Consider the following 56,218-nt stretch of genomic DNA (forward strand, 5'->3'; position numbering starts at 1 on the left):
ATCAACGGTACCGAAGGAGTTCTTGATCGTTCGATACAGCGCACACATGGGCGGTGGAAGGACAGCCTCGGCGACCTCATCTGCAAGATTTATGAACAAGTCCTTCTTTCTCGGCCTTAGATTGGCAGCATACGCCGCATTGCGGAGCCAGCGTTCGAGCGGAACGCTTCCTAGAACTGTTTTGACACTGTTCATGGCTTGGAGGTCAGCGAGTAGTTGCTCGCCCGGTTTGCTGCGTTGATCAAGCGATGCAACGTAGTCATTCCGAAGACCATACAACATCTTGCTTCGATCTTTGTGAAGTCCCAAGGAAATCGCTTCGTCGCAGATATCTTGAATTTTCTCGGGGCTGAAAATCATCATCCACCCTAACGATTGTCTATCCTTCAGGTCAGCTGCGTGGACCCGGCAGTGATCCTTTGATTTGTCCATCTCGACGTGGCACGCAGCGCATGGGCCTGTTCGATGCGATCGCGATTCTGTCGAGGGCGTCCAATGCCGACGGTTCGGCGTGCTCTGAAGGCTTCCGTCGGGCACAAGCGAAGTTCCGTCCCACGGTGCTGCCGGAAACCGATTGAAGATCAGCAACCGACCGGGAGATTGAACGACGATCGCCATGGCCCGACTACACCGTCACCGCCCCGAGGCCATCCCATTTGCCCTTGGCCTTGAGGTCCTCGACGATGCGCGCGATCGTCGTTCCGATGTTGATCCAGGCGGTGTCCTTGCCCTGGTAGTTGTATTTTCCGTAGGACATCGTCGAAGCCCGGTGCAGGGCCAGCACCTGCCATTGATCGTTGCAGACGGCTGACCCGCTTGATCCCTCCGCGGTGTCCGTGAAGTAGCGCAACTCGCCGGCTTCGAGCGCGGCGGCCAGGTTGTTGCGGATCGCGATCTGTTTGGGGTGTCCGCCCGGATGCTGGATGATGTTGACGGGTAGCCGCGTCCCGCCGGACAGATCGATCGGGCGGGCCCAGAGCGGAAGCGGCTTGCGCTCGGCGGGCAGGGACGCAAGCTCCAGCAGCGCATAGTCGAGCTGCGCGTCGCTGGCCGTCAGCGCGGCGATCTCCAACCGTTCGCCTTCGGCCTGATCGGCGTCGTAGTCGAATTGCACCACCACGCCTTTGGCCTGCAGCTCGAAATCGCCCGCGCTTGCCGGTGCCTCGCCGTCGGTCCGCGCATTGATCACATGATGATTGGTGATCACGTGCTTCGTGCCGATCAGCCATCCGGTGCCGAAGAACAGCGCCGGGTTGCCCGAATTGAGCAGCCGCGGCTGTCCATCCTCGATGCGCGGTACGCTCAGCCGCGCGACCGAACGCCCCGTCCGTACAGCACCGGCCAGGAAGCCGAACGGCAGCAGGTCGCTCTCGAACAGGATGCGTTCCGGGCGTACGGCTGGGGGAGGCGGCGCTGCATCACCGAACGCCGCGGCCTTGGCGGCCTTGTCGGCATTTTCGCGGAAGAACTGCTGCTTGTCCGGGCGAAGGCTGGTGGCATAGGCGGCGTTGCGGAGCCAGCGTTCGAGCGGGACGCCGCCGGCCACCGCACCGTCATCATTCATGTTTTGCAGGTCGGACAGCAACTGGTCTGCCGGAGTGCTGAGGTCCGGAAGATTGGCAATGTATTCGATGTTGATCCCGAACATCAGCTGATCGCGCTTCTTCGTCAGCCCAAGCTTGAGCGCCTGGTCGTTGATGGCGTGGATGTCGTCGACTGTGAGCAACATGGCTCCTCCCGCCTCCGCAGAGCACAGCGGACCGGCCCAATAACTTCGCCGAGCATGATCTGTTTCGGAAAACCGGTTCGGCCTTGCCGGACTATGCTCGAAAATGCGCAGCGATCATCAATGTACCGGATGATGCCATCTCGACAAACGGCGTGCAACTGCTAACCTATGCACGTTCACCGGGTTACGCATTTTACACCAAGTCAATTTTTTAGGGCGGAGGACGGATATGGGCGGCTTGCATGAACAGCTGGCGCTGCTGCGAGGCTATAACAAATCCGTCCAGGAGAGCGATCCGAAGCTCGCCGAGGAGGTTCGCGAGACGGTGGCGACCGGCGAGGTCACCGAGTCCTCTGCACCGCCCGAGGAAATCGAGCGGCAGGTCGAGCTGGAAAGCATCGCGATGCGCACGCAGCGCCCGGTGCTCGCCATCAAGGAGAACGTAACCCAGCTCGTCTTCATCGATCAGGCCGACAGCCAAATTTGGGGCGAGCGCCTCACACGGGCAAAATCGATCTTGGACACCGCGATTCCGGCCGTGGGCCGCGTCGATCTGCGCGGCGCGCCGCTCGGATTCGTCGGCACCGCCTGGCTGGTCGCGGAGAACATCATCGTCACCAACCGCCATGTCGCGGCCGAGTTCGCGACGCGGCGCGGCGACGGCTTCGTCTTCCGCAGCGGCGCGACGGGGCCGATGAGCAGCGCGGTGGATTTTCTCCAGGAAATCGACAACCCCGCAAAGCTCGTCTTCAAACTGATCCGGCCACTGCATATCGAGGATGCCGACGGGCCGGACGTGGCCTTCTTCGAGATCGAGATGGTGTCGGGCGACGCCAGGCTCGCCAAGCCAATCGAACTCGCCGGCGACATCACCAACACCGAAAGCGTCGCAACGATCGGATATCCCGCCCAAGACAGCCGCATCCCCGAGCCCGACCTCATGGAGCGGATCTACGGTAAGGTCTACAACAAGAAGCGATTGGCGCCCGGAGCCGTCACGCGGGTCGAGGGGACGCGGATCTGGCACAATTGCACCACGCTCGGCGGCAATTCGGGCTCGTTGGTCTATGACCTCGACAAGGGCCAGGCGATCGGCCTGCACTTTAGCGGCAGTTTCCTCGCCACCAATTACGCAGTGCGCGCCGACGTCGTGAAGCGGATTCTCGCCGACGTCCGCTCCGGCCGCCCGCCGCGCCGGCGCGAGTCACCGGCTCCCGAACCAGGGGCGGGCCCGGGCTGGACGGGCCGGGGGGCGGCCGCCGCAACGCTGACGCCGAACCGTGGCGGGGGCACGACTGCGACGCTCAGCATTCCGCTCAGGGTCACGGTGTCGATCGCGCTGGACGGCGCTCCCGCGGTGCCGCGCGGCCGAAGCCCGCTCCGCGCGGGTGGTGCGGAGCCGCCGGATTTCATCGCCGAAACTGAGGCCGTCGCGGCCGACTACGACGACCGCGCCGGCTACGATCCGGTTTTCCTCGGCGAGCAGCTCAAGGTCGAGCTGCCTGAGGTCACGCGCAATGCCAGCGATGTGCTGGAGTTCGAGGCTGGCGGCGCCACGGAAACCGAGCTACGCTACGAACATTTCTCGGTGGTGATGAGCCGCAGCCGGCGGATGTGCTTCTTCAGCGCCTGCAACATCAACGGTGAGAAGTCACGCAAGAGCCCACGGGCGGGCTGGAAATGGGACCCACGGATTCCGAAAGCCCAGCAGATCATGAAGGAGTGCTACGGCGGCCCTCCGAAATTCAGCCGAGGCCACATGACGCGGCGCGAGGATCCCTGCTGGGGTACTCCGACCGAATCCAAGCGCGGCAACGAAGATTCGATGCACGTCACCAACGCGACGCCGCAGATGCAGGCCTTCAACTCGCCGATCTGGCTCGCGCTGGAGGACTACGCGCTGCAGCACGCCCGCGAGGACGACATGAAGATCTCGGTGTTCACCGGGCCTTACTTCGCGCGCAGGGATCCCGAAATGTACGGCGTGCGCATTCCGCTGGCGTTCTGGAAGATCATTGCCTTCATCCACGATGAGACCGGCAAGCTGTGCGCCACCGGCTACGAAATGAACCAGGAAGACACCCTGCAACCCGAGGAGGAGTTCGTGTTCGGCGCCTTCACCTCGCCGCAGCTGCATACCGCGACGCAGGTCTCGATCCGCTCGATCGAAGCGCGCAGCGGCCTCTCCTTCGGCCGGCTGTCCCGCTTCGATCCGCTCGGGGGCGAGGAGGAGGGTATCGTCGGAGGGGCGTCGCTGATGACGTTCGAGCAGATCCGGTTCGTGTGACGCCATGTGCGAGGACGTGGCGGTCCCCACGCGATGTGCCGAGAGGGCGGAAGGTCTTATGACAACGCCGCGGGTCGCGCCGGATGGGCGGTCGCCATGATCTTCGGTCCTGACGAGATTGCCGAGATACATCAGCGGGTCATCGCGGCCGGGCTCCACGTGCCGGAGAAGCGCAATCTTCTGATGTTCGGCGTCGCAATCGACTACGTGGCCCAACTGCAGATTAAGTCGAGTCCCAGCGATCAGGCGCTTTCCGATCTGCAGACGATGAGCGCGCACGGCTGGGTCGGCGACAAGATTCCCCTGGCGATCTGGTTGCGCAATGCTTCGAGGCAGACCCGGCAATTCCCCGATCGTACGAGCTACTTCGCCGCATGCGCCGACAAGGCGGAGGCGGCGCCGCGGCGCGCCGGGCTAGGTGGCGCAGCCGCCGGCGAGGCGGCGCGGGCGCCAGGCTCCGCGCCGGCCGGTCCGGAAGGTGGTCCGAAAGCGCTCGACGCCGCCGACAAGGCAAAGCTGATCGCGGCGATCGAAGCTTGCCTGACGACCGCCGACCTGCAGGCTGCCCTGCAAAAATGCTTCGGCGACTTGCCGGACCTCTATGGCCCGGCAAGCCAGGGCTCGCCGACATTGCGCGAGCTTGGCTTGCAGAGCATTGCGCTGGTCGAACGCGAAAAGCTTACCGTCGTGTTCCTGTATTTCGTATTCGCGTCGCCCCGCTGCAGCCCCGAGCTGCGGCAGCTGGCGACCGCGCTCTTTCCGGAGCTGCAGGTCGCCGACCGGCCGTTCGCCGTGACGGTCGATGCGGCCGTGCAGTATCTCGGCGAGAACGCCGCGGGGGTCGCCGCGCTGCTGGGCGACAGGGCGCTCGCAAGGCAGCTAGATGCCTCGGTGAAGGAACTGAAATGCTACAAAGGGCTTCACGAGGCGATCCATCAGGTCAAGAACAACCCGCCGCCGCGCGTGCCCGAGGACGCCGCTCCCGCCAAGGTGCGTGAATTCAAGCAGGACCTTCGGCAATTTCTCGCTCTGCTCAATACCGCGCGCGGACGGCTCGAGGACGCGCTCGCCGAGCTGCCGGCGGACAGTCTGGTGCGCGCGGCCCAGCAGCCGGGGATCACGCTGATCGGCGGCTGTGCCAAACGCATCGAGCTGGCTCTGTCGCGCGCCGATCTCGACGCGGCCGACGCGGCGCTCGAGGACACCGCGCGCACCATCGATCCGATGCTCGACGAGTTCAATCAGCTCATCGTCGACAGGGCCCGCAGCGTGCTCGACGGCCCGTTGGAACGGTTGCGGGGTGCGATCGCCGCAGGCGCGGCCGCGGCCGGACCGGTGGCGATCAACGTGATGGAGGCGCTGCGGCTGGCACTGCGACTACGAATCCTCGAGCATTCGCGATGGCAGGAGGTCGACAATTCCCTCTACGCGCTCGGCGGTGCCTTCCACCTGGAGACGGCGCGGGCGTTCAACAGATTCACCAGCCGCTGGAAGGTCGCGCGGCCGCGCATCCCGATTCTGACCGCCTCCGATGCCGGCATCGGCGTCGAAAGGCTGGAGGCGTTGGCCCGCCAGGTGGACACTGCGCTGGTCGAGCTGGAGCGGACGCTGTCGACGGCCGCGCGCGACGACAGGGACGCCTTCGCCGCTGCCATGCTGGAGCCGTTCGATGAATTTCGTTTCGAGACACAGCAGCAGTTCCTGAAGATCGACAGCGCGCTGAAGCGCAATTGCGCCGAGCTTGCGCGCGTCGTGGCGAGTACCTGACCGCGCCATGGCAGAGATTGCGAGCCCCGGATATCCCTCGTTCAAGGCGCTCCAGGAGCAGCATCAGCGGATGCTGCCCGAGCCCGGTGCTGAGGACCAGTCGATCGGCGGTGTGACGACGGCTGCGATCAAGGAATTTCTGGTGGCCGCGGCGGCCACCGGCCGGATCATCATCGAGCCGCGCGAGCGGCGCAAGGCGCAGGCGATCCTCCGTTTCTGGACGGCCGAGCTGATCACGCGCGGCGAGGGGGATTGGGCGCTCCCGGCATTGTCAGCGCCGGAGCTGGACACGGCGGCGGCGTCGCTTGCTCCTGCCGGTCACATCGAGAGTTCCGCCGAAAAGGAGGATCGGGACCTCGCACGCAGCCGTGCACTGGTCCGTATCGCGGCGAGCGCGCGGCAGTGGCGCGCAAGCGGCAAGGACCGCGGCTGGCTGCTCAAGGGCGATGCGCTGCGCGAGGCCGAGCGTTTCGCAGGCGACGACGATGACGTCCGTGCTCTCGTCGAGGCCAGCCGTCTCGCCGAGACGCAGGACAGCCGCTGGAAGATCGGCTTTTTGAGCGCGGCAGTGCTGGCACTCCTCGTGTTCAGCGGCGCCGTCACCTGGCTCCTGGTCCAGCGCTCACAGACGCTTCACGAGGTGACGGACGCCTTGGAGGCCAACCGCGATCTCAACCAGCGTCTGATCGCGAGCAACAAGCAATTGCAGGAAAACCTGACCGAGCAGGCCCGTCAGGCGCGCGAGCGACAGGATCAGCTCGATGCCCGCCAGGCCGCCTTGGCCGAGGTCGCCAAGCTGCTGCAACGCCTGCGCGACCAAGGCCATATCGACGCCGCCAGCGTCCCCGCCATTCTGCAGCCTCTGGTCGCGGCGCTTGACCAAGCCCCCCAGGCGCCGCCGGTTGCGGACGATCAGCTGATGCGCGGCTATGACGAGAATTTCCTGCAGTCCACCCTCCTGGCCGCCCGGTCGCAGACGGTCGGCAGCGGAGCGATCACCATCCCGATGCCGAAGCTCACGGGCGCGGCCAGGGAGAGCGCCCATGACGCGGGGCGGCCGCTCGCCTCTCTCAATTTCAGTATCGTGCTCGACCGGGTGCGGCGCATGCCTGTCATCAGCGCCGTCAACCTGCAGCGTTCGCGGATCGTGCCGCTGGTGCGAATGCGCGACCAGTTCCGCCTGGACCCGCGCGTGCCGCCGGACGTTCAGATTGCGCCTGCGCTGTTCCGCGGGAGCGGTCTCGATCGTGGCGATCTCGTCAACGCCCGCGACATTGCCTGGGGCGACGGCTTTCCCAACGACCCGGAACAAGCCGGCCGCATCGCGTTCGGGCTCACGACCGTGATGACCAATGTGACGCCCCAATATCCCTCCTTCAATCGCGGTCTCTGGGCAGCCGCCGAGCGCTACGCGCGGGAGCAGTTCAGCGCGGCGTCGGATCGTGTGGCCATCTTCGCCGGCCCGGTGCTTGCGGCGGATGATCCGACGTTGGGGGGCATTACGGTGCCGCGGCAGTTCTGGAAGGTGCTGGTCGCATCCAATCCCGACAATCCGGGCAGCCTCGTCGTCGAGGCTTATTTGATGCCGCAGGCCGATGGCAGCCCCACGCTGTCGCTGTTTCAGCCCGAGCTGTACCGGGTGCGGGTCTCGGCGATCGAGCGTCTTGCCAAGGTCGATTTCGGCGAAGCGGTGCGCGCGGCCGACATCGCGACGCAATCCTCCGCGCAGCTCGTCAACCCCACCACCGAGGTCGGCCGTGACCTGTCCGCGGCGCTGCGCCAGGCCACGGGCGATGACAGGGCCGCGCGTCGCGCCGCCATGCAGCAGTTGCTCGATGCCATCCGTGCGCCCGGTGCGGCCGAGAGTGACCTTCGCCCGTTGGTCGAGGCGATCACGACCATCGCAAAATCCTTTGCGACGCTCGACGCCGAGGTGCGGGTCAACGTCCTGACCCTGCTCGCCGCGGTTCCCAAGGCGCGCTGGGACGCTGATCGCTGGCTTGACATCAAGGCCGCGGTGCGGCGCGTGGTGGCTGATGCCGCGCAGACGCTGGGCGGATGCACCGACAAGTCACAAAGCTGCGCACTGATCGCCGGCTTGAAGCCCACCTTGGACTGGCCGGTCGCGGCCGGCCGCACCGTCCTCGTCCAGTTCGCCGGCATGGCGCGCGAGGACGTGAAGGCGATCGTGGGCAAATTGAAGCTGCTCGATTGGTCGATCCCCGGCGAGGAGCGCACGACCAAGGCAATTGGCTACAACGAGGTCCGTTATCCCGACAATGACGACGACGGTCGTGCCGCCCAGCTTCTTGCCGCCGACCTGCGTGCGCTCGGCCGCTCCAGCGTCAAGCCGGTCAAGATCTCCGGCCCTGCGAGGACGCTCGAAATCTGGCTCAGCATCTGATCGCCAGCGCGGACGCAAGAAACTGTTGCAGGGGCCTGGAGGCCAACCCAAAATAGCATGGAAGCGCGCTATCCGCCTGATCTTGCCGGCTTCGCATCATCCCCCACATCCACCCCCGCATTCCGCAACAACACCTTCGCCGCTTCCTTCGCGGCCCTAGCCATCGCGGGGTCATCACGCACCAAGTCCTGCGCGATGGAGCCGTCGACCAGCAGCACCAGCTGCGTCGCCAGTGCCTCCGCATCGGCAACGCCGAGCTCGGTTAGCCGGTCGCGAAACCAGAGGCGGCGGCTTTCCTTGAAGGCGATCGCGATCTTCTTCACGGCGCGGTCTTGAGGTCCAAGCTCGGCGACCGCATTGACGAAGCGGCAGCCGCGAAAGTCCTTGGCCGCAAAGCGCCGCTCCAGCGAATCGAAGGTGGCGAGGATCTGCTCGGCGGGCGGCTTGTCGGAGGGGCTTGCGTGGACGAAGCGGCGCTCGAGATAGGCCGCGATCAGCGCGTCCTTGGACGGGAAGTGGTTGTAGAGCGTGCGCTTACTGATGCCGACCTCGGCCGCGATGGTGTCGACGCCGATGGCGCGAATGCCTTGCAGATAGAACAACTTGTCGGCGGTCTGAAGGATCCGCTCTTTCATCGTCTGTGGGAGAGGCGGGGGAGCCATGCAGCGTAATGCGTCCTGTTCGCTTGACAGCCGCGTCCATCCATAGCCTAAGTACACAGGTCTGTGTACCCAAAAACATCGGCAAAAGCAGACGACGGCAGGCGCGCCGCGCCCAAGAGGGAGAAGAAAATGCCTCTGCTGCAGGTCCTGCGTCCGACGTTGCCGATCCTGATCGGCGCCTCGATCATGCTGACGCTGAGCATGGGGTTGCGGCAGTCGCTCGGCATCTTCATGCAGCCGCTGACGCAGGACATCCACATTTCGATCTCGGATTTCACGCTGGCGCTGGCGGTGCAAAACCTCGCCTGGGGCTTCCTGCAGCCGCCGGCCGGTGCGCTCACCGTGCGCTACGGCTTCCGCCCGATCATGATCGCAGGCGCGCTCATGTACATCGCGGGCCTTGCGCTGATGGCGACGGCGAATGGGCTTCTCAGCATCATGATCGGCGCTGGCGTGCTGATCGGGACCTCGCTCGCCTGCACCGCGGCGGCGATCGCGATGTCGGTGGCGGCGCGTGCGGTGCCTGAAACCGTGCGCTCGACCGTGCTCGGCATCGTCTCCGGCGCGGGCTCGCTCGGCGCGCTGCTGTCGGCGCCAATCGGACAGATGCTCAACGAGGGCTTTGGCTGGCGCGTCGGGCTTGCCGGCTTCGTCATCATGTCGGTGCTGATGATCCCGGCCGCGTGGTATGCCGGCCGCGTCGACAAGATCCCGCTGCCCAAGCCGGCCGCCGACGACATCGACGATGCCACGGCCGCAACGGCGGCGAGAACCGCGTTCGGCAATGCCTCCTTCGTGGTGATGACCTGCGCCTATCTCGTCTGCGGCATGCAGCTCGTGTTCCTCACCACGCACCTGCCGTCATATCTCGCGATCTGCGGCCTCGATCCGATGCTGAGCGCGCAGACGCTCGGCATGATCGGCGGCTTCAACGTGCTGGGCTCGCTGTTCTTCGGCTGGGCCGGCCAGCGCTGGAACAAGCTGGCGCTGTTGGGCGGGATCTACATCCTGCGCTCGCTCGCACTCGCCTGGTATTTCATGCTGCCGGCGAGCCCGTTCTCCACGCTGCTGTTCGGCGCGATCATGGGCTTTCTGTGGATGGGCGTCGGCCCGCTGGTCGCGGGCGCGGTCGCCGAGATGTTCGGCCTGCGCTGGCAGGCGATGATCCAGGGCCTCGCCTTCATGAGCCACCAGTTCGGCAGCTTTCTCGGCGCCTACGGAGGCGGGCTGCTTTACGACGCGCTCGGCTCCTACACCATGGCCTGGCGCATCGGCGTCGCGCTCGGCCTGGCCGGCGGCATCGTGCAGGTCGCGTTCGCGCTGATCAAGCCGTCGCAGCCGCCGGCGCCGGTGCTGAAGGCGGTGTAGCCCCGTTGCCAGCTCTGAAGGCACACCACGCGCCGAAGCGCTGTGCTGCGGCAGGAGGGGGCGCGGACATGGTGATCAAGACGACGACGAGGCAAGCGTGCGCACCACGATCAGCGCTGCCGGGGCGGAGCCGGCTGCTTGAACCTCACGCGCGGGTTCACATCGCAATACATGTTCCATCGCCCGGACGCCGAGGCCAGGCATTGCTCTCGCGTCGAATACATGCATTCGCCGGGATAGCCGAGGTGCCCGCCAAAGACGCACCAGGGATATTCACGCTCAGCCTTTGCTGCGGAAGAAAATCCGATGACCATGACGACGATGAGTAGGGCGGTGCGCATATGATTTCTCCCATCATGTCAGCTGAGCGGCAACGCGGCTGGTTCGCTCTCGAAAGATAACCGCCCGGTGATCGTGGCTCAACAAGTGTGGCTCAGGCGGGTTCCTAGCTCGCGCCCGAGTGTCGCAGGCGAGCGCTCGGAGGCGTGCGGCCGGTGTTGTCGCCGCGCGCCGTCATCGGGGCCCTCCGCGACAAAGCAAACCAGAATCGCTCCGCAGAGACGGTCGGAGCCCACGGTCGGGTCTCGTGCTCTCGATGCTGCGCAGCGCCTGATCGCTTGCCCCTGGCAGACGCGAGCCCAAACGACAACGGGGCCCGCAAGGGCCCCGCAAATTCCTTGGCGCTGCGCCGCGATCTTACTTGATCTTGGCTTCGCGGAATTCGACGTGCTTGCGCGCGACCGGGTCGTACTTCTTCTTGACCAGCTTGTCGGTCATTGTGCGCGAATTCTTCTTGGCGACGTAGTAGAAGCCGGTGTCGGCCGAGGACACGAGCTTGACCTTGATGGTGACCGCTTTGGCCATGTTCTGAACCTCAGAATATCAGGGGAAATCTGGAGCCGGCCAAACGGCCCGCGTTGGCCGGCAACCTAGCCAGAAACGGCGGGAAGTCAAGGTTTCAGGGGGCAGAAACCGCTCAAATCGGGCCCATTAGGCCTCGAAGAACCGGTTTTTCCGCCGCGGTAGGCCCAGATTCTCCCTCAAGGTGGGCCCTTCATACTCTTTGCGGAAAATCCCGCGCTTCTGCAGCTCCGGGACCACCTTGTCGACGAAATCGTCGAGGCCGGCGGGCAGGAACGGGAACATGATGTTGAAGCCGTCGGAGCCGCGCCCGACCAGCCATTCCTCCATCTGGTCGGCGATGGTCTTGGCGGTGCCGACGAAGGACAGGCCGCCATAGCCGCCGACGCGCTGGGCGAGCTGGCGCACGGTGAGCTTCTCGCGGGCGGCGAGATCGACCAGGCGCTGCCGGCCGCTCTTGCTGGCATTGGTCTCGGGTATCTCGGGAAGCGGACCATCGGGATCGAAGCCGGAGGCATCGGTGCCGAGGATGACGGAGAGCGAGGCAATGGCGCTGTCGTAGTGCACGCGGCTGTCGAGCAAAGCGCGTTTCTCCCGGGCCTCATCGACGCTGTCGCCGACCACGACGAAGGCGCCGGGGAGGATCTTCAGGTGCTCGGGGTCGCGGCCGATTGTCTCCATGCGGCCCTTGATGTCGGCATAGAGTTTTTGGCCGTCGGCGAGGCTGCCGCCGCCGGTGAACACCGCTTCCGCGGTCTCGGCGGCGAGCTGCTTGCCGTCTTCGGAGGCGCCGGCCTGCACGATCAGGGGCCAGCCTTGCACCGGGCGGGCAATGTTAAGGGGGCCGCGCACTTTGAAGTATTTGCCCTTGTGGTCGAGGGTGTGCATCCTGGCGGGATCGAAGAACAGGCCGCTCTCGACGTCGCGCACGAAGGCATCGTCGGCGAAGGAGTCCCACAGGCCGGTGACGACGTCGTAGAACTCGCGGGCGCGCTTGTAGCGCTCGGCGTGCTCCATGTGATCGTCGAGGCCGAAATTCAGCGCCGCGTCCGGGTTCGAGGTGGTGACGATATTCCAGCCGGCGCGGCCGCCGCTGAGATGGTCGAGCGAGGCGAAGCGGCGCGCGACGTGATAGGGCTCGTCGAAGGTGGTCGAGCCGGTCGCGATCAGGCCGATGCGCTCGGTCACGGCTGACAAAGCCGACAGCAGGGTGAACGGCTCGAACGAGGTCACGGTGTGGCTGCGCTTGAGCGCGTTGATCGGCATGTTCAGCACGGCGAGGTGGTCGGCCATGAAGAAGGCGTCGAACTTGCCGGCCTCGAGCTTTCGGATCAGCGTCTTGATGTGCGAGACGTTGAAATTGGCGTCGGGCCAGGCCCCGGGATAGCGCCAGGCGCCGGTGTGGATGCTGATCGGGCGCATGAACGCGCCAAGCTTGAGTTGCCGTTGTGCCATCGCCCGGTGTCCTTCTTCATTGTCGTTCGAAAAGACATAGGTGCGGACGGGAACTCCGCCATCGGGGGAGGCGGGAAGAATTTTTTGTTTTTCGCGACGCGCTCAGCACGTTTCCGTCATTCGGGGCTCGCGCTGCGCGCACCCGGAATCCATTCATCCACCGTCTCCGCAGTTCAATGGATTCCGGGTTCGCGCCAAAAGGGCGCGCCCCGGAATGACGAAGGAGAGAGGCCCATAACGCCGCCGAAGGACGACCTAACTCAAGACATCCTTCTGCATCTTGCCGCCGTAGAAGTGGAAGAACGGCACCGGCGCGTCGTGGCGGAGCGGGCCGGTGGCAAGGCGGGTGTCGAGTTCGTTGAGCACGTTGCGCGTCATCGGATGCAGATCGGCGAGCGGCTTCGAGCCGAGCTCGACCCAGACCAATTCGACCAGTTCGGCATCGGCATGGATCACGCCCTCGACCCGGTGGGTGATCGCGGAGGCATCGGCGGTGAAGAAACGCGTGTCGAAGCGCTTGACGCGGCCGGGCGGGGTGATCGCGCGCGCGATCAGGAACAGGCCGGAGGGATCGGGCAGTAGGCCTGCATCCGCGAACGGCTGCCAGGGGCCTTCGAGCTTCGGCACCCTACCTTCGGCCTTGCGGCCGAGGCAGAGGCCGGTCTCCTCGCAGGCCTCGCGGATGGCGGCAACGGCGAGCGATTTCGCGCGCGAGGCCGGCGTCTTCGGGCTGCCTTTGGCGAGATTGGCTTCCAGCTCGGCGGTGATAGGCGCAGCGCAGGGCACGCGATAATCGGCCTTGTCGACGCGCCCGCCCGGGAAGACGAATTTTCCCGGCATGAACACCACCTTGTCGTGGCGCTTGCCGACCAGCACTTTCGGAATGGCGCCGCTGCGGTCGACCAGGATCAGCGTCGCCGCATCCTTCGGGCGGAAGTAAGGATGATGATCGGCCTCCTTCTCCTCGTGAACCCTGGTCTTCTCCTCGGCCTGCGAAATATCGGTCATGTCCTCACCCGAACCGTTCTTTTACGTGCTTACACAGGCGGAATACCATCGGGAGGGTTGTCGTCAAACCCGTGCATGCGCAGAGCCCATTGCAAGCCGACCACAGCTCCTTTGACGGGCTGCAAGAGCGCGAGCGAGGCGACGAAGGTGAAGGGCAGATAGGCCGCGAAGCTGATCCAGACCGGCGTGGTGTAATTGGTCTCAATCCACAAAACGGCCGGCACCACGATGTGGCCGACGATGACGATGACGAGATAGGCGGGCAGATCGTCGGCGCGGTGCGGGGTGAAGTCGAGGCCGCATTTGGCGCAATGATCGGCGGTCTTCAGGAAGGCGCGGAACAGCTTGGCGTCGCCGCAGCGCGGGCAGCGGCCGCGGAAGCCGCGCTTCATTGCGGTCATGACGTCGCGCTTCTCGACGAGGCCGCTCTCGCGCGTCCAGATCTTCGGGGCCGTCCCCATCGTCACCACGCCTTGCCCTTCTTGCCCTTGCCTTTGTTCTTTCCTTTGGCCTTCTTTCCCTTGCCGGACTTTTGCTTCTCCGGCTTGCGTTTTCGCTCCGGGCTGCGTCCGGGATGCGGCTTGGACGATTTGCGCTGCGGACGGAGCGGCCTACGCTGGCGCGGGCCGCTGTCGCTCTCCGACGACAATAGCTCGAAGCGCAGCGCGCCCGCGATGGGAGCTGCCTCGATCAGGCGGACGTCGACGACGTCGCCGAGCTGGTAGATGGTGCCGCTGCGGGTGCCGACCAGGGCATGGCGGCCCTCGTCATAGTTGAAATATTCCGTGCCGAGGGACCGGATCGGGATCAAGCCGTCGGCGCCGGTCTCGGAGAGCTTCACGAACAGGCCGGCGCGGGTGACGCCGGAGACGCGGCCCTGGAAGCTGGCGCCGATGCGGTCGGCGAGATGATGGGCGATCAGGCGGTCGACGGTCTCGCGCTCCGCCTTCATGGCGCGCCGCTCGGTCAGCGAAATATGCGCGGCGACTTCGCTCAAGGTTTCCGGCGTCTCACTGTCGGGCAGGGCGCCTTCGCCGAGGCCGAGCGCACGGACCAGCGCGCGGTGCACGACGAGGTCAGCATAGCGGCGGATCGGTGAGGTGAAATGCGCATAGCGGCGCAGGTTCAGGCCGAAGTGACCGTAATTCTCCGAGGAATATTCAGCCTGCGCCTGCGCGCGCAGCACCACCTCGCTCACCAGCGGGTAATAATCGTGGCCTTCGAGCTGGGCCAGCACGCGGTTGAACGTGGTGGGCCGCAGCGCGCCCGATTTGGCGAAGGGAACGTCCAGCGTCTCCAGGAATTCCGCGAGCGCGTGAACCTTCTCCAGCGTCGGCTCGTCATGCACGCGGTAGATCAGCGGCAGCGATTTCTTCTCCAATGCTTCCGCCGCCGCGACATTGGCGAGGATCATGAACTCCTCGATCAGCTTGTGTGCATCGAGACGCTCAGGCACCACGACGCGGTCCACAGTGCCGTCGTTCTTCAGAAGGATCTTGCGCTCGGGCAGGTCGAGATTGAGCGGATCGCGTTCGTCGCGCGCGCGCTTGGCGCAGGCATAGGCGGCATAGAGCGGCTTCAGGATCGGATCGAGCAGGGGGCCGGTGGTGTCGTCGGGGCGTCCGTCGATCGCGGCCTGCGCCTGCGCGTAAGCGAGCTTGGCCGCCGAGCGCATCAGGATGCGGTGAAAGCTGTGCGAGCGCTTGCGGCCGTCGGGGCCGAGCACCATGCGCACCGCCAGCGCGCCGCGCGGCTCGCCCGGCACCAGCGAGCAGAGATTGTTGGAGATGCGCTCGGGCAGCATCGGCACGACGCGGTCGGGGAAATAGACCGAATTGCCGCGGTCGAGCGCATCGCGGTCGAGCGCCGTGCCCGGCCGCACGTAGAAGCTGACATCGGCGATGGCGACGTTGACGATGAAGCCGCCCTTGTTGTTGGGATCCGGATCGGCCTCTGCATGCACCGCGTCGTCGTGATCCTTGGCGTCGGGCGGATCGATGGTGACGAGCGGGACGTCGCGCCAGTCCTCGCGGCCCTTCAGATTGGCCGGCTCCGCCGCTTCCGCCTCGCGCTCGGCGGCGGCGGAGAACTGCAAGGGAATGTCGTGGGCGTAGATCGCGATCAGGCTGATCGCCTTCTCGGACTTGACCGAGCCGAGCTTCTCCTTGACCCGGCCGGAGGCGAGGCCAAAGCCGCGGGTGCGGACGATGTCGACGCTGACGAGGTCGCCATCCTCAGCGCCGCCGGTGTCGGTCTTGGCGATGTTCAATTCGCGGTCGGCGAACTTCTTGTCGACGGGGACGAGCCGTCCGCCGCCCTCGGGCAGGCTGCGGAAGACGCCGAGGATGCGGCTCTTGGCCTTGTCGATGACCTTGATGATGCGGCCGCGATAGGCGGGACCTTCGTCGTCATCGCTGCGCTCGACGCGCAGCAGCGCGCGGTCGCCGACGCCGGCGGCGGTGCCGGGCCTCGGCCGGCGCGGCATCTCGATGAGGATCTTCGGCGGCTCGCCGTTCTCGACCTCGTCCCATTCGGCGGGGGAGGCGATCAGCTCGCCGTCGGAGTCGCGGCCGGTGATGTCGGCGAGCAGCGTCGGCGGCAGTACGTCTGGCTCGGAGACCTTGTGGCGCTTCTTCTTGATGATGCCGTCGTCGGCGAGCTCGCGCAGCATGCGCCTGAGCTCGGCGCGATCGGCATTCTTCAGGCCGAACTCGCGCGCAATGTCGCGCGTCCCAACCTTCCCTGGATTTGCCTTGATGAAGGCGACGATGGCTTGCCTGTCGGGGAAGCCACGGTCTGTCTTTGGTTTCACTTAACCTCTAATTCTTGATCTCAGGTCTTGCCGGCACTCTTCTTGGCCGGAGCCTTGGTGGCGGCTGCCTTGGTCGGCGACGTCTTTGCGGTCGACGGCACCGCGGCGCGCGCCTTGCTGGTGGATTCGGATTTGGATTTCGCCGCGGCTTTCTTCGCAGCCGGCTTTTTCGGTTTTGGCGCGGCGTCGTCGCCCTCGGTCTTCTCCGCGGCCTTCTTGGCTTTGGAAGGCTTGACCGCCTTCTTGGCCTTGCCGCCACCTTTGGCGGCGCGCTCGTCGATCAGCGCGATCGCCTGCGGCAGCGTGATGGTGTCCTTCTCGAACTCAGCCGGGATCGTCGCGTTGACGCCGCCGGCGGTGACGTAGGCGCCGTAGCGGCCGCTCTTCACGGAGACGGTGCCGAGTGTCGGATGATCGCCAAGCGCCTTGCCAGGATCGGCGCCGAAGCGGCGGCTCGGGCCCTTGGCAACCTTCTCCGCGATCAACGTCACCGCGCGGTTGAGGCCGATGTCGAAGACCTCATCGCCGGCCTCTAAGCTGGCATAGGTCTTCTCGTGCTTGACGAACGGTCCGAAGCGGCCGAGGCCCGCCGTGATGGGCTGACCGGTTTCCGGATGCTTGCCGATCTCGCGCGGCAGCGACAGCAGCTTCAGGGCAAGCTCGAGATCGACGTCGCCGGGCGAGGTGCCCTTCGGGATGCCAGCGCGCTTGGGCTTCTCGCCTTCTTCATAATCCTTCTGCTCGCCGAGCTGGATGTAGGGGCCGAAGCGGCCGGCCTTGACCCAGACATCGCGACCCGTATCGGGATCCTGGCCGAGCGAACGGTCAGCAGTTGCCTCGCCATCGGCGGCGAGCTGACGGGTGTAGCGGCATTCCGGATAGTTCGAGCAGCCGACAAAGGCGCCGAACTTGCCGGCCTTGAGGTTCAGCCGGCCGGTGCCGCAGTTCGGGCACTGCCTGATATCGCCACCGTCCGCCCGCGGCGGATAGATGTGCTGGCCCAGCATGTCGTCGAGCACGTCGAGCACCTGGGCGACGCGCAGCTCCTTGATGTCGTCGACGGCCCCGATGAAGCCGGTCCAAAAGTCCTTCAGAACCTGCTGCCAGGAAATCTCGTTGTTGGAGATACGGTCGAGTTGCTCTTCGAGGCTCGCCGTAAAGTCGTACTCGACATAGCGGGCAAAGAAGCTTTCGAGGAAGGCGACCACGACGCGGCCCTTGTCCTCGCCGTGCAGACGCTTCTTCTCCAGCTTGACGTAGCCGCGGTCCTTCAGGACCTGGAGGATCGAGGCATAGGTCGAGGGCCGGCCGATGCCGAGCTCTTCCATGCGCTTGACCAGCGAGGCCTCGGAGAAGCGCGGCGGCGGCTCGGTGAAGTGCTGGGTGACGGACAGGCTCTGCCGCTTCACGGCCTCGCCCTGGCTCATCGCGGGCAGGCGGCGCGAATCCTCGTCCTCCTCGTCGTCGCGGCCTTCCTGATAGAGCGCGAGGAAGCCGTCGAACTTGACGACCTGGCCGGTGGCGCGCAGCTCCAGCGTACGGGAGCCTGCTTTCGCCGTGATGTCGACGGTGGTGCGCTCGAGCTCGGCGGATTCCATCTGGCTCGCGATGGTACGCTTCCAGATCAGCTCGTACAGCCTCGCTTGATCGGCATCGAGCCTGCGGCTCATGCTGTCGGGGCGGCGGGAGAGGTCGGTCGGGCGGATCGCTTCGTGCGCTTCCTGGGCGTTCTTGGCCTTGGCCTGGTACTGGCGGGGGGCGTCCGGCACGTAGGCATTGCCGTAATCCTCGCCGATCACCTTGCGCGCCTGGGTGATCGCCTCGGGGGCGATCTGGACGCCGTCGGTACGCATATAAGTAATGAGTCCGGTGGTCTCGCCGCCGATGTCGATGCCCTCATAAAGGCGCTGGGCGATGCGCATGGTGTGCGCCGGCGCAAAGCCATATTTGCGGCTGGCTTCCTGCTGCAGCGTCGAGGTGGTGAAGGGCGCCTGCGGATTGCGCCGGGCCGGCTTGGCATCGACCGCGGTGACGGCGTAAGTCGCCAGTTCCAGCGCCTTCTTGAAGTCTTCGGCTTCCGCGCCGGTGCCGATATCGAGGCGCTGGATCTTCTTGCCGTCGGCGCCGACGAGGCGCGCCTCGAAGGCATCGCCCCGCGGGGTGAGCAGGGTCGCGATCAGCGACCAATATTCGCGGGCTACGAACTTCTCGATCTCGAGCTCGCGGTCGCAGACGAGGCGCAGCGCCACCGACTGCACGCGGCCGGCCGAGCGGGCGCCCGGCAGCTTGCGCCACAGCACGGGGGACAGGGTGAAGCCGACCAGATAGTCCAGCGCCCGGCGCGCCATGTAGGCGTCGACCAGGGCGCCGTCGATCTCGCGCGGATGCTTCATCGCTTCCGAGACGGCCTGCTTGGTGATGGCGTTGAACACCACGCGCTCGATCTTCTGATCCTTCAGCGCGCGCTTCTCCTTCATCACCTCCAGCACGTGCCAGGAGATGGCTTCGCCCTCGCGATCGGGGTCGGTGGCGAGAATCAGGCGCTCGGCACCCTTCAGCGACTTCGCGATCTCGTTGAGCCGGCCGGCCGCCTTGGGGTCGACCTCCCAGATCATCTTGAAATTGGCGTCGGGATCGACGGAACCGTTCTTCGCCGGGAGATCGCGGACATGGCCGAACGAGGCCAGAACCTCATAGGACGAGCCCAAATACTTGTTGATCGTCTTGGCTTTCGCCGGCGACTCCACAATGACGATATTCATTTAGTTCCAGTGGCTTACGGGAAAATCTTGGGCCGAAAACGAAAGGATTCGGGTCGGCCGTTTCGACCCGAACATGGGTGGTGAGCGGGCCCCTGTCAAATCGTGGGGTGTTGAAAGGCGGCGTAATGGGAAAAGTTTCATATCGAAAAAGTTGCAAATTACCACCTTGGAGTTGCGGTTGATGTGGGCGTAATGTCCTGTCGGGGCATGGATTCGGGTGGGGTCTGGTGACTAGGCCAGGAAAGAAACGGGCGCGCGCCGGATCCGGCGCGCCGGGGGGCTCGCGTCACGAGGAACCGGGGGAGGGCGGCGCCGACGAGGCTGTGGCCTTCATCGCCGAGCAGACCGGGGCCTTACGCAAGCTGGCCGAGCGCCACAAGCTGGACGTGCTGCATTATCTCTTGGGCATGACCAAGCTCGAGGCCGACGAGCACCTGCGGCTACGGACCAAGCGCAAGCTGTCGTGAGAGGGCTGGACGAATCTACGTGAACTGACGCGCTCGACCTTGCGACCAACCGGGCGTGAACAACGCGTCCAATATATCGAGCCTGGCGGACACCCTCCGCGATGATGTTCGTAGCCTCGTCATCATGGCGGCATTGATCGGAGGGTTGATCCTCTGGTTTGCGACAGTCGGCTCGACCGATCGGGTGATCTATCGCGGCGTCGATCAAGCCTGGGCTGAACCCGGCCGTGTCTATCTCAATACCGAGCCTTCCGGTCATTACGTGATCGAGCGGAATGCAGATTTTGCCGCCATGAAGGTCGGCTGTGTTTATGATCTGAGCTACGACGTCAAGTTCGGGCGGCATCAACGCGGAAACCGCCTGAAAACCGTCCGCAGAGCCAGCCTGGTCGGATGCTAGCGAAGCTCAGCTTCGCTGGCTTGCTTCGGCCGACCTTCGTCGCGGCGCCGGCCGCGGCTTTAGGGTGGTCTCCGCCGGCGTGAGCAGCCGCCCATCCTCGGCGCGCATTTCCAGCTTCTTCACCGGACGGCCCTTCGCGCGATCGACCAGGATGGTCGCGATCTCCTCGGGGCGGTCGTCGAACTCCTCGCTCCACTGCCGCAGCGCGACCAGGATCGGGAAGGCGCCGCGGCCCTTCGGCGTCAGCACGTATTCCTGATAGGCGCTGCCGTCGGAAGCGGGGGCCGTTTCCAGAATGCCGTGGTCGACCAGCGATCGCAGCCGCGCCGCCAGGATGTTCTTGGCCATGCCGAGCTTGGTCTGAAACTCGCCGAAGCGGCGGACGCCGAACAGCGCCTCGCGGATGATCAAGAGCGACCACCAGTCGCCGAGCGCCTCCAGCGACCGCGCGATCGGGCAGGCATCACCCTCGAAGCTCGTCCGTTTCACCATCGTCGTCCATCCTGTCGCGTTCCGCCGATCACGCGCTTGTGTGGTTGCATCATAAAACCAAAGGGTCTAGATGGCAATCTAGTTTTATCATGCAACTACTGGAGGCGAGCGTGAGACTGAAGGACAAGACGGCGCTGATCACCGGCGGCAATAGCGGCATCGGGCTGGCGACGGCAAAACTGTTCGTGGCCGAGGGCGCCAAAGTGGTGATCACCGGGCGTAACAAGGAGACCCTGGCGGCGGCCGCTAAGGAGATCGGGCCGAACGCCCTTGCGCTGCCGGCCGACGCCACGGACATCGCGGCGACGGAAGCTGCGATCAAGCAGGGCGCGGAAAAGTTCGGCAAGTTCGACATCGTGTTCGCCAATGCCGGCATCGCCGGCGGCACCCCGCTGGGATCGGCGACACCAGAGGTGTTCGAGAAGGTGATCAGCACCAATCTGACCGGCGTGTTCTTCACCGTTCAATCCGCGCTGCCCCATCTCAATGACAACGCCTCGATCATCCTCAACGGCTCGGTGATCTCGGTGCTCGGCATTCCCGGCTACTCGGCTTACGGCGCGGCAAAGGCCGGCGTGCGGGCGATGGCGCGGATCATGGCTTCAGAACTGTCGCCGCGCGGCATCCGCGTCAACGTGGTGGCGCCGGGTGCGATCCGCACCCCGATCTGGGGGCCTGCAATGGCGACGCCGGAAGCCGAGAAGGCGTTCGAGAAGCGGATCGCGCTGTCGACGCCGCTCGGCCGCATCGGCGAAACCGATCACGTTGCGAAGACCGTGCTGTTCCTGGCTTCCGACGATTCCGCGCATGTGCAGGGGCAGGAAATCTTCGTCGACGGCGGCGCGGTGGCCTCGCCGAGCGGCGCGCCGATCTATCGCGGCTGATCACATCAAGTGCAAATTGAACCGGCTGGCGCAGCGTGGTTGCGCCAGCCGGTTCGGCGTCCTGTGGAAGGCATGGACTGAAGCTGTGCGAGAGGAGTTGAAGCTTTGCGCCAGCCGCAATGCGACCTCAGGCGGCGCGCAGGCTCGCGGCGGCGTGGAGTGCGTCGGCCAGCGCCTTCTCGCGATGCTCCGGCCCGACCTGGATGCCGTCGGCGACGATGAATTCGGGAGTGATGCCGATGAACCCGAACACGCTGCGCAAGTACGTTTCCAGGTGCTCCAGCGTCGCGGCGGGCGAACCCGCGCCGTAATAGCCACCGCGCGAGATCGCGATGATCACACGTTTGCTGCCGACGAGGCCCTGCGGTCCGTTAGGGCCGTAGCTGAACGTCTTGCCCCTTACTGCAATGCGGTCGATCCAGGCCTTGAGCTGGCTGGGAATGGTGAAATTGTACATGGGGGCGCCGATCACGACGATGTCGGCGGCTAGGAACTCGTCGAGCGCGGCCGCGCTAGCTGCAAGGTCCGGTCCGAGTTCCGTCGGCGCGGGGGCGCCTTGCGCGACGGCGAGATGAGAGCCGGAGAGGTGGGCAAGCGGGGTCTGCGTCAGGTCGTGATAGACCACGTCGAGTGAGGGCGTTGCCTGGCGCAGCCGATTGACGATGGCCGCGGACACCTGCCGGCTGACGGAGTGGGGGCCGAGTACGCTGGAGTCGATATGGAGGAGTTTCATGTGGGGTCACCCTGGTATAAGTTTGTAACCAGCGCTACATGAGTGACTATCGAAATCCCCGCAAGAACGCACTTTTTTGAGCCATGGGCACATCATTGAAACCTGCGAACACCGAATTGCCTGCTCCGCCGCGGCCAAGTCCGCGGCCGGACCCAAGGCCCATGCCGCATCCCGACCATGCGGATTGCCGTGGGGTCGCCTCCGTGCTGTCCCGCGTCGGCGACAAATGGAGCGTGTTCGTCATCATGATGCTGAGCGACGGACCGAAGCGCTTCAACGAGCTCAAGCGGATGATCAACGGCATCTCGCAGCGGATGCTGACCCTGACGCTGCGTGGCCTCGAGCGCGACGGCCTCGTCACGCGCACGATCTTTCCGACCATCCCGCCGCGGGTGGACTATGAGCTGACCGAGCTTGGCCGCGGCCTCCAGCAGCCGGTGAAAGCGCTCGGAGAATGGGCGATCGCGCATCTGGAGCAGATCGAGGCGGCACGATCGCGGTTCGACGAGCGCAAGGAAGGTTAGCGTGCGGCCTCCATTTTCGTCATTCCGGAGCCCGAGCGAAGCGAGCGAGCCCGGAATCCATCTAGCGGCAGAGCAAGTGGATGGATGGATTCCGGTTCGGCTCTTCGAGCCGCCCCGGAATGACATCTCGAGACACTAAACCAGCGAGACCAATCCGCCACCATGACGCTCGAGCTTGCCGGCGAGCTCGAGCTCCAGCAGCACGGTGCGCACGATCGCAGGCGAGGCGCCGGACATCCGGACGAGGTCGTCGATCGAGATGGGCGCAGGGCCGAGCAGGCCGGTGATCTGGTCGCGATCATGGCTTTGCGGATCGCTTTCGAACGGCTCGCTGTCGGGCTCGCCCGCGGGGTGCATCAGCGGCCGCTCCATGATCGGTTGCACCGCGTTGACGATGTCGGCAGCTTCGGTGACGAGCGTTGCGCCCTGCTTGATCAGGTCGTTGGTGCCGGCGGCGCGCGGATCGAGCGGCGAGCCCGGGACGGCGAACACCTCGCGGCCCTGTTCGGCCGCCATGCGCGCCGTGATCAGCGAGCCCGAGCGGTGCGCCGCCTCGACCACGACGACGCCGAGCGAAGCGCCCGAGATCAGCCGGTTGCGGCGGGGAAAGTCGCGGGCGCGCGGTTCGTGGCCGAGCGGCATCTCGGAGATCGCTGCGCCCTGGTGGTCGAGGATCGCCGTGAGCAGATCACCATGCTCCGGCGGATAGATGCAGTCATGGCCGCCGGCGAGCACGGCGATCGTGCCGCTCTCCACGCTCGTGCGATGCGCGGCCTGGTCGACGCCGCGGGCGAGGCCCGAGATGACCACGAAGCCGGCTTCGCCGAGCTCACGCGCGAGCACACCTGCGAATTTCAGGCCGGCGCCGGAGGCGTTGCGCGAGCCGACGATCGCGATCATCGGCCGCATCAGGGATTTGGTGTCGCCGCGCACCGCGAGCAGCGGCGGCGCATCGTCGATCATCGCCAGCCGGGCCGGATAGCCGTCCTCGCCGGGCGCACGCCAGGAAATGCCGAACTTGCGGCTTGCGGCGAGCTCGGCCTTCGCCTCATCCGCACTGCAGATGCGCCCCGATCGCGCCGCGCCGCCGCGGCGGGCGAGGTCGGGCAACCGCTCCAGCGCCGCGCGCGGGCTGCCGAAATGATCGACCAACGAGCGGAAGGTGCGCGGTCCGACATTGTCGGAGCGGATCAGCCGCAAGCGGTCGATCCGCTCAGCCTCGGTCAGCTCCACGCTTGTGTTGATGGCGTCCACGGCATCTCCTTGCAGCCGCACCATGGAACAACCTGGGGGAGTGGGCAACAGCCGCGTGCGCTTGCCTGGTCTCGCCCCGATGCTAAAAGCGAGGCCAATAAGAAGGATGTTGCCATGATCTCACTCGCCGACCTCCAGCGCCGCATCGAAGCGGGGGAGCTTTCGCCCGATGACGCCATCGCCCAGTCGCATGCGGCGATCGAGGCCAAGGAGAAGGACGTCCGCGCCTTCGTCCGGCACGACAAATCGGCGAGGGCGCAAGCCTCGGGCCCGCTGCGTGGCATTGCCGTCGGCATCAAGGACATCATCGACACCGCCGACATGCCGACCGAGATGGGTTCGGAGATCTATCGCGGCTGGCAGCCGCGCGCCGACGCGCCGGTCGTGATGATGCTGAAGCGGGCCGGGGCGACTATCATCGGCAAGACGACCACGACTGCGTTCGCCTCGAGCGATCCGACCCCGACACTCAATCCGCACAATCCCGGTCACACGCCGGGCGGCTCGTCCTCGGGTTCGGCGGCGGCCGTCGGCGCCGGCATGATCCCGCTGGCGCTGGGCACCCAGACCGGCGGCTCGGTGATCCGGCCGGCGGCCTATTGTGGCGCTGCCGCGATAAAACCCTCGTTCCGGATGCTGCCGACCATCGGCGTGAAGTGCTATTCGTGGGCCCTCGACACGGTCGGCCTGTTCGGCAGCCGCGCGGAAGATCTCGCGCGCGGATTGCTGGCGATGACCGGCCGCACTGAATTCGACGGCATGGGTCCAGCCAAGGCGCCGCGCATCGGCGTGGTGAGGCAGGAGTTTGCCGAAGCCGTGGAGCCGGCGGCAGAGGAGGGCTTACAGGCTGCGGTCAAGGCGGCCGAGAAGGCCGGCGCGCGCGTGCAGACCATCGATCTGCCCGAGGCGGTCAAGGAAGCCTGGCGCATCCATCCCATCATCCAGAACTTCGAGGCGCATCGCGCGCTTGCCTGGGAGTTTTCCGAACGTCACGACGAGATCGCGCCGCTGCTGCGCGCCAGCCTCGATGAGACGGTCGGACTGACACCTAAGGAATACGACGATGCGCGTCGCATCGCCCGCCGTGGCCGCCGCGAGCTCGGCGAGCTGTTTGAAGGGGTCGACGTGCTGCTGACCGATTCGGCGCCGGGCACCGCGCCGGCCAAGGAGCTCGCCTCGACCGGCTCGCCCCGTTACAACCGGCTGTGGACGCTGATGGGCAATCCTTGCGTCAATGTGCCAGTGCTCAAGGTCGGGGGCCTGCCTGTTGGCGTGCAGGTGATCGCGCGCTTCGGCAACGATCCGCTCGCGCTCGCGGCGGCTTGGTTCCTGGAGGACGCGCTGGCGAAATCAGGCTAGCACAGGTTCGGAAGGAGCGAGGGCCTCAGCGGGCGCTGAGGGCGCTACGCCGGCTCCGGCGCCTTGCCCGAGCCAGCGCTCGGCGGCCGCGCGGCCGCTTCGGTGCAGCAGACGAATGAAGCCGCGGCCGAGATCGGCCGTTGAGCGCTGCGCCAAGCCGTCTACGGAGTCTTCCGCCGCGATCCTGGAGAGCCGCGGGGGAGAGGCCATGTGCGACTGCGCCCATTCGATCGCGGCGATCTCGGCATTGAGCGCGGCGTTGGCCGCGATCTGGTCGAGCCGGCGGTCGATCGCGGCGAGCGTGATCGGCACATAGCCGTCGTGCGTCGGCGTGACCTGGACCAGCAGCAGATCCGTTGCCGCCGTGTCCTGCACCAGACGCAGCAGCGGCGGATTGCCGCCAAAGCCGCCGTCCCAATAGGCTTCGCCGTCGATCTCGACCGCACAATGGACCAGCGGAGGGCAGGTCGAGGCCAGCGCGACGTCGGCGGTGATGGCTTCGTTGCCGAAGATCTGCTGCTGCCCGTCGCGGATCCGCGTCGCCGCGATCAGCAGTTTTGGGCACCGCGCATGGCGCAGGACGGAAAAGTCGATGTCGCGGGACACCGCCTGCCGCAGCGGGTCGAGGTCGAACGGATCGAACTGGCCCGAGCGCAGGGTCGGGCCGAATGCGACCGAGCTCCCCGCCGGCGAGAAGCCGCCGATCAGCATCAGCGAGCGGAACGAGGCCTCGTGCATCAGCCGGACCCAGAACCGGTTCAGCCTGGAACGGGCGCCTTCGCGGCCGCCTTCGGCCAGGCCGCAAGCGAGCAGCAGCGCATTGATGGCGCCGGCGCTGGCGCCGCTGATGGTGTCGATCTCGATATCAGTCTCTTCCAGCAGTCGCTCCAGCACACCCCAGGTGAAGGCGGCAAAGGTGCCGCCGCCCTGCAGCGCCAGCGAAAGCCGTCGCGGCGGCCATTGGGTGGAATGCGCCTGCGTCGGCACGACCGGTGCAGCCTTGGCGATGACGATGTCGAGTGGAGCGTCGGCTTGCACGACGGGCTCCGGCTTCGGCGCTGGTCGGGAAACCGGGGCAGGCGTGGGCGGCGGCGCGTCGGACCAGATATTGGTCGCCGATAGCAGCCGGCTTGCTGCGGTGCCGGAAGCACCGAGCGAACCGATCCCGTCATTCGCGCCGACAATCTTCTCGCTCATTCTGAGCAACCGCCTAACGCCGTTTCCCCCCGTCAGAATGACAGGCATGGAACACCTTCGCTACAGTCCGCCGTGGCTCGGAGGACAATTGCGAACAGGATTTGGCATATAATGCGAAAGGGGTGCGGCGGTATCCGTACTTTTCCGACTTCAGATGCTTGTTGACGCGTCTTCTTAACGCGAACCGGCGATCTACATCGCGGAGAGCGCGCTAGGCCGCCTTCTCGCCGATCCGGCTTTCCTTGCCGGTTTGCAGGCGCTTGATGTTCTCGCGATGCGCGTAGAACAACAGCAGCGTCATCACAGCGAACAATGCGGCGAGTGCGAGGTGCCCGAACCACCAGAGGAACATCGGCGTGATGAACGCGGCCACCAGCGCGGACAGCGACGAGTAACGGGTGGTGAAGGCGGTCGCCAGCCAGAGCAGGCAGAACACCACCATGCCGGGCCAGAACAGGCCGAGCAGGACGCCGATATAGGTCGCGACGCCCTTGCCGCCCTTGAATTTCAGCCAGACCGGGAAGAGATGGCCGAGGAAGGCGCCTAGCCCGGCCACCATGGCAGCGTTGGGCCCGGCAATGGTGCCGGCGATCACCACCGCCGCCGTGCCTTTGAGCGCGTCGAGCAGCAGCGTACCCGCGGCAAGGCCTTTGCTCCCGGTGCGCAGCACATTGGTCGCGCCGATGCTGCCGGAGCCGATCGAACGGATATCCCGTGTGCCGGCGAGCCTGGTCAGAACCAGGCCGAACGGGATCGAGCCGAAGAGATAGCCGATGACGAAAGCCACGGGCAGGAAGGCTTCAAGCCCCATGGCGGAAGCTCCCAAGGCTGGATTTCGCGAGGCTGGATGTCACGTCAGACATGCTCATACACCGTTCGTCCGCCGACAATGGTGCGCACCACGCGGCCTGTAAAGCGGGCCTCGTCGAACGGGGTGTTCTTGCAGGGCGATTTGAGGTCCGCGGGATCGACCACCCAGGGCACGTCGGGGTCGATCACGATGACGTCGGCCGGGCTGCCGGCGCGCAAGGTTCCGCCCGGCAGGCCGAGCAGCTCGGCGGGGCGGGTCGACATCGCGCGGATCAGCGTCTTCAGCTCGATCTCGCCATTGTGCACCAACCGCAGGCCGGCCGGCAGCATGGTCTCGAGTCCGACGGCACCGGGCGCGGCTTCCGCGAACGGCAGGCGCTTGCCCTCGACGTCCTGCGGATTGTGGTCGGACATGATGACATCGAGCAGGCCGGAGCCGATCGCCGCCACCAGGGCGCGGCGGTCGTCCTCGGTGCGCAGCGGCGGCGACAGCTTCAGGAACGAACGGTAAGGACCGATGTCGTTCTCGTTCAGCGCCAGATGATTGATCGAGACCGAGGCGCTGACGGCGAGCCCGGCATCGCGCGCGCGCTGGAGGATGTCGAGGGAATCGATGCAGGTCAGCGACGCCGCGTGGTAGCGGCCGCCGGTGAGGGCGACCAGCCGCAGATCGCGCTCCAGCATCACGGCTTCGGCGGCATTCGGGATGCCCATCAGGCCGAGCCGCGAGGCGAACTCGCCCTCGTTCATCACGCCTTCGCCGACGAGATCGGGGTCTTCGGTGTAATGCACGATCAGCGCGTCGAAATCGCGCGCATAGGTCAGCGCGCGGCGCATCACCTGCGCATTGGTCACGCTTCTGGCGCCATCGCTGAAGGCGACGGCGCCCGCGGCCTTGAGCAGGCCGAATTCGGTCATTTCCTGGCCGTGCATGCCCTTGGTGAGGGCGGCCATCGGCTGGATGTTGACGATGGCGGTGTCGCGGGCGCGGCGCATCACGAAATCGACCGTCGCCGAATTGTCGATCACCGGCGAGGTGTCGGGCTGGCAGATGATGGTGGTGATGCCGCCGGTCGCGGCCGCCTGGCTCGCGGTGGCAAAGGTCTCGCGGTGGCTGAAGCCGGGCTCGCCGACGAAGGCGCGCATGTCGACCAGGCCGGGTGCGACGATCTTGCCTGAGCAATTGACGATGTCGGTGCCCTCGGGGACGCCGGCCGCGCCAATGCCGCGGCGGGTCTCGCGGATGCTGCCGTCGGCGATCAGGACGTCGCCTACCCCGTCGAAATCCCTGGAGGGATCGACGACGCGGGCATTGGCCAGCAGGATGGGGCGGCGATCGGTCAACATCGGCATCACGCGTTCGGCAGGTTGCGGGCGAGCGCTTCCAGCACCGCCATGCGCACGGCGACGCCCATCTCCACCTGCTCGCGGATCAGGGATTGCGCGCCGTCGGCGACTGCGGTGTCGATTTCGACGCCGCGGTTCATGGGGCCGGGATGCATCACGAGCGCGTCCGGCTTGGCGTAGGCGAGCTTCTTCTGGTCGAGCCCGAAATAGTGGAAGTATTCGCTCGACGAGGGCACGAAGGAGCCGTTCATGCGCTCGCGCTGCAGCCGCAGCATCATGACGATGTCGGCGCCGTTGAGACCCTCGCGCATGTCGCGCGCGACCTCGACGCCCATCCGCTCGATGCCTGGCGGCAGCAGCGTGGAGGGCCCGACGACGCGGACGCGCGCACCCATGGTGTTGAGCAGGATGATGTTGGAGCGGGCGACGCGCGAATGCAGCACGTCGCCGCAGATCGCGACCACGAGCCCCTCGATCCGGCCCTTGTTGCGGCGGATGGTGAGCGCGTCGAGCAGCGCCTGGGTCGGATGCTCGTGCGCGCCGTCGCCGGCATTGATCACGGAACCGTCGACCTTGCGAGCCAGCAGTTCCACCGCGCCGGAGGCATGATGGCGCATCACCAGGATGTCTGGGTGCATCGCATTGAGCGTCATCGCGGTGTCGATCAGCGTCTCGCCCTTCTTGATGGACGAGGAGGCCACCGACATGTTCATGACGTCGGCGCCCAGCCGCTTTCCCGCGAGCTCGAACGAGGACTGGGTCCGGGTGGAGGCCTCGAAGAACAGGTTCACCTGCGTCCGTCCGCGCAGGACGGTGCGCTTCTTGTCAACCTGGCGGTTGAGCTCGACATATTCTTCGGACAGGTCGAGCAGGCCGCTGATGTCGGCCGCGGAAAGGCCCTCGATGCCCAGCAAATGCCGGTGGCCGAGGACGAAGGTCGATTTCGATGTCATTAAAAGCAGAGCTATAGGGGCGGATCGCGGGGGGAGCAAGCTTCAAATCCCGCCGCCCGACTTATCCACGGCGCTTTGCGGTGGAGGCGGTGCCGCCGGCCGGTGTTCGGGGCAGCCGCTTTGCGCTAGAGTCGCAACATTGGTTGCGTCACGGGCTGGATCATGACGGGCACCCGGTATTTTAATCGACTGGCGCGCAATGTTGCTGCGCTCGTGACCGCGTGCATGGCTGGCCTTGCGACACCGGCTTGGGCCGAAAAACGTGTCGCATTCGTGATCGGCAACGATCTCTATCCGAACCTGCCGGCCGACCGGCAATTGAAGAAGGCAGCCAATGACGCAACGACCGTGGCCGACGCGCTGAGATCGCTGGGGTTCGACATCGTGCTCGGGACCAATCTCGGCCGGCAGGGCATGATCGACCGGCTCGCGGATTTCACGTCGCGGCTCGAGCCGGGCGATACCGCCGCAATGTTCTATGCCGGACACGGCGTTGCGATCGCGGGGGTGAACTACCTGGTGCCGAGCGACGTCCCCACCGTCAACGAGGGCGCCGAGGCGCGGGTGCGCGGGGCCTCGATCGCCGAGCCCGACGTGATTGCGGAGCTTCAGGCCAAGGCAGTGCGTGTCGCCTTCGTCGTCATCGATGCCTGCCGTGACAATCCGTTTCCGCGCGCCGCGGGCCGCTCGATCGGGAACACGCGGGGGCTCGCTGACGCGAAGCCCGCGCGCGGGATCTTCACGCTCTATTCCGCGGGGATCGGCCAGACCGCGCTCGACCAGCTCGGCAACAACGATACGGCGCACAACTCGGTGTTCACGCGGATCTTCGTCGAGCAGCTGAAGCGGCCCGAGCTGCATCTCGGCGATCTCGCGGTCGAGGTGCGCGAGCGCGTGGCGGCGCTGGCCCTGACCGCGACGGATGCCGGAGGACAAGCAGTACCGCACGAGCAGACGCCCGCTTATTACGACCAGACGCTCGGCGGGCGCATCTTTCTCTGGGATGCGGGAGCGTCGAACGGGGCGCCGAAAGTGGCGGGCATGCTGATCAAGCCGCCGGCAAGGCCCGCAGTTGCGGAGCGTGCCACCATGCGTCCGCCGCGTCCGTCCGCTCCAGGCGAAAGCTGCGCCCGCAGCGGCTTCGAGACCTATTGCGTCAGCTCGATGCTGAAGCCGCAATTCGGCAATTCGTACGGCGCAGCGAATTTGTTCGACGCCTCGACGGGAACGGCCTGGGTCGAGGGCGCCTCGGGCAACGGCGTCGGCGAGTGGATCACCGTCGAGTTCGAAACCGTGCGTCGGGTCAAATCGATCCACGTGCAGAACGGCTACCAAAAAAGCCCCGACATCTTCGCCAAGAACAACAGGGTCCGCCAGCTTCGCGTGCTGTTCTCGGGCGGCGAGTCGCAGACCTTCATTCTCGACGACAAGCTGTCGGCTCAATTGCTGACATTGCGACCGCCGGTGTCGGCCTATTGGATGCAGTTCATCATCGACGACGTCTGGGCCGGCCACAAATATAGGGACACCGCGATCACGAAGCTTCTGGTCAACTCGGATCCGGTGCAATGACCGCAAGGACCGGAACCGCGGCGCTCGTCGCGCTGCTCGCACTCTCGTTCCTCGCTCCGGTGCAGGCGCAGACCTTGCCCGGCGACTTCGTCTATTTGCGCGACATCGATCCGACCATCATCCAGGACATCCGTTACGCCACGTCGAACAATTTCGTCGGCCGCCCGCTCGCCGGCTACGATGCCGGCGAATGCGTGGTGAAGCGCGAAGTGGGGCTGCGGCTGAAGGCGGTGCAGCAGGAGCTGGCGGCGCAAAATCTCTCGCTCAAGATGTTCGACTGCTACCGGCCGGCGCGGTCCTCGCTCGACATGGTCAGGTGGTCGCAGAACGGCCGCGAGACCGCTGCGGAACGGCGCTACAACCCGAAGATTCCGAAGACCGAGCTGTTCCGCCTCGGCTACATTGCGAGCCGTTCGCAGCATTCGACTGGTGCGGCGCTCGATCTCACGCTGGTCGATCTGAAGGCCGACAATTCCGCCAAATATGATCCAGCCAAGACCTATGCGGATTGCACGGCGCCGGTCGAGGCCCGTGCGCCGGAGGGCAGCGTCGACATGGGCACAGGCTACGACTGTACCGACCCGAAGGGGCATACCGCCGCAACCTCGATCAATGCGGAGCAGCGTGCCTGGCGCAAGCGGCTGGTGGCTGCGATGGCCAGGCAAGGCTTTGTGAACTATTCGAAGGAGTGGTGGCATTTTTCCCTGCCGGGGGCGGGCGGGGCGGCCTATGATTTCCCGATCCAGCCGCGGCGGAACTGATTCCGCGCTGAGGACGAGAAGATGACCCAGCCCGCATTTGTGACCCACGAGGTCTTTAATCAGTCGCCGCCGTTTGAGGACGTCGATCTTTTCGCCGTGGATCGGCCGCTGGTCGAAGCGGTCAGGGCCAATGGCGGCGCGGCGGCAGAGCGTGAACTCTCCGAGTTCGGCCGGCATTGGGGCTCGGCGGCGATGATCGATTGCGGGCGCCTTGCGAACGAGAACACGCCGAAGCTGCGCAGCTTCGATGCCAAAGGCAATCGCCGCGACCAGGTCGAGTTTCATCCCGCCTATCACGAGCTGATGGCACACAGTGCGCATGCGGGCATGCACAATTCGACGTGGACGGCTGACGGAAAACCCGCGGGCGATGCCGCCGAGGTCATTCGCGCCGCAAAATTCTACATGGCTGCGCAAGTCGAGACCGGCCATCTCTGCCCGATCACGATGACGCGCGCGTCCGTTGGTGCCCTGGCGATGCAGCCCGATCTGCTCGCGCGGGTGATGCCGGTGCTGTCGACCAGGAGCTACGACCCGAGCTTTGCGCCGTGGTGGGGCAAGCGCGGCATGACGCTCGGCATGGGCATGACCGAGAAGCAGGGCGGCACCGATGTGCGCGCCAACATGACCCGCGCGGTGCGCGACGGCGACGGCTACCGCATCACGGGCCACAAATGGTTCATGTCGGCGCCGATGTGCGATGCGTTCCTGGTGCTGGCGCAGGCCGAGGGCGGGCTGACCTGTTTCTTCATGCCGCGCTTCGCGCCGGATGGTTCGGTCAACGCCGTCGAGTTCCAGCGGCTGAAGGACAAGCTCGGCAACCGCTCCAATGCCTCGTCGGAGGTCGAGTTCACAGGCGCCTATGCCGAAAGGGTCGGCGAGGAGGGCAAGGGCATCCGCACCATCATCCAGATGGTGCAGCTGACGCGGCAGGATTGTGCCATCGCCTCCGTCGGCCTGATGCGCTCGGGGCTTGCGCATGCGCTGCGCCACGCCCGGCATCGCAGCGTGTTCCAGAAGCATCTGGCCGATCAGCCATTGATGCAGGCCGTGCTGTCGGACATGGCGCTGCATGTGGAGGCGAGCGCGGCGCTGGTGATGCGGCTCTGCCGCGCCTTCGACCGCACGCCGCATGATGCGGCGGAGGCCGCCTATATGCGGCTGCTCACGCCTGCGATCAAATACTGGACCTGCAAGAGCGCGCCGCCGTTCCTGTTCGAGGCGATGGAGTGCCTCGGCGGCAACGGTTATGTCGAGGACGGCATTCTGGCGCGCCATTATCGGGAGTCGCCCGTCAACGCTATTTGGGAGGGCTCGGGCAACGTGATGTGCCTCGACGTGCTGCGGGCGCTCTCGCGCGAAGGCGAGGCGGCGACGGCGGTGCTGCAAGCGCTGGCGGCCGAGACCAAGGGGCTGCCGGGGGCGGGCGAGGCGGTCAGCTTCATCGGCAAGACGTTTCGGCGCGCCGACGGCGAGCGCGTCGCGCGGCTTGCGGTCGAGAAGCTGGCATTGCTGGCCGCGACGTCCGCGCTCAATGGCGTGTCGCCGCGCCAGGCCGAATTGTTCGCCGCGACGCGCCTCGCGACGAACCACGCCAGCATGTACGGCGCGGTCGAACTCGACAGCGCCGACATGCGCGTGCTGCTGGATCGGGCGCTGCCGTGAGCGTCCAAAACGAAAGCCTTCTGATGGACTCCCTCAATCCCGATCATTCGCCGCTGACCGAGACGCCAGCGACGCCGCGCGTCTGGAAGTTCTGGGGCACGGCGCTGTGGGGTCTCTTTATCTTCGTCGCGATGTTCGTCGGGCAGATCGGCGCCGTGCTTGTGCTGGCGGCACAGCGTGGTCTTCCCATGGACCTCGCCTCGCTCCAGCTCGTCGGCCGTGAGCCGCAGACGCTCGCGCTCTCGGTCATCGCGGGGCTGCCGACGACGCTTCTTGCGGTCTGGCTCGCCATTCGCATCAAGAAGGCCTCCTTCGTCGACTATCTCGCGCTGCATTGGCCGTCCTGGAAGCAGCTGCTGTTCGGCGCCGTCGGTCTCATCCTGATCGTGCTGCTCTGGGAGACGATGTCGCGCGCGCTCGGCCGCGAGGCGACGCCGGGCTTCATGACCGATCTGTTGAAATCGGGCCGCGACAAGGGCGCGGCGCTGCTGCTGCTCGCCGCATTCGCGGTGGCTGCGCCGATGTCGGAAGAGGTTCTGGCGCGAGGCTTCCTCTATCGCGGCTGGTCGGCGAGCTTCTTGCGGGCATCAGGCGCGATCCTGCTGTCGTCCTTGGTCTGGACCATCGTGCACCTGCAGTACGACTTGTACTTTCTGGCCGAAGTTTTCTGCATCGGTCTATGGTTCGGCTACATGCGTTATCGCGCCGGCTCGCTGTGGCTCACCATCGTGCTGCACGCGTTGAACAATCTGACGGCAGTGGTGCTGACGATGTGGCTGGGGAGCTAGCTCCACACTCCGTCATTGCGAGCGCAGCGAAGCAATCCAGAATCTCTCCGCCGCGGCAGTCTGGATTGCTTCGTCGCAAGAGCTCCTCGCAATGACGAGGTGAGAGAGGTGCGCTCGTCATGACGAGTGCTAGGCCGCCAATCCGATCGCGATCGGCATCGTAATGGCTGCAAAGATCGTCTGCAGCGTGATGATCTGGGCCAGCAGCGGGGCATCGCCGCCCATCTGGCGAGCGAGGACATAGGCGCTCGACGAGGTCGGCACCGCCGAGCAGATCGCCACGATCGCGAGACTGTTGCCCGAAAGCCCGAACCAGAGACCGAGCCCCATCGCGAGCGCGGGCATCAGCAAGAGCTTGAGAACGACGCCGACGGCTGCGCCGAGGCTTGGACGGAAGAGCCCTTCCAGGTGCAGCCCCGCCCCGGTGACGAGCAGGCCGATGGCGAGCGAGGAACTGCCGAGCGCGTCTGCAACCTCATGCCAGAGTTTTGGTAGCGGCAGATGGGTGACATTGACGGCAAGGCCGATGATGCAGGCCCAGATCAAGGGATTGCGCACCAATGTCATGACGATGGCGCGGCCGGATTGCTTTTCCGGCGATGCGTAACGAGCGAGCACCGAGACGCTGAACACGTTGACGAGCGGGATGATCGCCACCATCGCAACGGAGGCGAGCGCCAGCCCGACATCGCCGAACAAATTGGCGGCGATCGACAGCGCCACGAAGGTCTGCCAGCGCGTCGCGCCCTGGAAGATCGAGGTAAAGGCGGGGCCGTCGATGCCGAGCCGCGACAGGGCCGGGCGCAAGGCGAGGCACAAAAGTGACATCGCCAGTGCCGACAGCAGCAGCGCGCCGCCGACGCCGGCGACCGGAACCTTCGTGAGATCCGCCTTCACCAGGGTCTGGATCAGCAGCATCGGAAACAACACGAAATATGTCAGCTGCTCCAACCCGTGCCATTGCGTGTCGAGCCGCATCAGGCTGCGCTTCAGCACGATTCCGAGCACGATGAGGATGAAGACCGGCAGCAAGGCCGCGATGACGACGGCCATGAATTAGTCTGGTCCCGGGCTCGTGCGAAGATTGGCAAGGCGATCGAGCGCGCCTTGCAGGATGAAGATCGCGGCATGCTCGTCGATCACCTCGGCGCGCTTGGCGCGGCTGACGTCCATGCCGATCAGCTCGCGTTCGACCGCCGCGGTCGAGAGGCGCTCGTCCCACAGACCAATGGGCAGGGCAGTGAGGCCAGCGAGGTTGCGCGCGAAGGCGCGGGTCGATTGCGCGCGCGGACCTTCGCTGCCGTCCATGTTGATGGGCAGGCCGAGCACGAAGCCGACCACCTTGCGCTCTGTGGCGATGGCCAGCAGCCTGGCGGCATCCTGCTTGAACTGCTTGCGCTGGATCGTCTCGACGCCGGTGGCCAGCCGCCGGTCCGGGTCGGACACGGCGACGCCGATGGTCTTGGTGCCGAGATCGAGCCCGACCAGCGCGCCGCGTTCGGGCCAGTGGGTTGCAGCGTCGACGAGAGGCAGGATAAGAGCCGGCATGGCGTAGCGCATATCACGCGCCGCGCCGCGGAGTGAACCCGGAACATGGATGCACTGACACTATTCGGCCTGTTTGCCGTGACGGCGATGCTGGTCTGCTATGCCCTGGAGGATCGCAGTCACTGGTTCGTGCTGCTGTTCGCCGCGTCCTGCGCACTTGGCTCGGCCTACGGCTTTCTCCAGGGCGCCTGGCCGTTCGGTCTGATCGAGGCGATCTGGGCCGTCGTGGCGCTGCGGCGGTGGCAGCTGAAGGCGCGCTGACGGCGGAGGTGGGCGAGGGCCTGGCCGCAAGGCACGCAGCTCCTCGCCCGGGCTCTTTTCAGCGGATCGCGATCGGGTTGATCATCGCCTGCACCCCGCCGGTCCAGCGCGGCTGTCCCAGCACGAACAGGAATTCATAGCCCTTGTCGCGAGCGAGCGCGGCGGTGTCCATGTTCTCGAGGATGTAGGTCCCGTTCATGGCGAGCAGGATCTGGTGCACCTCGAACACGGTCTTGCCTTCGAACGGCAGCACCTCGAGACCCCAGGTATCGGCGCCGACGGCGACGACGCCCTTGCCGGTGAGGTACTTCGCGCCCTCGACGCCGAGGCCGGGTTCGCCCGCGGAATAGCGCTTGTCGTCCTTGCCGACCAGGCTGAGCCAGCCGGTGTGGAAGATGACGACGTCGCCCTGGCGGATCTCGACGTTCTGCTGCTTGGCGGCCTCCTCGATCTCCTTGACGTTGAAGGCCGTGCCCTCCTTCACCACGTCGGTCTTGAAATAGGCGGCCATGTCGAGCAGCACGCCGCGGGTGACCATCGGCGGCACCTTTTCGATGCCGAGCTTCTTCAACCCGTTCGGATCGGCGAAGTCGGCAAGCTTGTTGCCGTTGTAATAGACGTGCTCGATGCCGAGATGGCCGAGCCCGTCCAGCTGGCTGCCGACGCCGACCCAGGTATCGAGGATGTCGTCGTTGTAGGTGGCCTTGTTGGGACCGAGGCCCGCGCTGCCGGCCTGTCCCGGCTGCACGATGGTGATCTTGTAGGTGCGCGGCGGATAGGCCGGCGTCTGCGGCGTGACGGCCATGCCAAGGGCGTAGGTCTTGCCGGTCTTTACCAGGGATGCCGCCTTCACCACGAGCTCGGGCGTCATGTAGTTGGCGGCGCCGATCTCATCGTTCGGCCCCCATTTCGATTTGGTCCAGTCCTGTGCGCCTGCAGTTCCTGATATCGCCGACAACGCGGCGACGCAGCACAACACGAGCGTATTGCGCATCAATAGTCCTCCCGATGTTTTCTGCCGATGTTTTGGCTTGGTTTATGGTTTTGCGCTGGCCAGTCACTCATCCTAACGTAGAAGGAGCGCGGGCTTCAAAGCTTTTCGAGGTGCTGCGCTGCGATGGCAGAGCGCAGCGCGAGTTATTCAAGCGCGATGGATTTGTGACGAATTTCGCGGCGTGGAACGTTCGCGCCGCATCAAGCTGCGATGACGTCCTCGTCCTTCTTCAGGCAATCGGCAAAACCGCTCAGCGCGCTGTATTGATGTCCGGCGCGTCGCTGGATGAAGAGTGTCTCGACACGCGCATGTGACGGGCTCAGCGTGTGGACGGCGACGGCGCCGTTCATCGCGCTGCGTTCCACGACGGCGCGCGGCAGCAGCGTCACGCCCATGTCGGCGGCGACGCAGCCGATCATGCCGTCAAGCGTGCCGAGCTCGAAGCGCGCCGCCGACGGCCAACCGAATTCGACGAAGATCTGTTCGAGCCGCTGGCGATAGGTGCAGCCGGTGCGGAACGCCAGCGCGGTGGGACCCGATTCCGGCGTGCCGGCGCGCAGCTCGGCGAGCGAAGCCCAGCGGCGCGCGCTGACCAGCACCAGCTCTTCGCTGAATGCGCTCGTCGCGGTGAGGTCGTCATGCGCGATGGGCCCTGCGACGAAGGCGCCGTCGAGCGTGCCGTCGAGCACGCTCGCGACGAGGTCGGCGGTCGGCGCGGTGCGCAAGGACAGGCGCACGGAAGGGAAGCGGCGGTGGAAATCGGCCAGCAGCGGCGGCAATCGCACCGCTGCCGTGGTTTCCATCGATCCGATCGCGAGCGGTCCTTTCGGCTCGCCATCGTCGCGCGCGGCGAGCAAGGCTTCGCGCGACAGCGCCGCCATCTTTTGCGCATAGGGGAGGAGGCGCTTGCCGGCACCGGTCAGCGTCATGCCGCGCGAGTGCCGCTCGAACAGGGGCGTGCCGATCTCTGCCTCCAGCGCCTTCACGCGCTGGGTGACGTTCGACTGCACCGTGTTGAGCTCCTCGGCGGCGCGCGTGATCCCGCCGGCGCGGGCGACGGCGGCGAAGGTCTTGAAATCGCTGAGGTCCATAGCTTCGTTTCGCTTTCGAGATGGCAACGTTCGCAACAATTCAATATTCGAGAATGCTAGTCGCGCCTAAGCTCGCTGTCCAGATCGGGGAGGAGCCATGCCGATGACGACGTCGCTGACCACGCTGCTGGGGATCGAGCATCCGATCCTGCTGGCGCCGATGGATGTCATTGCCGGCAGCCGGCTGGCCGCGGCGGTGAGCCGCGCCGGCGGGTTCGGCATTCTCGGCGGCGGCTATGGCGAGCGGGTCTGGCTGGAGCAGGAGACCGCGAAGCTCGCCGGCCTCAGTGCACCGTTCGGCATCGGCTTCATCACCTGGAGCCTCGCCAAGCGGCCCGAGCTTCTCGATGTCGCGCTCGCTGCGAAACCAGACGCGATCATGTTGTCGTTCGGCGATCCCGCGCCGTTCGCGCCCAAGATCAAATCCACAGGCGCGCGCCTGATCTGCCAGGTTCAGGACGAGGCGATGGCGCGGCAGGCGCTCGATGCCGGTGCTGACATCCTGATCGCGCAAGGCACGGAGGCGGGCGGTCATGGTGCTTCGCGCAGCACCGTCGAGTTCGTGCCCGCCATCGTCGATCTCGCCGCGGGGCGCGTTCCCGTGGTGGCGGCCGGCGGCATCGCGGATGGGCGCGGGCTCGCTGCCATGATGATGCTGGGCGCGAGCGGCGTGCTGCTCGGCACGCGCTTCTATGCCAGCCAGGAGGCCGACGGCGCGGAGGAGGCCAAGCGCCGCATCAGCGCGGCGAGCTCCGGTTCGACTGTGCGCGGCATCATCTTCGATCTCTCCCGCAACAACGTCTGGCCGGCGCCGTTCACCGGGCGGTGCCTGGTCAACGATCATGCCAGGCGCTGGATCGGCCGCGAGGTCGAGCTGATGCAGAATGTTGCCGCAGTCGCGGCCGAGTATGCGGCAGCAAGGGCGGCGGGCAATTTCGAGGTCGCCGCGGTGATCGCCGGCGAGGCTGTCGGGCTGATTCATGATATCCCACCGGCGGCGGAGATCGTCGAACGGATTGCGGCGGAGGCGGAGCAGTTGCTGCAAGGGCGGCGGAATTCCGGTGCTTCTTTCCCATCTCCCCTCGTGGGAGAAGGTGGCGCAGACGCAATCCGCGCCGGATGAGGGTTCTCTCCGCGGAGCGTAAAGTCACTTCGAGAGGTCTGTCGCTGCGGATGCAAACCCCTCACCCGTCACGCCGCTGGCGCGGCGATCCACCCTCTCCCTCAAAGGGAGAGTGGAAGAACTAATGCGAGGCAAGAACCATGTGGCCTGACCGTCGACTGATCGATCTGTTCAAGACCGAATTCCCGATCGTGCTGGCGCCGATGGCGGGCGTGATGGATGCGGAGTTGGTGATCGCCGTGGCGCAGGGCGGCGGGCTCGGCTCGCTGCCCAGTGCGATGATCTCGCCGGAGAAGGCGCGTGAGCAGGTCGGCCTGATCCGCCAGACCGTCAAGGCGCCGGTCAACATGAACTTCTTCTGCCACACGCCAGCCGAGCTGACGCGCGAGGCGGACGCGCGGTGGAAGCAGCGGCTCGCGGGCTACTATTCCGAGCATGGTCTCGATCCCTCAGCGTCGATCGCGGCTGCGAACCGCGCGCCGTTCGATGCGGCGTTCTGCGAGGTGGTCGAGGAGCTGAAGCCGGAGGTCGTCAGCTTCCATTTCGGCCTGCCGGAGCAAGCGCTGCTGAGGCGCGTCAAGGCGGCGGGCTGCCTCGTCATCTCATCCGCGACGACGGTGAAAGAGGCGGTCTGGCTGGAGGAACGCGGCGTCGATGCCGTGATCGCGCAAGGTGCCGAAGCGGGCGGCCATCGCGGCATGTTCCTGACCGACAAGGTCGCCGAGCAGCCCGGCACGTTTGCGCTGGTGCCGCAGGTCGTCGATGCCGTGAAGGTGCCGGTGATCGCGGCGGGCGGCATCGCCGATGGACGCGGCATTGCCGCAGCCTTCGCGCTCGGTGCCTCCGGCGTGCAGATCGGCAGCGCCTATCTGCGCTGTCCGGAATCCAAGGTCAGCGCGGGCGGCCGCAAGGCGCTCGCTGAGGCGCGGGACGATTCCACCGTCATCACCAATGTCATGACCGGCCGGCCTGCGCGCGGGGTGCAGAACCGGCTGATGCGCGAGGCCGGCCCGATCTCGCCGGATGCGCCGCCGTTCCCCCACGCCGCGACGGCGCTGGGGCCGCTGAAGGCGGCTGCCGAAAAGCAGGGCAGGGTGGATTTCACCAATCTCTGGGCAGGGCAGGCCGTCGCGCTGGGCCGCGAGGTCCCCGCCGCCGAATTGACCCGGGATCTCGCCAAATCGGCGCTGGAGCGCATGAAGGCCCTCGTCGGATAGGGGGAAGCGCCGGTTGCGGCGCAAAAGCGGCCTCTGCTATACGGCACATGGGATTTGCCGTAAGAGGCCTTATATAATGTCCGTCGACGCCGCTACCGTCCGCCGCATCGCGCATCTGGCGCGCATTGCGGTCTCCGAGGACGAGGTTCCGCATCTTCAGGGCGAGCTCAACGCCATGCTCGCTTTCGTCGAGCAGCTCTCGGAAGTCAATGTCGAGGGCGTGGAGCCGATGACCTCGGTCACCCCGATGCAGATGAAGAAGCGGCAGGACGTGGTCGACGACGGCGAGATCGCCGACGATATCGTTGCCAACGCGCCCGCGACCGAAGGTCACTTCTTCCTGGTGCCGAAGGTCGTTGAATAAACAGGTTGGGTCCGATGTGCCTGCTTTGCGACGATGAGAAGGCCTATCAGGCCTACATGAATTACCTCGACAAGATGGAGCGGCAGGGCAAGGCTGCTGATCCCAACGTCGCCGTCAATGCCGTGCTCGACGAGATCGAGGCGGCTGCGAAAGCCGCCGCCAAGAAAAACGTCATGCAAGACGACCCGGCCAACGACAAGACCCTGTCTCCGTTCTTCTGCAGCCCGATCAATAAATGACCGATTTGACATCGCTGACGCTCGCCGAGGCCCGCAAGGGCCTCGCGGCAAAAACTTTCACGTCGCTCGAGCTGACCGAGGCGCATCTTTCCGCGATCGAAGCCGCGCGCGTGCTCAACGCCTTCGTGATGGAAACGCCGGACCAGGCGCGCGACATGGCGCGCGAGGCGGACAGCAAGATCGCCAAGGGTGATGCGGGCCCGCTCGCGGGCATCCCGCTCGGGATCAAGGATCTGTTCGCGACCAAGGGCGTGCGCACCACGGCGTGCTCGAAGATCCTCGGCAATTTCGTGCCGACCTATGAGTCCACCGTCACCTCGCAGCTCTGGCGCGACGGCGCGGTGATGCTGGGCAAGCTCAACAATGACGAGTTCGCGATGGGCTCGGCCAACGAGACCTCGTGCTTCGGTCCGGTCGGCAATCCCTGGCGGCGCGAGGGCAGCAACACGACGCTGGTGCCGGGCGGCTCGTCCGGCGGCTCTGCCTCTGCTGTGGCGGCGCTGCTCTGCATGGGCGCGACCGCGACCGACACCGGCGGCTCGATCCGCCAGCCGGCCGCGTTCACCGCGACCGTCGGCATCAAGCCCACCTATGGCCGCTGCTCGCGCTGGGGCATCGTCGCCTTTGCCTCCTCGCTCGATCAGGCAGGACCGATCGCGCGCAGCGTGCGCGATGCCGCGATGCTGCTGCGCTCGATGGCCGGCCACGATCCCAAGGACACGACGTCGGTCGATATCCCCGTGCCGGATTACGAGGTGGCGATCGGCAAGTCCGTGAAGGGCATGAAGATCGGCATTCCCCGAGAGTATCGTCTCGACGGCATGCCGGCCGAGATCGAGAAGCTCTGGGAAGCGGGCGCGGCGTGGCTGAAAGCGGCCGGTGCCGAGCTGGTCGAGGTGTCGCTGCCACACACCAAATACGCGCTGCCGGCCTATTACATCGTGGCGCCGGCGGAGGCCTCGTCGAATCTCGCGCGCTATGACGGCGTGCGCTACGGCCTGCGCGAGCCGGCTAAGAACATCATCGAGCTCTACGAGAACACCCGCGCGGCAGGCTTTGGCGCCGAGGTACGCCGCCGCGTCATGATCGGCACCTATGTGCTGTCGGCCGGCTATTACGACGCCTACTATCTCCGCGCCCAGAAGGTGCGCACGCTGATCAAGAAGGATTTTGAGGATTGCTTCGCCAAGGGCGTCGACGCCATCCTCACCCCGGCGACGCCGTCGGCGGCCTTCGGTATCGGCGAGAAGGGCGGTGCCGATCCGGTCGAGATGTATCTCAATGACATCTTCACGGTGACCGTGAACATGGCGGGCCTGCCGGGCATCGCGGTTCCCGCCGGCAAGGACGCGCAGGGCCTGCCGCTCGGGCTGCAATTGATCGGCCGCCCGTTCGACGAGGAGACGCTATTCTCGCTCGGCGAGGTGATCGAGCAGGCCGCCGGCCGCTTCACGCCCGCGAGGTGGTGGTGAATGTCGCCGATTTCATCGCGAGCCTCGGCGGCGCGGCGCCCGCGCCGGACCTGAACGCGCCGCTCGCCGGCCTCTGGTGGGCGGCGAAGGGCGACTGGGACCGCGCGCACACGATCGTTCAGGACGAGAGCAGCCGCGAGGCCGCCTGGGTGCATGCCTATTTGCACCGTGTCGAAGGTGATCTCGGCAATGCCGGTTATTGGTATCGCCAGGCCGGCCAGCCAGCGGCAAAGGATTCATTGGACGCGGAGTGGGAGCGGATCGCTGCCACGCTGCTCGGGAGCAGGACATGAGCACGGCCACGCACAAGCTTCTCAAGGGCGCCACTGGTGAGTGGGAGATGGTCATCGGCATGGAGATCCATGCCCAGGTGACCTCGAACGCCAAACTGTTCTCGGGCGCGTCCACCGCCTTCGGCGGCGAGCCTAACAGCCAAGTATCGCTGGTCGACGTCGCGATGCCTGGCATGCTGCCGGTCATCAACGAGGAATGCGTCAGGCAGGCTGTCCGGACCGGGCTCGGCCTCAACGCGCAGATCAACCTGCGCTCGGTGTTCGACCGCAAGAACTATTTCTATCCGGACCTGCCGCAGGGCTACCAGATCAGCCAGTACAAATCGCCCATCGTGGGCGAGGGCGAGGTGATCATCGATCTCGACGGCGGCAAGACGGCCACCATCGGTATCGAGCGGCTGCATCTGGAGCAGGATCCCGGCAAGATGCTGCACGACCGGTCGCCGTCGCTGTCCTACATCGATTTCAATCGCTCTGGCGTGGCGCTGATGGAGATCGTCTCGAAGCCTGATATCCGCGACGCCGAGCAGGCCAAGGCCTATGTGACCAAGCTGCGCTCGATCATGCGCTACCTCGGCACCTGCGACGGTGACATGGAGAAGGGATCCTTGCGCGCCGACGTCAACGTGTCCGTGCGCAGGCCCGGCGCGCCGCTCGGCACCCGCTGCGAGATCAAGAACATGAATTCGATCGCCTTCATCGGCCAGGCGATCGAGTATGAAGCGCGGCGCCAGATCGAAATCCTGGAGGATGGCGGGCAGATCGAGCAGGAGACGCGCCGGTTCGATCCCAACAAGGGCGAGACGCGCTCGATGCGATCGAAGGAGGAGGCGCACGACTATCGCTACTTCCCCGACCCCGACCTGTTGCCGCTGGAGTTCGGCCAGGACTTCGTCGACGCGCTGAAGGCGAAGCTGCCGGAGCTGCCGGACCAGAAGAAGGCGCGCTTCGTCGCCGATTTCGGCCTCTCGGCCTATGATGCGAGCGTGCTGGTCGCCGAGCGCGAGAGCGCGCTGTTCTACGAGACGGTGCTCGACAAGCTGGCGAGCCGCGCCCGCGACGGCAAGATGGCGGCGAACTGGGTGATCAACGAGCTGTTCGGCCGTCTCAACAAGGAAGGCCGGGATATTACGGCCTCGCCCGTCAATGCCGGGCAACTGGCTGCGATCGTCGATCTGATCGGCGAGGGCACGATCTCGGGCAAGATCGCCAAGGATCTGTTCGAGATCGTCTGGCAGGAAGGCGGCGATCCCCGCGCGCTGGTCGAAAGCCGCGGCATGAAGCAGGTCACGGATCTCTCGGCGATCGAAAAGGTGGTCGACGACATCATCGCGGCCAATCCCGACAAGGCGGCGCAGGTGAAGGACAAGCCGCAATCGCTCGGCTGGTTCGTCGGCCAGGTGATGAAGGCGTCCGGCGGCAAGGCCAACCCGCAGAGCGTCAACGACCTGCTCAAGTCCAAGCTCGGCGTCTAAGCCTCACGCATTCGAACGAGGTGGCGGACACGTTTCGTCACCTCGCATTCGGTTCTCGCTGCGACGCTCGCGCGCATCCTCGATGGCAACTTCATCCTGGTCGACGGCGATGCGGCGGGCGAATCGCCGCCGCGCGATTCGCCCGAAACGGCGGCTTGAACGCGCTCCGGCGAGCGCCCGCGTCGTTAAGCACGAAAATATTTTCGTTGCCAAAAATCGCGACTCAGAGTCCGCGAAGCGCTTTCGCGAGGCGACCGCGCGTTGGTCGATGCGCATCGCCGCGTCGATCGCGCACGATGCGTGCGTGCGAAAAAATACTTGCTGCATAGTGTTTTCGTGCAGTCGCATCGTTCGCGAACATCGGCGATGCGAGCGCTCTGCATGATCGCAAGTGCACGTCTTACGAAGCGCCTGCGTCGCGCCCGCCAAGCGCAGGCGCCTTGCTGCGTCAACACTTCTTTAAGCGAGAAGCTGTTTTTTTCTTCGTGTTGGTGTATTCGGGATGAGTGCATTCGATCCCCGAGTGCACGCAGCGATTAAAGCCATCTCACACATCGGAGGGCAACATGGCCAAGAAAGCGAAGAAGGCGAAGAAGGCGAAGAGCGCAGTGAAGAAGACTGCGAAGAAGACCCGCAAGGTCGCGAAGAAGAAGAAGTAACTTCGCTTCTGAAGTTGCCGGCTCCAGATAGCCGGCACGTCATCAGCGCCTCCTAGAGGTTCTGGTCGACGATAGAGGGTGTCGGCGAGACATCAGGTCAACGGTCGGACCGTTCTCTTTGGCGGTCCGGCAGAAGAAACGAGTTTTCTTCGTTCGGTGCGGTTCTCCTCAAACGGGCTCCGCAATTTCACGACAGGCCTTCGGGCCAAAGTGGAATCTGGTCCTGACGTGTTCGCCGACGCCCTCGTTCCCTTGAAGCCGGGGCATTGCCGGCATTCCTTTTCCCCCTTCGACATTGCTGATCTGAAACGGGCGACGTCATCGCGCCCTCGCTCGAACTGCCTTGGGCATGCCCTCCAGTACTCCGAGACGGCAGCGCTTGAGTCGATAAGCTGCGGCGTACTGGATTCCCCGCCTGCGCAGGGAATGACAGCGTCGGGTGAATCCGCTCCTTCAGATTCTAACCACACGGACACGCGCACCGCGCGCGATGGTTATCGTTCTCCCAAAATCCCAGGGTAAACCGAATCTGACGAATGACAGAAGCGCCTGCGAATCAGGGACTTCTTCAATTCTCGGCACAGCAGGCGCGCGCTCGCGTTTACGTCTGCTTCATCGCGATGCTTAAACTGCCATTCAAATTTGCCCGCCATCATCCCCTCCAACAAGCCGGCAAACGGCGATGGGGAAGAGTTGAACAGTGCACGATCCCTGGGAAGGGTGATGCACATCAGAGTTGGACGGGAGCCGCGCTCGGGGGACGAGGCGGCATAAGAACAAGGGGATGCGTGATGTTTCAGGGTACTTTCGATCTGGAGACGGCAACGCCGGTCGATGCGTGCGCGCTGTCGGACGTGCTGTTCGAGCGCGGGATCTATTGGGCGAGCGGCCGCTCCGGCATCGTCGATCTCGTCGCCGCGCACAAATGGTTCAATCTCGCCGCGCTGAAGGGCCGCAAGGACGCCGTGGCGCTGCGCCAGGAAATCGCCGGGCAGATGTCGGAGGCCGAGATCTCCGTCGCGCAGCGTGAGGCGAGAGCCTGGGTCTGCGCGCACTGAGCGGTCACGTCGCTTGGGAGCCGGACCTTGACCGGGCGGCACCATCGCGCCGGGGCGGCCTCATGGTAGGGTTTGCACGGCAAACGAGGCCGGCGCTTCGCCGGCGCAATGCCTGCGCCAGATTTCGTCGAATGCCTTTTCGATATCCCGCGTCATGCGGACAGTATCGAAAAGCGGCCAAGTGGTCCGGCGCGTCGCCAGTTTGCTCCTGAGGGCCACGCGAAGTTCCGAATCGTGCGCGATCCGAAGTGCCAAAGCCTCATATTCCTCCAGCGATCGCGTCACCAGCTCGGGAAGGCCTACGGCGTTCAGGAGGCTGGCTGCAACGCGTCCGGCAAAGGCGGTCCCAAGGCACGTCAGGACCGGCAAGCCGGCCCAGAGGGCGTCGCTGGCCCCGGTATGGGCGTTGTAAGGCAATGTGTCCAGGAACAGATCGGCGACCTGGTGGCGCGCCAAATGCTCGTCAGCAGGGACGCGCGGAGCGAACACGATTCTCTCGGCGGCAATCCCCCGCGCAACGGCTTCGCGCTTCAGATTCTCCGTAGCGACCGGGTCACCATCCAGCAGCCAAAGGACGCTTCCGGGGGTCTTGTCGAGCAGCCGCATCCAGACGCCGAACAGCGGGGGCGTGATCTTGGGGCTTCTGTTGAACGCGCAGTAGACCAACGCATCGTCCGGAAGTCCGACCTGGGTGCGGCTTGGTGGAGTTGACGGCAGCGGTCGCTTCGCGTCGGTCGCCTGGTAGCTATTGGGAAGATAGATCACCTTCTCGGCGTAATAAGGCTGCTCTGCTTCGGGGATGACGATCCGGTCGGCCATGAGATAGTCGACATAGGAGGCGCCCATCGTGCCGGGAAAGCCGAGATAGCTGACCTGGATAGGAGCCGGCCGGCGCGCAATGATTTTCGGCCGCGCACCGGCGGTGAAGCCGCCGAGATCGACGAGAACCTCGATCTCGAGCTGGCCGATCAGCTTGACGACGTCCTCGTCGGCGAGATCGCTGACATCTTCAAAACGTTCGAACGCTGCCCTCAGGCGGCTGCGCATCTGGCTGTCGTCGTCGGGCCCGCAGGAGATGGCGGTGACATCGAAGCGTTTGCGGTCGTGCGCCTCGAAGACTCCGGCCATCAAATACGCGGTGGCATGACTGCGAAAATCGGCCGACACGTACCCGACCCGGAGCCGGGACGCCGGACTCGGTGTTCTGGGCCTGGCGGCACCCCCGTCGGGGGCCACCTTGGCGACATAGGCCTTCGCGCAGGTCAATTGGCGTGCAGGCGATGAGGAGACATGAAAGAAGGCGAAGGGGTCGATCGGCACGCCCGCCTCGACAGCCTCGTCCATGGCGGCCTGTTCACGTTCGAAACTGCTCCAGTCGGCGCGCTTCCGCTTGCAAGCAACGAGATTGCTCAGCGCAAACGGGAACGTCTTATCAAGTGCGACCGTTCGTTCCAGCGCCACGATCGCTTCGTCGTCTCGCCCGAGCTGGCCAAGAACCTCAGATAGCGCGAAATGGTTCTGTGGGTCGCCCGGTGCAAGGTCGATGGCGCGGCCGTAGCTGTCACGCGCTTCCTCGAGTCGGCCAAGCTGGTGCAACGCGCTGCCTCGGTTGGCGAACGCGGCGCTCGACGGTGCGATCGCAATGGCGCGATCAAACTCGGCTATCGCGTCGCGAAGCTGCTGCCGTGCAATGAGGATCGCTCCGCGATTGAGATGCGCGTCCGCGAAGTTCGGAGCCAGGGCGATCACTTTCGCGAGCCAGACGAGCGCATCGTCCGGCTTGTTCAGCGCGCGCAGCACGTTGGCATAGTTGAAAAGAACGTCGGGATTGCCGGGGTCGACGCGTGCAGCCTTCTTCAGCAAAGGCTCGGCGTCCGCAAAATGGCCGCGCTGGGCGTGCAACAGCCCCAGCATATGGAGCGCGACGGCATGCGTTCTGCTCCCCTTCAGGATGGTCGTGTAGGCCCGTTCCGCTTCCGACAGATTGCCCGAACGGTGCGCCGCAATTGCCTGGTCCAGAATAGCTGACGGATGGAGTGAGGAGGGGGCCGAGGCTCCCTTGTTGCGGCCTTGTTGCGACATGCGATGGGTTTCTGGACCCGACGTAGGCGGGGTCTGTGCTCGGGCGAAATGGTGCAAAAACTCTAGTCACCTTTGCCGGCGAGAACAACGGCCGCGCCGCCTGCGCTTTATTCGCACGCACAGTCCCGGTTGTGTTGAAGCAAGTTTTCTCCGTCATGCCGACGCCGAAAATCCGACGGCATGAGCAACCAGACTACGAACAGACGATGGCTGCCGATTCAGATCGCTCTAAGAGCGCGCGAATCGCGCGGACTTGCCGCGCCCATCCTTGCGCGGAACTTTCGTACCGGCCTCGTCCATCGCTTTCCACTGAACGCGCGCGGAGATCTTGATTCTGCTTCCGGGATTCTGCTGCCGGGTGGCGGAGAGGGAGGGATTCGAACCCTCGATACAGCTTGAGACCGTATGACGCTTTAGCAAAGCGTTGCCTTCAGCCACTCGGCCACCTCTCCGGTGCGAGCCTTATGCATCTATTTGCTCGGGCTGGTCAATTTGGAAGCGCGTGTTTTCGCTCGAATATTCCCAGTGATGTGCGAAACGAGCCGGGTTTGCGCTCGCACGAGGGCGTGGCGGTGAATTTTCGAGGAAATTCAAAGGTGCAGAGAAAGGACGAGCGCCTCCAGATCCTGGCTCGCCGAGCTGTCGGGCCCCATCGTCCGCCGCAACCTCCATCTCGATATCTCCATATCTCCATATAGAGAGTGACAGAGAACTCGACCCGGGCGCCCGAGGCCTTGCGGGCACTGCTTCGTCAGATTGCGCGGCGGGGAGGCGGGTCGATGCCTGCCCATTGAGTCTCCTTCTGATTCCACGATTCGAGCCCCTCAAAGCTGGCTCAAGCCGAGCTCTCTCGCGCGGCGCCTCATGTGTGGAACTTTGAGGGCGCTTGGAACCGCTTCGAAAACATCAATATAAACAATGCGTTACGGGAGCGCTTTGATCACATCTGCGTGTTATTTGTGCAACACCCGTTGGAAAACACGCTGTACCGGCCCGTTTCGGAGCGTTCTCTTGTTGTGTGTGCAAGGACGTTCGGTAATTGTGACTGAGCGACGGAGGGGGGCATCCCGAGGTCGTCCCGTTTAGGTCATTCGCTTAAGTCCCTCGCGTTCATGCGGGTGTGTCCGAAGACGCGAAGGGGCCGAAAGCGGTGATTTAGAGGGGGTTGGGGAATTGGCCGTCCGGTCAGTGACCTTCCCTGAAGAGCAACTTGGAGGTTTAACATGAAGTTGGTTAAGAGCCTTTTGCTCGGCTCAGCGGCGGGTCTGATCGCCGTGGGCGGAGCTCAGGCAGCCGATCTCCCCGTGAAGGCCAAGGCGGTCGAGTACGTGAAGATCTGCTCCCTGTACGGTGCTGGATTCTACTACATCCCCGGCACTGACACCTGCATCAAGCTGGGTGGTTACATCCGCGCTGACGCGGTCTTGAACACCAATTCCGACTACGGCATTGGCCAGGGCGCTCCGGCGGGTGCCAAGAATCGTCTGAGCGGCTACTACACGACCCGCGCTCGTTTGGACTTCAACATCGATACCCGCACGGCGACCGAGTATGGCGTGGTGCGCACCTACGCCGACGTGATCTTCTCCTGGGATACCCCGTCCGTCACCGGCTCCGCCGGCGGCACCACGGCTCCGACCGGGTCGGCCTCGCTCGGCATGTACCATGCGTTCATCCAGTTCGCTGGTTTCACCTTCGGCCGCACAGTCTCGATCTTCGACGCTCCGTGGCAGAGCTATCCGGCTGGCGGTCCCGACTTCCTGCCGGGCGGCACCAACTGGGTCACCGGTATCAACCAGATCGCCTATACGGCTGATTTCGGTCAGGGCATCACCGCTTCGGTGGCCTTGCAGGATCAGTCGACGGGCGCTGGCGGTCAGTCGAACCTCTGGAACGCTTCGGGCTTCACGGCCTCTGCCGCTCTTAGCGGCGCGGGTGCCATTGTGATCACCCCGGCGGCGGGCGCCGCTGCTGCGGCCATGATCCAGGGTCAGTACGGTGTGTCGGACTGGGGTGGCACGCGCGTGCCCGACATCGTCGGTGCGGTTCGCGTCGATCAGGCCTGGGGTCTGTTCCAGTTCTCGGCCGCCGCGCACAACATTCACTCGGCTTATTACGGCACGACTGAAACCACGAACCATCCCAACGACAAGTGGGGCTGGGCTGTGCAGGGCGCGTTGTCGATCAAGAACATCCCGACCGGTGCGGGTGACTCGATCAACTTGCAGGCCGTCTATACCGACGGTGCCACGCACTACAACTTCCAGAGCTTGTTCCCGCAGACCTTGTTCATGTACGGCGGTAGCAACATTGCGTACCAGAGCATCGCCTTTGCTGGTCTCGCCGATGGCATCTACGGCTCGATCGGCGGCGTCCCGACTGGCATCGATACGGTCAAGACCTGGGGCTTCCGCGGTGGCTACACCCACAACTGGACCCCGAACTGGGCATCGGGCATCTACGGCGCCTATGCTCAGCTGAAGTACGGTGACACCGGCAAGACCCTGATCTGCACCAACTTCGTCGCAGGTCTGGCTCCGTCGGCTGGCCTCGCCGGATGTAACCCCGACTTCAACCTCGCGGTTGTCGGCGGCAACGTGGTCTGGACCCCGGTCAAGGGTCTCGCCTTCACGGCTGACGTGAGCTACGTCTGGCTCGACCAGAAGTACTCGGGCACGATCACTGCCCCGGCGTCCTCCACGATTGCGAAGCCGGCAGCTGTTTACGAGCTGAAGGACCAGGGCAACGTCCAGATGTTGCTCCGCGCTCAGCGCACCTTCTAAGATCAATCTCCCGATTGATCGGAGAACCCCGGCAGGAAACTGCCGGGGTTTTTATTTGCGGATCATGAAGCGGGCACCTAAAAGGCGGACCGTTCGAGACCGCGGTAAGGGAGCTTCTGACCATGACCATTTCGACGAGCTGGGGACGGATGCTGAGCCTGCTGGCCGCGGCATCGATGATCGCCGGGGGTACGGCCGTGTTCGCACCGGCAGCTGCCGAACCCTTGAACCCCAATTATCCAGTGTGCCTCCAGCAATGGGAGTGGGGCGGCAGCAACCGGATTTACTGTAGCTACCGGTCCTGGGAGGACTGCAAGGCTGCTGCGATGGGATTGCCGGCGATGTGCCTGGCGAACCCCTACTGGTCCGAGCCGACCGCGGCCCGGCCGATCCGCCCGCCTCACGGCCGGTCCGCCCCCGACAGGATGTGGTGAGAAATCGAACTCCCGTACCTTGAGTCGCTTCGGGCTCGCGGGCGAGCTGCGCCCTCTCGACGAGAGCGATCAGGTCACCATTTTGGCCCTTCCACTCCTTGAAGGCATAGGTCGGGTTGAGACCGCAGGCATCTATTGCGCCCGACGCGGTTGCCATGCACTGGCTGTAACTGGAAAACCGGCAGTTGCCTGGATCCCCCAACGCCGTCCTTGCAGGCAATAGCGATCCTGAATGCCGGTTGTACCTGTGGTCGGGAAGGATGGCGGTCGACGAATCCTGCCGAGGCCTGCCGCACCAGCAACCAGGCTCTGATTCTTATTGGGTCATCGACATTGGGTCATCGACGCGCCGTTACTCCACGCTGACGGCCCCGCGGCGCAGATCGGCTTCGATCTGCAAGCGGGTGCCGCCGCCGAAACGGGCGCGGTAGACCTGAAGGTTCTCCATGATCCGCTGCACATAATTGCGCGTCTCGGAGAACGGAATCAGCTCGACCCAGTCTACGGCGTCGACCTTGGGGTCGCGCGGATCGCCGTAACGCTCGACCCACTTCTTCACGCTGCCGCGGCCGGCATTGTAGGCGGCGAACGTCATGATGTAGGAGCCGCGATAATCCTCGAGCAGTCCGCCGAGCTCGGCCGAGCCGAGCGTTGCGTTGTAGACGGAGTCGTTCTTCAGCCGCCCCAGGTCGTAGGTCGCCCCATGCCGCTTGCAGACGTAGCGGGCGGCATCCGGCGTCACCTGCATCAGCCCGTAGGCCTGCGCCGGCGAGACCACCGACGGATTGAACGCGCTCTCCTGCCGCGCAATCGCATAGATGATGCTGCGCTCGACCTCGGGGCCGATCGGCGTGAACTGAGGGATGCCGTTGACGGGGTAGGCGTAGAAGTCGAACGGCAGGCCGCGGTTGAGCGCGGCCTTGCCGAGCAGCAGCATGCCACGCGCATCGCTATAGCGCTGCGTCAGTTCGCCGAGGCCGGCAAGCGCCTCGGGATCGCCGTTCTCGCCCATGTCGGCGAGCAGCGGAATCGCCATCTCGCGTTCGTCGAGTTCGTAGAGCAGTTGCGCGGCGCGCACGATCTCGAGGCGCTCGGCGCCGCGCCCGCGCGGCTGGCTGTTGAGCTCGATCTGCGGCAGGCCGAGCTTTGCGCGCGCGAGCTGGCCGTAATAGCTGGTCGATTGCTCGGCCGCCCGCGCATAGGCGTTGCGGGCCTCCTGCTGGCGGCCCATGGCTTCGGCGGCGCGGCCCTGCCAATAGCCGGCGCGCGCCAGAGCGGTCGGATTGACGCTGCCGACGCCGATGCGGGCGAAATGCTGCGCGGCAGTTGCGGGATCGTTGAGGAAGCGCAGCGCAATCCACCCGGCGGTGAACTCCTGCTCGGTCTTGTAGATGTCGCGCGAGGGCAGGGCGGCGTCGCGCGCGATCAGATAGGCGCTGCGGAATTCCTCGGTGTCGATCATCTTGCGCGCCAGGAGGCGCCGCTCGATCCACCATTCGTCGAGATTGTGGAGGCGACCCGGATCCTTCGGCGCGGACAGCATCAGCTGGGCGGCTTCAGTGAACTTCTCCTCGCGGCGCAGCAGCTGGATCTTGCTGAAGACGAAGCCGGGATCGCCGTGCAGCTCGCGCGGCACGGCATCGAGCAGCGCCCGAGCGTTCGGCGCTTTCTTGACCGCGGCGATGCGGGCCTTGGCGAGCGCCACATAGCCGGCGCCGAGACGCTTGGCGGCGCGTAGCGCCGCCTCGTTCTCGCTGCCGTAGAGCAGATTGTCCATCCGCGCTTTCTGGTCGCCCGGCGTCAGCAGGGCCCCGAACTGGTCGAGCGCGTTGTTCTCGGTGTCCTCCGACATCGGATCGCCGCGCCATGCCTCGCGCACCAGCCGCTCGGCATTGGCGCGGTCGCCGCGCGCCAGCATCGCCCTGGCGAGCGTGAAGCGCCCCTTGGCCGAGATCGGAGATTCGTTCTCGAACCACGACCACGCGACCTGTTCGTCGCGCCTGTCGTCCCACATTGCGGCCTCGAGGCGCCGGCGCAGGAAGGTCTGCGACGGCCAGCTCGGATTGGCTGCGAGGAAGGCGCGATAGCGTTCCACGGTCGCGCCGTTGTCCTCGCTGCGCAGGATGATCCATTCGGCGAGCTTTCGCGCGACCGGATCGGAGATGCCGGCTGCGGCATTGGTGGCGTCGCCGGCCTTGCGCTTACGCACGAGCTCGATGACGCTCTCCAGCGTGTCCTTGTCGGCCTGCGACGTCGACGACGTCGCAGCGACGGCCGCCGGGATGACCGGCTTGCGCGGCGCTGCATGCTGGCGCGTTGCAGGCGCTAGGATGGGAGCTGCGGCCGGTCTGGCTGGGGCTGGGGCAGCCGGTTTGATGGTGGCGGTCACGGCCGGGGCGGGGGCTGCCTTGGGCGGCGCGCCGATCGCAGTCGGCGCTGGCTTAGGTGCAGCTGCAGGGGCCTTGGCAGCAGGAGCGGTGGCCGCAGGCTTGGGTTGGTCTTTGGGCTTGTCCTTCGCCGGTTCCTTGCTGGCGCTCCTGCCGGCGTTGGGCTTCCTCGCGGCGTCCTTGGCAGGGGTGCCGGGCGCAGCCTTGCTTGCGGCCTTTGCGGCGTCCTTGCCGGTTCCCTTGGCTGTGTCCTTCGCCGTTTCCCTGGTCGATCCTTTGGTTGGGCCCTTCGCGGCGTCCTTGGCAGCTGGCTTGGCGGGATCCTTGGTCTCCGCGGCCGTCTCGTTGGATTTGGCGAGCGCGGCGCAGCCCATCGACAGCCCGGCCATCAGGCACAATGCCATACCCAGGGATCGCCACGCGGCAGAAGGAAAGGAGGTCACGGCGTTTCGTCGCCCCGAATCAGTGAAGTGGCTCAAGACCTAGCTGAATTTGCTTGAATATGCGGAGAAAATACCAACAGCCGCTTACCTCGGGCCGATTTGCACCAGCACCGCGGCAAAATCGCGGCCTAAACCCAGCCTCGCGCCGACCCCGGGTCTTTTACCGGCCGGATAGACCCGATATGAAGGGGCTTGCTCAAGAGATCGCCGCGTACGGAGGAAGTCCATGGCAGCCAAGACGAAATTCCGAGGGTCGTTCACCGCCTTGGTCACCCCGTTCAAGAACGGCTCGCTCGACGAGGCGGCGTTCCGCTCCCTGGTCAACTGGCAGATCTCCGAGGGCACCAATGGCCTCGTTCCGGTCGGCACCACCGGCGAGAGCCCGACGCTCAGCCATGACGAGCACAAGAAGGTCGTGGAATGGTGCATCGCTGAAGCCAAGGGCCGCGTGCCCGTCATCGCCGGGGCCGGCTCCAACTCGACCAAGGAGGCGATCGAGCTCTCCCAGCACGCCGAAAAGGCGGGCGCGGATGCCGTGCTGGTGGTGACGCCGTACTACAACAAGCCGACGCAAGAAGGCATGTACCAGCACTTCAAGGCCATCAACGATGCGATCGGCATTCCGATCATCATCTACAACATCCCGCCGCGCTCGGTGATCGACATGTCGGTCGATACCATGAAGCGGCTGTGGGAGCTGAAGAACATCGCCGGGGTCAAGGACGCCACCGCCAGCATGGTGCGCGTGTCGCAGCAGCGCGCGGCGATGGGCGAGGACTTCAACCAGCTCTCCGGCGAGGACGCCACCATCATCGGCTACATGGCCCATGGCGGACATGGCTGCATCTCGGTGACCTCGAACGTCGCGCCGCGCCTGTGCTCGGAGTTCCATGCCGCCTGGCAGAAGGGCGACACCAAGGCGGCGCTCGCGATCCACGACAAGCTGATGCCGCTGCACAACAACCTCTTCATCGAGAGCAATCCGGCGCCGATCAAGTACGCGATGTCGCTGCTCGGCAAGCTGGACGAGACGCTCCGGCTGCCGATGGTTCCGGTATCCGAGCCGACGCGAATTGCCGTGCGTAGCGCGATGGTGCACGCCGGCCTGATCAACTGAGGCATTAGCCGTTCGGGGGAGCCTTTCATGAGCGTGGAGGAAAAGGGCGCGCGGATGCTCAAGGAGTTTCGCGAGTTCGCCATGAAGGGCAACGTCGTCGATCTCGCGGTCGGCGTCATCATCGGCGCGGCCTTCGGCGGTATCGTCACCTCGCTCGTCGGCGACGTCATCATGCCGATCGTCGGCGCCGTCACCGGTGGCCTCGACTTCTCGAACTACTTCATTCCCTTGTCGAAGGCGGTGACCGCCACCAACTTAGCGGATGCCAAAAAGCAAGGTGCCGTACTTGCTTACGGCAGCTTCCTGACGCTGACGATCAACTTCATCATCGTCGCCTTCGTGTTGTTCCTGGTGATCCGCGCCATGAACACCTTGAAGCGCAGGGAGGAGGCGGCGCCCGCCGCCCCGCCGAAGCCGACGGCCGAGGTCGAACTGCTGACCGAGATCCGCGATCTCCTCAAGAAGTGACGCGCTCACTTCATCTGAACTGTTAGAATCCGAGCGCATCTCGATCAGGTTTGCCCGTCATGGCCGATAAGAACGAACGTCCGATCAAGGTGATGGCGGAAAATCGCAAGGCGCGTTTCAACTACGCCATCGAGGACACGATCGAGGCGGGCATTGCGCTGACCGGTACCGAGGTCAAGTCGATCCGCAACGGCAAGAGCACGATCGCCGAATCCTATGCCGATTCCAAGAACGGCGAGATCTGGCTGATCAACGCCACCATTCCCGAATACCTGCAAGGCAACCGCTTCAACCACGAGCCCAAGCGGCCTCGAAAGCTGCTGCTCCACCGCCGCCAGATCAACAAGCTGATCGGCGCGGTCGACCGCGAGGGCATGACGCTGATCCCG

The 56,218-nt window shown here is 65.2% G+C and carries 52 protein-coding genes and 1 tRNA gene (1 of these 53 cut by a window edge); 28 read left to right on the plus strand and 25 right to left on the minus strand.

Translation table 11 applies throughout. The features are described from left to right. Positions 1-363: hypothetical protein (locus AC24YW_RS19420; protein WP_487484238.1), on the minus strand; the 363-nt coding region annotated here is incomplete at its 3' end. A gap of 89 nt (positions 364-452) precedes the next feature. Here AC24YW_RS19420 and AC24YW_RS19425 point away from each other — a divergent pair. Continuing rightward, a complete protein-coding gene (locus AC24YW_RS19425; protein WP_487484239.1) occupies positions 453-578 on the plus strand; it encodes a hypothetical protein in 126 nt (41 codons plus the stop codon). A 47-nt stretch (positions 579-625) separates the two neighbouring features. Here AC24YW_RS19425 and AC24YW_RS19430 read toward each other — a convergent pair whose 3' ends face one another. Continuing rightward, on the minus strand, positions 626-1,729 hold the full coding sequence (locus AC24YW_RS19430; RefSeq protein ID WP_487484240.1) for a trypsin-like peptidase domain-containing protein: 1,104 nt from the start codon (positions 1,727-1,729) through the stop codon (positions 626-628). 229 nt (positions 1,730-1,958) lie between these two features. Between AC24YW_RS19430 and AC24YW_RS19435 the strand changes: the two genes are divergently transcribed. From AC24YW_RS19435 to AC24YW_RS19445, 3 genes are all read left to right on the plus strand, one after another. Next, positions 1,959-4,016 carry a DNA/RNA non-specific endonuclease gene (locus tag AC24YW_RS19435; protein ID WP_487484241.1) on the plus strand — a complete coding sequence of 686 codons (2,058 nt, stop codon included), beginning with the start codon at positions 1,959-1,961 and terminating at the stop codon, positions 4,014-4,016. A gap of 96 nt (positions 4,017-4,112) precedes the next feature. Then, positions 4,113-5,783 (plus strand): hypothetical protein, encoded by a 1,671-nt coding sequence (locus tag AC24YW_RS19440; protein WP_487484242.1) that lies wholly within the window; start codon positions 4,113-4,115, stop codon positions 5,781-5,783. A gap of 7 nt (positions 5,784-5,790) precedes the next feature. Further along, positions 5,791-8,187, plus strand: a complete 2,397-nt coding sequence (locus tag AC24YW_RS19445; RefSeq protein ID WP_487484243.1) for a DNA/RNA non-specific endonuclease — start codon at positions 5,791-5,793, stop codon at positions 8,185-8,187. A gap of 68 nt (positions 8,188-8,255) precedes the next feature. On the opposite strand, the gene AC24YW_RS19450 is transcribed toward AC24YW_RS19445, so the two are convergent. Then, positions 8,256-8,849 (minus strand): TetR/AcrR family transcriptional regulator, encoded by a 594-nt coding sequence (locus tag AC24YW_RS19450; protein ID WP_487484244.1) that lies wholly within the window; start codon positions 8,847-8,849, stop codon positions 8,256-8,258. A gap of 129 nt (positions 8,850-8,978) precedes the next feature. Between AC24YW_RS19450 and AC24YW_RS19455 the strand changes: the two genes are divergently transcribed. Further along, entirely contained in the window at positions 8,979-10,217 is a 1,239-nt protein-coding gene (locus AC24YW_RS19455; RefSeq protein ID WP_487484245.1) for an MFS transporter, read from the plus strand. A 110-nt stretch (positions 10,218-10,327) separates the two neighbouring features. Here the strand turns inward: AC24YW_RS19455 and AC24YW_RS19460 are convergent, their stop codons facing one another. From AC24YW_RS19460 to topA, 7 genes are all read right to left on the minus strand, one after another. Beyond that, a complete protein-coding gene (locus AC24YW_RS19460; RefSeq protein WP_025036766.1) occupies positions 10,328-10,558 on the minus strand; it encodes a DUF3551 domain-containing protein in 231 nt (76 codons plus the stop codon). A gap of 355 nt (positions 10,559-10,913) precedes the next feature. Next, a complete protein-coding gene (rpmG, locus tag AC24YW_RS19465) occupies positions 10,914-11,081 on the minus strand; it encodes a 50S ribosomal protein L33 (protein WP_007603295.1) in 168 nt (55 codons plus the stop codon). Positions 11,082-11,207: 126 nt separating this feature from the next. Next, positions 11,208-12,533, minus strand: coding sequence for an LLM class flavin-dependent oxidoreductase (locus AC24YW_RS19470; protein WP_487484246.1), 1,326 nt, complete (start codon positions 12,531-12,533; stop codon positions 11,208-11,210). 255 nt (positions 12,534-12,788) lie between these two features. Continuing rightward, the gene (locus AC24YW_RS19475) at positions 12,789-13,541 is read right to left on the minus strand and encodes an NUDIX hydrolase (protein WP_487484247.1); all 753 of its coding nucleotides are present in this window, start codon (positions 13,539-13,541) and stop codon (positions 12,789-12,791) included. Positions 13,542-13,570: 29 nt separating this feature from the next. Beyond that, positions 13,571-14,011: a DUF983 domain-containing protein gene (locus AC24YW_RS19480; RefSeq protein WP_487484248.1), complete on the minus strand. Its 441-nt coding sequence runs from the start codon at positions 14,009-14,011 to the stop codon at positions 13,571-13,573. Further along, positions 14,005-16,353 carry a ribonuclease R gene (gene rnr, locus AC24YW_RS19485; protein WP_487484249.1) on the minus strand — a complete coding sequence of 783 codons (2,349 nt, stop codon included), beginning with the start codon at positions 16,351-16,353 and terminating at the stop codon, positions 14,005-14,007. Before rnr ends, AC24YW_RS19480 begins: the two co-directional genes overlap by 7 nt. Positions 16,354-16,373: 20 nt before the next feature. Beyond that, a complete protein-coding gene (gene topA / locus AC24YW_RS19490; RefSeq protein ID WP_487484250.1) occupies positions 16,374-19,115 on the minus strand; it encodes a type I DNA topoisomerase in 2,742 nt (913 codons plus the stop codon). Positions 19,116-19,342: 227 nt separating this feature from the next. Between topA and AC24YW_RS19495 the strand changes: the two genes are divergently transcribed. Together AC24YW_RS19495 and AC24YW_RS19500 are read left to right on the plus strand one after the other, a co-directional pair. Next, positions 19,343-19,582, plus strand: coding sequence for a hypothetical protein (locus AC24YW_RS19495; protein WP_487484251.1), 240 nt, complete (start codon positions 19,343-19,345; stop codon positions 19,580-19,582). Positions 19,583-19,637: 55 nt separating this feature from the next. Further along, the gene (locus tag AC24YW_RS19500; RefSeq protein ID WP_487484252.1) at positions 19,638-19,982 is read left to right on the plus strand and encodes a hypothetical protein; all 345 of its coding nucleotides are present in this window, start codon (positions 19,638-19,640) and stop codon (positions 19,980-19,982) included. 6 nt (positions 19,983-19,988) lie between these two features. Here the strand turns inward: AC24YW_RS19500 and AC24YW_RS19505 are convergent, their stop codons facing one another. After that, complete coding sequence (locus AC24YW_RS19505) at positions 19,989-20,474, minus strand: winged helix-turn-helix transcriptional regulator (protein ID WP_487484253.1); 486 nt, start codon at positions 20,472-20,474, stop codon at positions 19,989-19,991. A gap of 110 nt (positions 20,475-20,584) precedes the next feature. On the opposite strand from AC24YW_RS19505, the gene AC24YW_RS19510 reads away from it, so the two are divergent. After that, positions 20,585-21,358: an SDR family oxidoreductase gene (locus AC24YW_RS19510; RefSeq protein ID WP_487484254.1), complete on the plus strand. Its 774-nt coding sequence runs from the start codon at positions 20,585-20,587 to the stop codon at positions 21,356-21,358. Positions 21,359-21,485: 127 nt separating this feature from the next. On the opposite strand, the gene AC24YW_RS19515 is transcribed toward AC24YW_RS19510, so the two are convergent. After that, positions 21,486-22,091, minus strand: coding sequence for an FMN-dependent NADH-azoreductase (locus AC24YW_RS19515; RefSeq protein WP_487484255.1), 606 nt, complete (start codon positions 22,089-22,091; stop codon positions 21,486-21,488). Between the two features lie 83 nt (positions 22,092-22,174). Here AC24YW_RS19515 and AC24YW_RS19520 point away from each other — a divergent pair, with 83 nt between their 5' ends. Then, positions 22,175-22,615: a winged helix-turn-helix transcriptional regulator gene (locus AC24YW_RS19520; protein WP_487484256.1), complete on the plus strand. Its 441-nt coding sequence runs from the start codon at positions 22,175-22,177 to the stop codon at positions 22,613-22,615. 135 nt (positions 22,616-22,750) lie between these two features. Here AC24YW_RS19520 and dprA read toward each other — a convergent pair whose 3' ends face one another. Next, entirely contained in the window at positions 22,751-23,893 is a 1,143-nt protein-coding gene (gene dprA, locus AC24YW_RS19525) for a DNA-processing protein DprA (RefSeq protein WP_487484257.1), read from the minus strand. Between the two features lie 90 nt (positions 23,894-23,983). Here dprA and AC24YW_RS19530 point away from each other — a divergent pair, with 90 nt between their 5' ends. Then, positions 23,984-25,228, plus strand: coding sequence for an amidase (locus AC24YW_RS19530; protein WP_487484258.1), 1,245 nt, complete (start codon positions 23,984-23,986; stop codon positions 25,226-25,228). Here the strand turns inward: AC24YW_RS19530 and AC24YW_RS19535 are convergent. The 4 genes from AC24YW_RS19535 to AC24YW_RS19550 all read right to left on the minus strand — a co-directional run bounded on the left by AC24YW_RS19535 (position 25,220) and on the right by AC24YW_RS19550 (position 29,535). Then, complete coding sequence (locus AC24YW_RS19535; RefSeq protein ID WP_487484259.1) at positions 25,220-26,425, minus strand: patatin-like phospholipase family protein; 1,206 nt, start codon at positions 26,423-26,425, stop codon at positions 25,220-25,222. The two genes, AC24YW_RS19530 and AC24YW_RS19535, sit on opposite strands and share 9 nt — an antisense overlap. A gap of 211 nt (positions 26,426-26,636) precedes the next feature. Further along, positions 26,637-27,236, minus strand: a complete 600-nt coding sequence (gene plsY / locus AC24YW_RS19540) for a glycerol-3-phosphate 1-O-acyltransferase PlsY (protein ID WP_487484260.1) — start codon at positions 27,234-27,236, stop codon at positions 26,637-26,639. Positions 27,237-27,280: 44 nt separating this feature from the next. Further along, on the minus strand, positions 27,281-28,582 hold the full coding sequence (locus AC24YW_RS19545) for a dihydroorotase (RefSeq protein WP_487484622.1): 1,302 nt from the start codon (positions 28,580-28,582) through the stop codon (positions 27,281-27,283). A gap of 5 nt (positions 28,583-28,587) precedes the next feature. Further along, positions 28,588-29,535, minus strand: coding sequence for an aspartate carbamoyltransferase catalytic subunit (locus AC24YW_RS19550; RefSeq protein WP_197952821.1), 948 nt, complete (start codon positions 29,533-29,535; stop codon positions 28,588-28,590). A gap of 225 nt (positions 29,536-29,760) precedes the next feature. Between AC24YW_RS19550 and AC24YW_RS19555 the strand changes: the two genes are divergently transcribed. The 4 genes from AC24YW_RS19555 to AC24YW_RS19570 are packed head-to-tail and all read left to right on the plus strand — an operon-like array spanning position 29,761 to position 34,321. After that, positions 29,761-31,107, plus strand: coding sequence for an NADase-type glycan-binding domain-containing protein (locus AC24YW_RS19555; RefSeq protein ID WP_487484261.1), 1,347 nt, complete (start codon positions 29,761-29,763; stop codon positions 31,105-31,107). Continuing rightward, positions 31,104-31,868: a M15 family metallopeptidase gene (locus tag AC24YW_RS19560; protein WP_487484262.1), complete on the plus strand. Its 765-nt coding sequence runs from the start codon at positions 31,104-31,106 to the stop codon at positions 31,866-31,868. The genes AC24YW_RS19555 and AC24YW_RS19560 overlap by 4 nt, the downstream gene beginning before the upstream one ends. A gap of 21 nt (positions 31,869-31,889) precedes the next feature. After that, positions 31,890-33,533, plus strand: a complete 1,644-nt coding sequence (locus AC24YW_RS19565) for an acyl-CoA dehydrogenase family protein (RefSeq protein ID WP_487484263.1) — start codon at positions 31,890-31,892, stop codon at positions 33,531-33,533. Positions 33,534-33,556: 23 nt separating this feature from the next. After that, the gene (locus AC24YW_RS19570; protein WP_487484264.1) at positions 33,557-34,321 is read left to right on the plus strand and encodes a CPBP family intramembrane glutamic endopeptidase; all 765 of its coding nucleotides are present in this window, start codon (positions 33,557-33,559) and stop codon (positions 34,319-34,321) included. Between the two features lie 129 nt (positions 34,322-34,450). On the opposite strand, the gene AC24YW_RS19575 is transcribed toward AC24YW_RS19570, so the two are convergent. Continuing rightward, positions 34,451-35,374, minus strand: coding sequence for an AEC family transporter (locus AC24YW_RS19575; RefSeq protein WP_487484265.1), 924 nt, complete (start codon positions 35,372-35,374; stop codon positions 34,451-34,453). Between the two features lie 3 nt (positions 35,375-35,377). Continuing rightward, a complete protein-coding gene (ruvX, locus tag AC24YW_RS19580) occupies positions 35,378-35,869 on the minus strand; it encodes a Holliday junction resolvase RuvX (protein WP_487484266.1) in 492 nt (163 codons plus the stop codon). A 45-nt stretch (positions 35,870-35,914) separates the two neighbouring features. Between ruvX and AC24YW_RS19585 the strand changes: the two genes are divergently transcribed. Next, positions 35,915-36,130, plus strand: a complete 216-nt coding sequence (locus tag AC24YW_RS19585) for a hypothetical protein (RefSeq protein ID WP_487484267.1) — start codon at positions 35,915-35,917, stop codon at positions 36,128-36,130. Between the two features lie 58 nt (positions 36,131-36,188). Here AC24YW_RS19585 and AC24YW_RS19590 read toward each other — a convergent pair whose 3' ends face one another. Both AC24YW_RS19590 and AC24YW_RS19595 read right to left on the minus strand, forming a co-directional pair. After that, positions 36,189-37,124, minus strand: a complete 936-nt coding sequence (locus AC24YW_RS19590; protein WP_487484268.1) for a cyclase family protein — start codon at positions 37,122-37,124, stop codon at positions 36,189-36,191. 200 nt (positions 37,125-37,324) lie between these two features. Further along, positions 37,325-38,215, minus strand: a complete 891-nt coding sequence (locus tag AC24YW_RS19595; protein WP_487484269.1) for a LysR substrate-binding domain-containing protein — start codon at positions 38,213-38,215, stop codon at positions 37,325-37,327. A 97-nt stretch (positions 38,216-38,312) separates the two neighbouring features. Here AC24YW_RS19595 and AC24YW_RS19600 point away from each other — a divergent pair, with 97 nt between their 5' ends. The 7 genes from AC24YW_RS19600 to gatB all read left to right on the plus strand — a co-directional run bounded on the left by AC24YW_RS19600 (position 38,313) and on the right by gatB (position 44,398). Continuing rightward, complete coding sequence (locus AC24YW_RS19600; RefSeq protein WP_487484270.1) at positions 38,313-39,338, plus strand: NAD(P)H-dependent flavin oxidoreductase; 1,026 nt, start codon at positions 38,313-38,315, stop codon at positions 39,336-39,338. Between the two features lie 140 nt (positions 39,339-39,478). Then, positions 39,479-40,555 (plus strand): NAD(P)H-dependent flavin oxidoreductase, encoded by a 1,077-nt coding sequence (locus tag AC24YW_RS19605; RefSeq protein ID WP_487484271.1) that lies wholly within the window; start codon positions 39,479-39,481, stop codon positions 40,553-40,555. Between the two features lie 76 nt (positions 40,556-40,631). Continuing rightward, positions 40,632-40,919, plus strand: a complete 288-nt coding sequence (gene gatC, locus AC24YW_RS19610; protein ID WP_128265297.1) for an Asp-tRNA(Asn)/Glu-tRNA(Gln) amidotransferase subunit GatC — start codon at positions 40,632-40,634, stop codon at positions 40,917-40,919. 14 nt (positions 40,920-40,933) lie between these two features. Next, positions 40,934-41,158 carry a hypothetical protein gene (locus AC24YW_RS19615; protein ID WP_025036737.1) on the plus strand — a complete coding sequence of 75 codons (225 nt, stop codon included), beginning with the start codon at positions 40,934-40,936 and terminating at the stop codon, positions 41,156-41,158. After that, entirely contained in the window at positions 41,155-42,630 is a 1,476-nt protein-coding gene (gene gatA / locus AC24YW_RS19620; RefSeq protein ID WP_487484272.1) for an Asp-tRNA(Asn)/Glu-tRNA(Gln) amidotransferase subunit GatA, read from the plus strand. Before AC24YW_RS19615 ends, gatA begins: the two co-directional genes overlap by 4 nt. After that, positions 42,621-42,923: a hypothetical protein gene (locus AC24YW_RS19625; RefSeq protein WP_487484273.1), complete on the plus strand. Its 303-nt coding sequence runs from the start codon at positions 42,621-42,623 to the stop codon at positions 42,921-42,923. Before gatA ends, AC24YW_RS19625 begins: the two co-directional genes overlap by 10 nt. Beyond that, entirely contained in the window at positions 42,920-44,398 is a 1,479-nt protein-coding gene (gatB, locus tag AC24YW_RS19630) for an Asp-tRNA(Asn)/Glu-tRNA(Gln) amidotransferase subunit GatB (RefSeq protein ID WP_487484274.1), read from the plus strand. Before AC24YW_RS19625 ends, gatB begins: the two co-directional genes overlap by 4 nt. A 3-nt stretch (positions 44,399-44,401) precedes the next feature. Here the strand turns inward: gatB and AC24YW_RS19635 are convergent, their stop codons facing one another. After that, entirely contained in the window at positions 44,402-44,725 is a 324-nt protein-coding gene (locus AC24YW_RS19635; protein WP_487484275.1) for a hypothetical protein, read from the minus strand. 1,123 nt (positions 44,726-45,848) lie between these two features. On the opposite strand from AC24YW_RS19635, the gene AC24YW_RS19640 reads away from it, so the two are divergent. Next, positions 45,849-46,115, plus strand: a complete 267-nt coding sequence (locus tag AC24YW_RS19640; protein WP_487484276.1) for a hypothetical protein — start codon at positions 45,849-45,851, stop codon at positions 46,113-46,115. Positions 46,116-46,175: 60 nt separating this feature from the next. Here the strand turns inward: AC24YW_RS19640 and AC24YW_RS19645 are convergent, their stop codons facing one another. Next, positions 46,176-48,197, minus strand: coding sequence for an O-linked N-acetylglucosamine transferase, SPINDLY family protein (locus AC24YW_RS19645; protein WP_487484277.1), 2,022 nt, complete (start codon positions 48,195-48,197; stop codon positions 46,176-46,178). A gap of 359 nt (positions 48,198-48,556) precedes the next feature. Continuing rightward, positions 48,557-48,649: transfer RNA gene (locus AC24YW_RS19650), tRNA-Ser, on the minus strand. Positions 48,650-49,420: 771 nt separating this feature from the next. On the opposite strand from AC24YW_RS19650, the gene AC24YW_RS19655 reads away from it, so the two are divergent. Both AC24YW_RS19655 and AC24YW_RS19660 read left to right on the plus strand, forming a co-directional pair. Continuing rightward, entirely contained in the window at positions 49,421-50,980 is a 1,560-nt protein-coding gene (locus AC24YW_RS19655; RefSeq protein ID WP_487484278.1) for a porin, read from the plus strand. Between the two features lie 122 nt (positions 50,981-51,102). Continuing rightward, entirely contained in the window at positions 51,103-51,414 is a 312-nt protein-coding gene (locus AC24YW_RS19660) for a DUF3551 domain-containing protein (protein WP_487484279.1), read from the plus strand. 352 nt (positions 51,415-51,766) lie between these two features. Here AC24YW_RS19660 and AC24YW_RS19665 read toward each other — a convergent pair whose 3' ends face one another. Next, positions 51,767-54,190 (minus strand): lytic transglycosylase domain-containing protein, encoded by a 2,424-nt coding sequence (locus tag AC24YW_RS19665; RefSeq protein WP_487484623.1) that lies wholly within the window; start codon positions 54,188-54,190, stop codon positions 51,767-51,769. 280 nt (positions 54,191-54,470) lie between these two features. Here AC24YW_RS19665 and dapA point away from each other — a divergent pair, with 280 nt between their 5' ends. The 3 genes in view from dapA to smpB are tightly spaced (at most 59 nt apart) and all read left to right on the plus strand, a layout consistent with a single transcriptional unit that may run on beyond the window. Next, positions 54,471-55,361, plus strand: coding sequence for a 4-hydroxy-tetrahydrodipicolinate synthase (gene dapA / locus AC24YW_RS19670; RefSeq protein ID WP_487484280.1), 891 nt, complete (start codon positions 54,471-54,473; stop codon positions 55,359-55,361). A 54-nt stretch (positions 55,362-55,415) separates the two neighbouring features. Further along, the gene (mscL, locus tag AC24YW_RS19675; protein WP_157287375.1) at positions 55,416-55,829 is read left to right on the plus strand and encodes a large conductance mechanosensitive channel protein MscL; all 414 of its coding nucleotides are present in this window, start codon (positions 55,416-55,418) and stop codon (positions 55,827-55,829) included. 59 nt (positions 55,830-55,888) lie between these two features. After that, positions 55,889-56,218: the 5' portion of an SsrA-binding protein SmpB gene (smpB, locus tag AC24YW_RS19680; RefSeq protein ID WP_025036727.1), read on the plus strand. It continues 144 nt past the right edge of the window; the window shows 330 of its 474 coding nt (coding positions 1-330); it begins with the start codon at positions 55,889-55,891; the stop codon falls past the right edge of the window.

It is taken from the genome of Bradyrhizobium sp. USDA3516 (assembly GCF_057651995.1).

Bases quoted from the DNA above. Each gene is read 5' to 3' on its own strand.
- AC24YW_RS19595 (WP_487484269.1), bottom strand. From the start codon at position 38,215: ATGGACCTCAGCGATTTCAAGACCTTCGCCGCCGTCGCCCGCGCCGGC.
- AC24YW_RS19590 (WP_487484268.1), bottom strand. From the start codon at position 37,124: ATGCGCAATACGCTCGTGTTGTGCTGCGTCGCCGCGTTGTCGGCGATA.
- AC24YW_RS19505 (WP_487484253.1), bottom strand. From the start codon at position 20,474: ATGGTGAAACGGACGAGCTTCGAGGGTGATGCCTGCCCGATCGCGCGG.
- AC24YW_RS19600 (WP_487484270.1), top strand. From the start codon at position 38,313: ATGCCGATGACGACGTCGCTGACCACGCTGCTGGGGATCGAGCATCCG.
- AC24YW_RS19440 (WP_487484242.1), top strand. From the start codon at position 4,113: ATGATCTTCGGTCCTGACGAGATTGCCGAGATACATCAGCGGGTCATC.
- AC24YW_RS19435 (WP_487484241.1), top strand. From the start codon at position 1,959: ATGGGCGGCTTGCATGAACAGCTGGCGCTGCTGCGAGGCTATAACAAA.
- gatA (WP_487484272.1), top strand. From the start codon at position 41,155: ATGACCGATTTGACATCGCTGACGCTCGCCGAGGCCCGCAAGGGCCTC.
- AC24YW_RS19460 (WP_025036766.1), bottom strand. From the start codon at position 10,558: ATGCGCACCGCCCTACTCATCGTCGTCATGGTCATCGGATTTTCTTCC.
- AC24YW_RS19645 (WP_487484277.1), bottom strand. From the start codon at position 48,197: ATGTCGCAACAAGGCCGCAACAAGGGAGCCTCGGCCCCCTCCTCACTC.
- AC24YW_RS19585 (WP_487484267.1), top strand. From the start codon at position 35,915: ATGGATGCACTGACACTATTCGGCCTGTTTGCCGTGACGGCGATGCTG.
- AC24YW_RS19430 (WP_487484240.1), bottom strand. From the start codon at position 1,729: ATGTTGCTCACAGTCGACGACATCCACGCCATCAACGACCAGGCGCTC.
- ruvX (WP_487484266.1), bottom strand. From the start codon at position 35,869: ATGCCGGCTCTTATCCTGCCTCTCGTCGACGCTGCAACCCACTGGCCC.
- AC24YW_RS19545 (WP_487484622.1), bottom strand. From the start codon at position 28,582: ATGTTGACCGATCGCCGCCCCATCCTGCTGGCCAATGCCCGCGTCGTC.
- gatB (WP_487484274.1), top strand. From the start codon at position 42,920: ATGAGCACGGCCACGCACAAGCTTCTCAAGGGCGCCACTGGTGAGTGG.
- dapA (WP_487484280.1), top strand. From the start codon at position 54,471: ATGGCAGCCAAGACGAAATTCCGAGGGTCGTTCACCGCCTTGGTCACC.
- AC24YW_RS19640 (WP_487484276.1), top strand. From the start codon at position 45,849: ATGTTTCAGGGTACTTTCGATCTGGAGACGGCAACGCCGGTCGATGCG.
- AC24YW_RS19655 (WP_487484278.1), top strand. From the start codon at position 49,421: ATGAAGTTGGTTAAGAGCCTTTTGCTCGGCTCAGCGGCGGGTCTGATC.
- AC24YW_RS19520 (WP_487484256.1), top strand. From the start codon at position 22,175: ATGGGCACATCATTGAAACCTGCGAACACCGAATTGCCTGCTCCGCCG.
- mscL (WP_157287375.1), top strand. From the start codon at position 55,416: ATGCTCAAGGAGTTTCGCGAGTTCGCCATGAAGGGCAACGTCGTCGAT.
- rpmG (WP_007603295.1), bottom strand. From the start codon at position 11,081: ATGGCCAAAGCGGTCACCATCAAGGTCAAGCTCGTGTCCTCGGCCGAC.
- AC24YW_RS19475 (WP_487484247.1), bottom strand. From the start codon at position 13,541: ATGACCGATATTTCGCAGGCCGAGGAGAAGACCAGGGTTCACGAGGAG.
- AC24YW_RS19450 (WP_487484244.1), bottom strand. From the start codon at position 8,849: ATGGCTCCCCCGCCTCTCCCACAGACGATGAAAGAGCGGATCCTTCAG.
- AC24YW_RS19605 (WP_487484271.1), top strand. From the start codon at position 39,479: ATGTGGCCTGACCGTCGACTGATCGATCTGTTCAAGACCGAATTCCCG.
- AC24YW_RS19665 (WP_487484623.1), bottom strand. From the start codon at position 54,190: ATGGCCGGGCTGTCGATGGGCTGCGCCGCGCTCGCCAAATCCAACGAG.
- AC24YW_RS19565 (WP_487484263.1), top strand. From the start codon at position 31,890: ATGACCCAGCCCGCATTTGTGACCCACGAGGTCTTTAATCAGTCGCCG.
- AC24YW_RS19660 (WP_487484279.1), top strand. From the start codon at position 51,103: ATGACCATTTCGACGAGCTGGGGACGGATGCTGAGCCTGCTGGCCGCG.
- AC24YW_RS19550 (WP_197952821.1), bottom strand. From the start codon at position 29,535: ATGACATCGAAATCGACCTTCGTCCTCGGCCACCGGCATTTGCTGGGC.
- AC24YW_RS19515 (WP_487484255.1), bottom strand. From the start codon at position 22,091: ATGAAACTCCTCCATATCGACTCCAGCGTACTCGGCCCCCACTCCGTC.
- AC24YW_RS19470 (WP_487484246.1), bottom strand. From the start codon at position 12,533: ATGGCACAACGGCAACTCAAGCTTGGCGCGTTCATGCGCCCGATCAGC.
- AC24YW_RS19535 (WP_487484259.1), bottom strand. From the start codon at position 26,425: ATGAGCGAGAAGATTGTCGGCGCGAATGACGGGATCGGTTCGCTCGGT.
- AC24YW_RS19570 (WP_487484264.1), top strand. From the start codon at position 33,557: ATGGACTCCCTCAATCCCGATCATTCGCCGCTGACCGAGACGCCAGCG.
- AC24YW_RS19445 (WP_487484243.1), top strand. From the start codon at position 5,791: ATGGCAGAGATTGCGAGCCCCGGATATCCCTCGTTCAAGGCGCTCCAG.
- AC24YW_RS19560 (WP_487484262.1), top strand. From the start codon at position 31,104: ATGACCGCAAGGACCGGAACCGCGGCGCTCGTCGCGCTGCTCGCACTC.
- topA (WP_487484250.1), bottom strand. From the start codon at position 19,115: ATGAATATCGTCATTGTGGAGTCGCCGGCGAAAGCCAAGACGATCAAC.
- gatC (WP_128265297.1), top strand. From the start codon at position 40,632: ATGTCCGTCGACGCCGCTACCGTCCGCCGCATCGCGCATCTGGCGCGC.
- plsY (WP_487484260.1), bottom strand. From the start codon at position 27,236: ATGGGGCTTGAAGCCTTCCTGCCCGTGGCTTTCGTCATCGGCTATCTC.
- AC24YW_RS19455 (WP_487484245.1), top strand. From the start codon at position 8,979: ATGCCTCTGCTGCAGGTCCTGCGTCCGACGTTGCCGATCCTGATCGGC.
- AC24YW_RS19615 (WP_025036737.1), top strand. From the start codon at position 40,934: ATGTGCCTGCTTTGCGACGATGAGAAGGCCTATCAGGCCTACATGAAT.
- AC24YW_RS19555 (WP_487484261.1), top strand. From the start codon at position 29,761: ATGGCTGGCCTTGCGACACCGGCTTGGGCCGAAAAACGTGTCGCATTC.
- AC24YW_RS19635 (WP_487484275.1), bottom strand. From the start codon at position 44,725: ATGCAGCAAGTATTTTTTCGCACGCACGCATCGTGCGCGATCGACGCG.
- dprA (WP_487484257.1), bottom strand. From the start codon at position 23,893: ATGGTGCGGCTGCAAGGAGATGCCGTGGACGCCATCAACACAAGCGTG.
- AC24YW_RS19530 (WP_487484258.1), top strand. From the start codon at position 23,984: ATGATCTCACTCGCCGACCTCCAGCGCCGCATCGAAGCGGGGGAGCTT.
- AC24YW_RS19425 (WP_487484239.1), top strand. From the start codon at position 453: ATGGGCCTGTTCGATGCGATCGCGATTCTGTCGAGGGCGTCCAATGCC.
- AC24YW_RS19575 (WP_487484265.1), bottom strand. From the start codon at position 35,374: ATGGCCGTCGTCATCGCGGCCTTGCTGCCGGTCTTCATCCTCATCGTG.